This is a genomic window from Comamonas sp. FG99 (assembly GCF_057808605.1).
Map to the genome: position 1 here is coordinate 1 of NZ_JBMDII010000031.1, position 55,711 is coordinate 55,711.

51 protein-coding genes, 1 tRNA gene, 2 pseudogenes and 3 riboswitches (1 of these 57 cut by a window edge) are annotated in these 55,711 nt (G+C 64.0%); of the genes and pseudogenes, 35 read left to right on the forward strand and 19 right to left on the reverse strand.

Annotation, left to right across the window (positions count from 1 at the left end; translation table 11 throughout):
• Window positions 1-360, reverse strand: a pseudogene (locus ACODRX_RS18890) (energy transducer TonB); the annotation flags it as partial.
• On the opposite strand from ACODRX_RS18890, the gene ACODRX_RS18895 reads away from it, so the two are divergent.
• A complete protein-coding gene (locus tag ACODRX_RS18895) occupies window positions 280-534 on the forward strand; it encodes a hypothetical protein (protein WP_488873133.1) in 255 nt (84 codons plus the stop codon). The pseudogene ACODRX_RS18890 and the gene ACODRX_RS18895 overlap by 81 nt on opposite strands.
• Here the strand turns inward: ACODRX_RS18895 and ACODRX_RS18900 are convergent.
• On the reverse strand, window positions 456-695 hold the full coding sequence (locus ACODRX_RS18900; protein ID WP_488873130.1) for a (2Fe-2S)-binding protein: 240 nt from the start codon (window positions 693-695) through the stop codon (window positions 456-458). The two genes, ACODRX_RS18895 and ACODRX_RS18900, sit on opposite strands and share 79 nt — an antisense overlap.
• Here ACODRX_RS18900 and ACODRX_RS18905 point away from each other — a divergent pair.
• The gene (locus tag ACODRX_RS18905) at window positions 585-812 is read left to right on the forward strand and encodes a hypothetical protein (RefSeq protein WP_488873134.1); all 228 of its coding nucleotides are present in this window, start codon (window positions 585-587) and stop codon (window positions 810-812) included. The genes ACODRX_RS18900 and ACODRX_RS18905 overlap by 111 nt on opposite strands.
• 518 nt (window positions 813-1,330) lie before the next feature.
• Here the strand turns inward: ACODRX_RS18905 and ACODRX_RS18910 are convergent.
• Window positions 1,331-1,618 (reverse strand): SWIB/MDM2 domain-containing protein, encoded by a 288-nt coding sequence (locus ACODRX_RS18910; protein ID WP_488873081.1) that lies wholly within the window; start codon window positions 1,616-1,618, stop codon window positions 1,331-1,333.
• Between the two features lie 314 nt (window positions 1,619-1,932).
• Between ACODRX_RS18910 and rraA the strand changes: the two genes are divergently transcribed.
• Entirely contained in the window at window positions 1,933-2,445 is a 513-nt protein-coding gene (rraA, locus tag ACODRX_RS18915; protein ID WP_488873082.1) for a ribonuclease E activity regulator RraA, read from the forward strand.
• On the opposite strand, the gene ACODRX_RS18920 is transcribed toward rraA, so the two are convergent.
• Window positions 2,446-3,372, reverse strand: a complete 927-nt coding sequence (locus ACODRX_RS18920) for a DMT family transporter (RefSeq protein WP_488873083.1) — start codon at window positions 3,370-3,372, stop codon at window positions 2,446-2,448.
• A gap of 342 nt (window positions 3,373-3,714) precedes the next feature.
• On the opposite strand from ACODRX_RS18920, the gene aceA reads away from it, so the two are divergent.
• Entirely contained in the window at window positions 3,715-5,046 is a 1,332-nt protein-coding gene (gene aceA / locus ACODRX_RS18925; RefSeq protein WP_488873084.1) for an isocitrate lyase, read from the forward strand.
• 84 nt (window positions 5,047-5,130) lie between these two features.
• Here aceA and ACODRX_RS18930 read toward each other — a convergent pair whose 3' ends face one another.
• Window positions 5,131-5,892, reverse strand: coding sequence for a hypothetical protein (locus ACODRX_RS18930; RefSeq protein WP_488873085.1), 762 nt, complete (start codon window positions 5,890-5,892; stop codon window positions 5,131-5,133).
• Window positions 5,893-6,223: 331 nt separating this feature from the next.
• On the opposite strand from ACODRX_RS18930, the gene thrS reads away from it, so the two are divergent.
• The 9 genes from thrS (at window position 6,224) to ACODRX_RS18975 (ending at window position 14,264) form a co-directional block, all read left to right on the forward strand.
• Complete coding sequence (thrS, locus tag ACODRX_RS18935; RefSeq protein ID WP_488873086.1) at window positions 6,224-8,155, forward strand: threonine--tRNA ligase; 1,932 nt, start codon at window positions 6,224-6,226, stop codon at window positions 8,153-8,155.
• Between the two features lie 74 nt (window positions 8,156-8,229).
• Entirely contained in the window at window positions 8,230-8,838 is a 609-nt protein-coding gene (infC, locus tag ACODRX_RS18940) for a translation initiation factor IF-3 (RefSeq protein ID WP_488873087.1), read from the forward strand.
• A gap of 162 nt (window positions 8,839-9,000) precedes the next feature.
• Complete coding sequence (gene rpmI, locus ACODRX_RS18945) at window positions 9,001-9,204, forward strand: 50S ribosomal protein L35 (protein WP_488873088.1); 204 nt, start codon at window positions 9,001-9,003, stop codon at window positions 9,202-9,204.
• Window positions 9,205-9,228: 24 nt separating this feature from the next.
• The gene (gene rplT, locus ACODRX_RS18950) at window positions 9,229-9,588 is read left to right on the forward strand and encodes a 50S ribosomal protein L20 (RefSeq protein ID WP_460480175.1); all 360 of its coding nucleotides are present in this window, start codon (window positions 9,229-9,231) and stop codon (window positions 9,586-9,588) included.
• Window positions 9,589-9,703: 115 nt separating this feature from the next.
• Window positions 9,704-10,756, forward strand: a complete 1,053-nt coding sequence (gene pheS / locus ACODRX_RS18955) for a phenylalanine--tRNA ligase subunit alpha (RefSeq protein WP_488873089.1) — start codon at window positions 9,704-9,706, stop codon at window positions 10,754-10,756.
• 157 nt (window positions 10,757-10,913) lie between these two features.
• Window positions 10,914-13,361, forward strand: coding sequence for a phenylalanine--tRNA ligase subunit beta (gene pheT / locus ACODRX_RS18960; protein WP_488873090.1), 2,448 nt, complete (start codon window positions 10,914-10,916; stop codon window positions 13,359-13,361).
• Window positions 13,362-13,370: 9 nt separating this feature from the next.
• Window positions 13,371-13,697 (forward strand): integration host factor subunit alpha, encoded by a 327-nt coding sequence (locus ACODRX_RS18965; protein ID WP_488873091.1) that lies wholly within the window; start codon window positions 13,371-13,373, stop codon window positions 13,695-13,697.
• 70 nt (window positions 13,698-13,767) lie between these two features.
• On the forward strand, window positions 13,768-14,175 hold the full coding sequence (locus ACODRX_RS18970) for a MerR family transcriptional regulator (protein ID WP_488873092.1): 408 nt from the start codon (window positions 13,768-13,770) through the stop codon (window positions 14,173-14,175).
• A 12-nt stretch (window positions 14,176-14,187) separates the two neighbouring features.
• Window positions 14,188-14,264 (forward strand) — tRNA-Pro (locus tag ACODRX_RS18975).
• A 761-nt stretch (window positions 14,265-15,025) separates the two neighbouring features.
• On the opposite strand, the gene ACODRX_RS18980 is transcribed toward ACODRX_RS18975, so the two are convergent.
• The 4 genes from ACODRX_RS18980 to ACODRX_RS18995 form a co-directional block, all read right to left on the reverse strand.
• Window positions 15,026-17,917, reverse strand: coding sequence for a hypothetical protein (locus ACODRX_RS18980; RefSeq protein WP_488873093.1), 2,892 nt, complete (start codon window positions 17,915-17,917; stop codon window positions 15,026-15,028).
• Between the two features lie 74 nt (window positions 17,918-17,991).
• Window positions 17,992-20,091 (reverse strand): hypothetical protein, encoded by a 2,100-nt coding sequence (locus tag ACODRX_RS18985; protein ID WP_488873094.1) that lies wholly within the window; start codon window positions 20,089-20,091, stop codon window positions 17,992-17,994.
• Between the two features lie 53 nt (window positions 20,092-20,144).
• Window positions 20,145-21,674: a serine hydrolase domain-containing protein gene (locus ACODRX_RS18990; RefSeq protein WP_488873095.1), complete on the reverse strand. Its 1,530-nt coding sequence runs from the start codon at window positions 21,672-21,674 to the stop codon at window positions 20,145-20,147.
• Between the two features lie 69 nt (window positions 21,675-21,743).
• Window positions 21,744-23,081 (reverse strand): alpha/beta hydrolase family protein, encoded by a 1,338-nt coding sequence (locus tag ACODRX_RS18995; RefSeq protein WP_488873096.1) that lies wholly within the window; start codon window positions 23,079-23,081, stop codon window positions 21,744-21,746.
• Between the two features lie 137 nt (window positions 23,082-23,218).
• Here ACODRX_RS18995 and ACODRX_RS19000 point away from each other — a divergent pair, with 137 nt between their 5' ends.
• The 4 genes from ACODRX_RS19000 (at window position 23,219) to ACODRX_RS19015 (ending at window position 27,019) form a co-directional block, all read left to right on the forward strand.
• Window positions 23,219-24,022, forward strand: coding sequence for a response regulator transcription factor (locus ACODRX_RS19000; RefSeq protein WP_488873097.1), 804 nt, complete (start codon window positions 23,219-23,221; stop codon window positions 24,020-24,022).
• 98 nt (window positions 24,023-24,120) lie between these two features.
• Window positions 24,121-25,989 (forward strand): sensor histidine kinase, encoded by a 1,869-nt coding sequence (locus ACODRX_RS19005; RefSeq protein WP_488873098.1) that lies wholly within the window; start codon window positions 24,121-24,123, stop codon window positions 25,987-25,989.
• A 413-nt stretch (window positions 25,990-26,402) separates the two neighbouring features.
• The gene (locus ACODRX_RS19010) at window positions 26,403-26,573 is read left to right on the forward strand and encodes a hypothetical protein (protein WP_488873099.1); all 171 of its coding nucleotides are present in this window, start codon (window positions 26,403-26,405) and stop codon (window positions 26,571-26,573) included.
• Window positions 26,573-27,019, forward strand: coding sequence for a hypothetical protein (locus tag ACODRX_RS19015; protein ID WP_488873100.1), 447 nt, complete (start codon window positions 26,573-26,575; stop codon window positions 27,017-27,019). The genes ACODRX_RS19010 and ACODRX_RS19015 overlap by 1 nt, the downstream gene beginning before the upstream one ends.
• An 83-nt stretch (window positions 27,020-27,102) precedes the next feature.
• Here the strand turns inward: ACODRX_RS19015 and ACODRX_RS19020 are convergent, their stop codons facing one another.
• The 5 genes and pseudogenes from ACODRX_RS19020 to ACODRX_RS19040 all read right to left on the reverse strand — a co-directional run bounded on the left by ACODRX_RS19020 (window position 27,103) and on the right by ACODRX_RS19040 (window position 33,212).
• Window positions 27,103-28,281: an IPTL-CTERM sorting domain-containing protein gene (locus tag ACODRX_RS19020; RefSeq protein ID WP_488873101.1), complete on the reverse strand. Its 1,179-nt coding sequence runs from the start codon at window positions 28,279-28,281 to the stop codon at window positions 27,103-27,105.
• A 276-nt stretch (window positions 28,282-28,557) separates the two neighbouring features.
• A pseudogene (locus tag ACODRX_RS19025) lies at window positions 28,558-28,956 on the reverse strand (transposase); the annotation flags it as partial.
• 319 nt (window positions 28,957-29,275) lie between these two features.
• Entirely contained in the window at window positions 29,276-31,378 is a 2,103-nt protein-coding gene (locus ACODRX_RS19030; protein WP_488873102.1) for a TonB-dependent receptor, read from the reverse strand.
• A gap of 90 nt (window positions 31,379-31,468) precedes the next feature.
• The gene (gene nikR, locus ACODRX_RS19035; RefSeq protein WP_488873103.1) at window positions 31,469-31,957 is read right to left on the reverse strand and encodes a nickel-responsive transcriptional regulator NikR; all 489 of its coding nucleotides are present in this window, start codon (window positions 31,955-31,957) and stop codon (window positions 31,469-31,471) included.
• Between the two features lie 304 nt (window positions 31,958-32,261).
• Window positions 32,262-33,212: a LysR family transcriptional regulator gene (locus ACODRX_RS19040; RefSeq protein ID WP_488873104.1), complete on the reverse strand. Its 951-nt coding sequence runs from the start codon at window positions 33,210-33,212 to the stop codon at window positions 32,262-32,264.
• A gap of 215 nt (window positions 33,213-33,427) precedes the next feature.
• Here ACODRX_RS19040 and ACODRX_RS19045 point away from each other — a divergent pair, with 215 nt between their 5' ends.
• The 8 genes from ACODRX_RS19045 (at window position 33,428) to ACODRX_RS19080 (ending at window position 40,398) form a co-directional block, all read left to right on the forward strand.
• A complete protein-coding gene (locus ACODRX_RS19045) occupies window positions 33,428-34,375 on the forward strand; it encodes an N-carbamoyl-D-amino-acid hydrolase (RefSeq protein WP_488873105.1) in 948 nt (315 codons plus the stop codon).
• Window positions 34,372-35,856, forward strand: a complete 1,485-nt coding sequence (gene hydA, locus ACODRX_RS19050; protein WP_488873106.1) for a dihydropyrimidinase — start codon at window positions 34,372-34,374, stop codon at window positions 35,854-35,856. Before ACODRX_RS19045 ends, hydA begins: the two co-directional genes overlap by 4 nt.
• Complete coding sequence (locus tag ACODRX_RS19055; RefSeq protein ID WP_488873107.1) at window positions 35,853-36,536, forward strand: aspartate/glutamate racemase family protein; 684 nt, start codon at window positions 35,853-35,855, stop codon at window positions 36,534-36,536. Before hydA ends, ACODRX_RS19055 begins: the two co-directional genes overlap by 4 nt.
• A complete protein-coding gene (gene cuyB, locus ACODRX_RS19060; protein WP_488873108.1) occupies window positions 36,533-37,282 on the forward strand; it encodes a cysteate racemase in 750 nt (249 codons plus the stop codon). Before ACODRX_RS19055 ends, cuyB begins: the two co-directional genes overlap by 4 nt.
• A 75-nt stretch (window positions 37,283-37,357) precedes the next feature.
• Complete coding sequence (locus tag ACODRX_RS19065) at window positions 37,358-38,197, forward strand: transporter substrate-binding domain-containing protein (protein WP_488873109.1); 840 nt, start codon at window positions 37,358-37,360, stop codon at window positions 38,195-38,197.
• 36 nt (window positions 38,198-38,233) lie between these two features.
• Entirely contained in the window at window positions 38,234-38,992 is a 759-nt protein-coding gene (locus tag ACODRX_RS19070; RefSeq protein WP_488873110.1) for an amino acid ABC transporter ATP-binding protein, read from the forward strand.
• Window positions 38,993-39,010: 18 nt separating this feature from the next.
• Window positions 39,011-39,691, forward strand: coding sequence for an amino acid ABC transporter permease (locus tag ACODRX_RS19075; protein ID WP_488873111.1), 681 nt, complete (start codon window positions 39,011-39,013; stop codon window positions 39,689-39,691).
• A 20-nt stretch (window positions 39,692-39,711) separates the two neighbouring features.
• Window positions 39,712-40,398: an amino acid ABC transporter permease gene (locus ACODRX_RS19080; protein ID WP_488873112.1), complete on the forward strand. Its 687-nt coding sequence runs from the start codon at window positions 39,712-39,714 to the stop codon at window positions 40,396-40,398.
• A 200-nt stretch (window positions 40,399-40,598) separates the two neighbouring features.
• On the opposite strand, the gene ACODRX_RS19085 is transcribed toward ACODRX_RS19080, so the two are convergent.
• Window positions 40,599-41,396 carry an IclR family transcriptional regulator gene (locus ACODRX_RS19085; protein ID WP_488873113.1) on the reverse strand — a complete coding sequence of 266 codons (798 nt, stop codon included), beginning with the start codon at window positions 41,394-41,396 and terminating at the stop codon, window positions 40,599-40,601.
• A 191-nt stretch (window positions 41,397-41,587) separates the two neighbouring features.
• On the opposite strand from ACODRX_RS19085, the gene ACODRX_RS19090 reads away from it, so the two are divergent.
• The 6 genes from ACODRX_RS19090 (at window position 41,588) to ACODRX_RS19115 (ending at window position 47,185) form a co-directional block, all read left to right on the forward strand.
• Entirely contained in the window at window positions 41,588-42,859 is a 1,272-nt protein-coding gene (locus tag ACODRX_RS19090; RefSeq protein ID WP_488873114.1) for a CaiB/BaiF CoA transferase family protein, read from the forward strand.
• Window positions 42,859-43,887, forward strand: coding sequence for a Bug family tripartite tricarboxylate transporter substrate binding protein (locus ACODRX_RS19095; RefSeq protein WP_488873115.1), 1,029 nt, complete (start codon window positions 42,859-42,861; stop codon window positions 43,885-43,887). Before ACODRX_RS19090 ends, ACODRX_RS19095 begins: the two co-directional genes overlap by 1 nt.
• A 303-nt stretch (window positions 43,888-44,190) precedes the next feature.
• Window positions 44,191-44,850: a hypothetical protein gene (locus tag ACODRX_RS19100; RefSeq protein WP_488873116.1), complete on the forward strand. Its 660-nt coding sequence runs from the start codon at window positions 44,191-44,193 to the stop codon at window positions 44,848-44,850.
• A 66-nt stretch (window positions 44,851-44,916) separates the two neighbouring features.
• Window positions 44,917-44,985: riboswitch (Fluoride riboswitch) on the forward strand.
• A 189-nt stretch (window positions 44,986-45,174) separates the two neighbouring features.
• Window positions 45,175-45,543 (forward strand): DUF190 domain-containing protein, encoded by a 369-nt coding sequence (locus ACODRX_RS19105; RefSeq protein WP_488873117.1) that lies wholly within the window; start codon window positions 45,175-45,177, stop codon window positions 45,541-45,543.
• Complete coding sequence (locus ACODRX_RS19110; RefSeq protein ID WP_488873118.1) at window positions 45,540-46,760, forward strand: cation:proton antiporter; 1,221 nt, start codon at window positions 45,540-45,542, stop codon at window positions 46,758-46,760. Before ACODRX_RS19105 ends, ACODRX_RS19110 begins: the two co-directional genes overlap by 4 nt.
• Window positions 46,760-47,185 (forward strand): universal stress protein, encoded by a 426-nt coding sequence (locus tag ACODRX_RS19115; RefSeq protein WP_488873131.1) that lies wholly within the window; start codon window positions 46,760-46,762, stop codon window positions 47,183-47,185. Before ACODRX_RS19110 ends, ACODRX_RS19115 begins: the two co-directional genes overlap by 1 nt.
• 25 nt (window positions 47,186-47,210) lie before the next feature.
• On the opposite strand, the gene ACODRX_RS19120 is transcribed toward ACODRX_RS19115, so the two are convergent.
• The 4 genes from ACODRX_RS19120 to crcB all read right to left on the reverse strand — a co-directional run bounded on the left by ACODRX_RS19120 (window position 47,211) and on the right by crcB (window position 51,203).
• Entirely contained in the window at window positions 47,211-48,737 is a 1,527-nt protein-coding gene (locus ACODRX_RS19120; RefSeq protein WP_488873119.1) for a MutS-related protein, read from the reverse strand.
• Window positions 48,734-50,329, reverse strand: a complete 1,596-nt coding sequence (locus ACODRX_RS19125) for a MutS-related protein (protein WP_488873120.1) — start codon at window positions 50,327-50,329, stop codon at window positions 48,734-48,736. Before ACODRX_RS19125 ends, ACODRX_RS19120 begins: the two co-directional genes overlap by 4 nt.
• A gap of 54 nt (window positions 50,330-50,383) precedes the next feature.
• Window positions 50,384-50,737 (reverse strand): DUF190 domain-containing protein, encoded by a 354-nt coding sequence (locus tag ACODRX_RS19130; RefSeq protein ID WP_488873121.1) that lies wholly within the window; start codon window positions 50,735-50,737, stop codon window positions 50,384-50,386.
• A gap of 76 nt (window positions 50,738-50,813) precedes the next feature.
• Complete coding sequence (gene crcB / locus ACODRX_RS19135) at window positions 50,814-51,203, reverse strand: fluoride efflux transporter CrcB (protein ID WP_488873122.1); 390 nt, start codon at window positions 51,201-51,203, stop codon at window positions 50,814-50,816.
• A gap of 338 nt (window positions 51,204-51,541) precedes the next feature.
• Window positions 51,542-51,623: riboswitch (Fluoride riboswitch) on the reverse strand.
• 98 nt (window positions 51,624-51,721) lie between these two features.
• Window positions 51,722-51,799, forward strand: a riboswitch (Fluoride riboswitch).
• A 78-nt stretch (window positions 51,800-51,877) separates the two neighbouring features.
• Here crcB and ACODRX_RS19140 point away from each other — a divergent pair.
• The 4 genes from ACODRX_RS19140 to ACODRX_RS19155 all read left to right on the forward strand — a co-directional run.
• The gene (locus ACODRX_RS19140) at window positions 51,878-53,275 is read left to right on the forward strand and encodes a voltage-gated chloride channel family protein (protein ID WP_488873123.1); all 1,398 of its coding nucleotides are present in this window, start codon (window positions 51,878-51,880) and stop codon (window positions 53,273-53,275) included.
• Window positions 53,272-54,027 carry a DUF190 domain-containing protein gene (locus ACODRX_RS19145; protein WP_488873124.1) on the forward strand — a complete coding sequence of 252 codons (756 nt, stop codon included), beginning with the start codon at window positions 53,272-53,274 and terminating at the stop codon, window positions 54,025-54,027. Before ACODRX_RS19140 ends, ACODRX_RS19145 begins: the two co-directional genes overlap by 4 nt.
• A 94-nt stretch (window positions 54,028-54,121) precedes the next feature.
• A complete protein-coding gene (gene eno / locus ACODRX_RS19150) occupies window positions 54,122-55,405 on the forward strand; it encodes a phosphopyruvate hydratase (RefSeq protein WP_488873125.1) in 1,284 nt (427 codons plus the stop codon).
• A 17-nt stretch (window positions 55,406-55,422) separates the two neighbouring features.
• On the forward strand, window positions 55,423-55,711 hold the 5' end (the start) of the coding sequence (locus tag ACODRX_RS19155) for a histidine phosphatase family protein (RefSeq protein ID WP_488873126.1). The gene runs 332 nt beyond the window's last position; the window shows 289 of its 621 coding nt (coding positions 1-289); its start codon is at window positions 55,423-55,425; its stop codon lies off the right edge, out of view.

A 55,711-nucleotide genomic window follows, 5' to 3' on the forward strand; every position in this document is an offset into this window, starting at 1 on the left:
CGGTGCGGGCGGCTGCGGCTCGGTCACGCCCACGGGCGCGCTCGGCGCGGGCGGCGCCTTGGCGACCGCCACGGGCCTGGGCGGTGGCGGCGTGCGCTTGGGCTCCGGCTTGGGCGGCGCAGGCTGCGGCTTCGGCGGTTTGGGGGCTGGCGGCGGCGGTGGCGGCTCCAGCTTGGGCGGCTCGGGCGCAATCAGCTCCACCATCACTGGCTTGGGCTGTGGCAGCTGAGTCGCGTTGCTTTTGAGCAGGCCCGATTGCAGGGCCCAGAGGCCGGCCACATGGAGCGTCAGCACCGAGGCGGCGACAGCCAGATTGCGACCGGCAGTGTCCTGCGGGGCAAAACGATCAAGTTGGGACATGGGGAAGATGGGAGCGAAGGAGCGATTCCTTCGTCCGTAAACGGCATCCTTGGCTTATTTTTGAAATATCCACCAGGCGGAAACGGCCACCATGATCAGGCTGCCAACAAGCGCGACGAAGAGTTCCATGCTTTGCTTTCAGTGATGACTTTGGCAAGCTGGATCGGCTGCTGAGTGGCCTGGGCCTCGTTGTGCAAGGCGGCCACCGGGCGCGATGCGCTGCATTGTTCGACCACGTCGCGGGCACAGCCCTCGCAGCATCCGCACTGCAGGCCTACGCCCAGCTCGAACTGGATTTCGTCGAACGTCATCCCGGCATGCGCGTGGCGTGCAATCTCGCGGTCAGAGACACGGCGGCAGACACAGACGATCATGGCGGGTCAAGCAGCGTTGGCTGGCTGGTGAATTACGATGCCGCCATTATAAATAAGAATTTTTCGCATTTGCAATAGCTATCTTGCGATCTGGGCTATTGAAACCCAGCGAGTACTGGCAACCTGCCTGGCGCGATGCGCTGGCAGAGCAAAGGCGGTGGCCGCGGTACTCCGGAAAAAGGAGCTGCTCGCGCTTGGTGCATATGGGATTTCTATGAAATCTATACCAGGTGTGAGGCTGGGCAAGCGCGAGCAGCTATCAAAATGGAGTCCCGCTTGGGGCTGGAACTCCGTGGGCGATACCGGCAATCGGCCCCTGTGCGCAATGGGCTGCGGTGCTCGAAGGATGGAAATTCGCCGAAGGTGCGCTGGGGTTGCGGGGTCTATGAGTGCACAGGCCGCCTGGCTGAAAGCCAGGCGGCCTTGGGTGATGGTCATTGTGCGGTTGCAATCATAAGCGAAGTGATAACAATTCGCGTTTGATTTGACGCAATTCCGCAACAAACCTGGCCGTGCGGCCATAAAAAAAGCTGGCATCAGCCAGCTGCAGGGGAGCGGCGCCTGCGGCACTATGCGCGCCGCGGCTTGCTCGAAGCTTACTTGACGTGCTTACCGATCAGGCCGGCCATCTCGAACATCGAGACCTGGGGCTTGCCGAAGACTTCCTTGAGCTTGGCGTCGGCGTTGATCATGCGCTTGTTGGCGGCGTCCTGCAGGTTGTGGGCCTTGATGTAGGTCCACAGCTTGCTGATGATCTCGGTGCGGGGCAGTGGCGCAGAGCCGACCACGGCTGCCAGCGCGGGGCTGGGGGTCAGCGGCTTCATGAAGGCGGCGTTCGGGGTGCGCTTTTTAGCGGGAGCAGTGGTCTTGGATGCAGTTGCCATAGGTCAGATTCCTTGTGAACAGTTGTCTCGCCAGGTGGAGGTCCCTCCGCTTGGGTGAACGCATGCTACCGTCAAATACCAGGGTTTCCAAGGAGGGGCGGCGTTTTTTTTCCCTCGAAATGTTGCGCCTGGCGGCCTGATAACCATTGTTGTCGGATGGCAGCGCCCGAAAGCGGGTTGCAAGCTATTGATTCTTATCCGTGGTTTGCCGCTGACTATGCGCCAGGCGCCGCTGTGGCGGGCGGGCGGCGTATCCCCGCTGCCTGTGGTGCTTTGCCCCTATGATCTGCGGCACCGTTACCGAGGAGTACCGCATGACGAGCCCGAACACCGCTGCGAATTTCAGCACCTGCGATCTTTGCGATGCCCAGCTGGCCCAGGTGGGCCCCGATTTCCAGGCGTTGCCGCCACTGTTCCTGCACTGGGGCCTGCGCAGTGCCTTCTGCGGGCCGGTGAGCACGGTGCAGTGCCACGAGGACAATTCCCGCGTGCGCGAGGCCCTGGCCACGCCCGGCGAGGGGCGGGTGCTGGTGGTGGATGGGGGCGGCTCGCTGCGCCGCGCGCTGGTGGGCGGCAACATCGCGGTGTCGGCGGTGAAAAACGGCTGGAGCGGCATCGTGGTCAACGGCTGCGTGCGCGACGTGGCCGAGCTGCAGGCCTGCGACATCGGCATCCGCGCACTCGGGCTGATGCCGCTGCCCACAGAAAAGCGCGGCGTGGGGCTGCGCGATGTGCCGGTGCAGATCCAGGGGCTGTGGATCCACCCCGGCGACTGGCTCTACGCCGATGCCGACGGCATGGTGGTCAGCCGCAAGCCGCTGCTCTGATCAGGGGCGGCGCTGCAGCCACTGCAATGGCAGCGTGGCCAGCACCAGGCTGGACAGCGCAATGCCGAAGGCCAGCAGCTGGTAGCGGTTGAGCGATTCGCCCAGCACCGCCACGCCCACCAGCGCGGTGCTGATGGGCAGCATCACGGTGAAGATGCCGCTTTGCGCGGCCGGTACCGAGCGCAGGCCGGTCATCCATAGCCACACGCTCCATATGCAGGCGGCCAGCGAATAGAACAGCAGCAGCAGCCACAGCGGCGGCGCGACCGCCGCGAAGTCGAAATGCCAGGCCAGGTACAGGCCGAACGGCGTGGTCAGCACGAAACCCCAGAGGTTGATCAGCGCGGCGATCCGCTTGGGGCTGACGCTGGCGGTCAGCTTCTTGCCGATGACGGCATAGCTGGCCTCGCACAGCACCGCGGCAACCAGCAGCAGCTGGCCCAGGGCGCTGCCCTGGTGCGCGGTGCCGTCGGCCGGTGCGCCATGGTTGCCGGGCTTGGCCAGCGCGAACAGCGCAATGCCGAGCACGGCCAGCCCGATCGCCAGCGCTATGCGCGCCGATATGCGTTCCTTGAGCAGCAGCCAGCTCAGCAGCGCGATCGCGGCGGGAATGGCCGACATGGTCACGCTGGCCGCCACCGCGCCTGTCATGCTCACGCCGGTGATCATGCAGATGGTGAACAGGAAGTTGCCGAAGAACGATTCCAGGAACAGCAGGCCGCGGGCCTGCCGCGTCAGCGGCGCCTCGCCGGCGGGGCGCTTGAGCCAGCGCGCCATGCCGACCACGCCGATGCCAAAACGCATCCAGGCCAGCAGCAGCACCGGCAGTGCCGCCGCCAGCGGCTTGGACAGCGCCACATAGCAGCCCACCAGCGACATGCTGAGGGCCAGGAAGAGGTAGGCCACCGGCCGGGAAGGAGGGGTCATGGAAAAGGGCGCGCCGCGCATGGCGGTCATGGCCGAGCCAGAGTGTAGGGCTTGCCGCGCCGGCATGCGATGATGGGCGGTGTTCTCATGATGGAAAAATGAAATCCGCATTGTGGGAAATGACATTGTTGCATCGCCGCAAATTTTCTCAATATGAGAAAATGATTTTCATATTGCAGTATTTTGTTTTTATATCATTGATTTTAAATAATAAAAATTTAGTCTTATATAAGACATAAGACAAAGAATGCGCGGCCAACCCGGCTACAGTAGAGCCCAAGGACAAGCGCTGCACCGCAGCGATGTTCCCAGCAAGTTTCGTATCACCCACAGGAGTTCCATATGCCTCAATCGATCAAAGAGCAACTCAGCCGTGAACAACAGATTGCAGCCCTTGAAAAGGACTGGGCGCAAAACCCTCGCTGGAAGGGCGTCAAGCGCGGCTACAGCGCGGCCGACGTGGTGCGCCTGCGCGGCAGCCTGCAGCCTGAGTACACGTTGGCGCAGCGCGGCGCCGAAAAGCTGTGGGAGAAGATCAACGGCGGCGCCAAGAAGGGCTATGTGAACGCCTTCGGCGCGATCACCGCCGGCCAGGCCATGCAGCAGGCCAAGGCGGGCCTGGAGGCGGTGTACCTGTCGGGCTGGCAGGTGGCAGCCGACGGCAACACCAGCGAAACCATGTACCCCGACCAGTCGCTGTACGCCTATGACTCGGTGCCGACCATGGTGCGCCGCATCAACAACACCTTCAAGCGTGCCGACGAAATCCAGTGGGGCCGCGGCGTGAACCCCGGCGACAAGGAGTTCATCGACTACTTCCTGCCCATCGTGGCCGATGCGGAAGCCGGTTTCGGCGGCGTGCTGAACGCCTTCGAGCTGATGAAGAACATGATCGCCTCGGGCGCTGCCGGCGTGCACTTCGAGGACCAGCTGGCCGCTGTGAAGAAGTGCGGCCACATGGGCGGCAAGGTGCTGGTGCCCACGCAGGAAGCCTGCGAGAAGCTGATCGCCGCGCGCTTCGCCGCCGACGTGATGGGCGTGCCCACCATCGTGCTGGCCCGCACCGATGCCGAGGCAGCCAACCTGATCACCAGCGACCATGACGCCAACGACAAGCCTTTCCTGACCGGCGAGCGCACGCAAGAAGGCTTCTACCGCGTGAAGAATGGCCTGGAGCAGGCCATCAGCCGCGGCGTGGCCTACGCGCCCTATGCCGATCTGGTGTGGTGCGAGACCGGCGTGCCGGACATCGGCTTCGCCCGCGAATTCGCCCAGGCCGTGCATGCCGCCTGCCCTGGCAAGCTGCTGTCGTACAACTGCTCGCCCTCGTTCAACTGGCGCAAGAATCTGGACGACAAGCAGATCGCCTCGTTCCAGGAAGACTTGTCCGCGCTGGGCTACAAGTACCAGTTCATCACGCTGGCCGGTATCCACAGCAACTGGTACAACACCTTCAAGTTTGCCCATGCATACGCTGGCGGCGAAGGTATGCGCCACTATGTGGAGATGATCCAGGAGCCCGAATTCGCGGCCCGCGAGCAAGGCTACACCTTCGTGTCGCACCAGCAGGAAGTGGGCGCAGGCTACTTCGACGACGTGACCACCGTGATCCAGGGCGGCTCCTCCAGCGTGAAGGCGCTGACCGGCTCCACCGAGGAAGAGCAGTTCCACTGATCCCGGCGCGCCCGGCATGACAAAAATGCGGCCTTCGTGGCCGCATTTTTTTGCGTATTTGGCTGATGCCTGGCTAGTGCCCGGCTAGTGCGCGATGGCCTGCACCGGCAGGAACTGCAGGAAGGTGCCGCCCGCCAGGTTCTGCACATAGCCGATCACCGCGCGGCGGTATTTCTCGGACACCACCTCGGCCAGAAGGTCGACGCGGGCGATCATCTTGCCGAACTCGCGCTCGAAGCTCAGGTTGCGGTCCTGCGGCGTGATCTCGTTGGTCAGCAGCAGCGGCTGGCCATTGGGCTGGGTGCGGTGCGTGAGCATCCAGTTCGCGATCTCGAGGTTGCGCCCGGCGTTGTACAGCGCCTGGGCGTCCAGCCCGTGAATCAGGTAGAAGGTGGTGCGTCCGCCATGCGCGGTGATCAGCATGTCGGCGGTGGAGTAGATAAAGGCGGCGACGCGGTCGCCGGCGAACTGCGGCGCCAGCGACATGCTCATGCCCTGGATGTCGCGCTGATCCAACAGTTCCGGCCAGGGCTGGCCGGCCTCGATGGCGCTGCGCACTGCCTTCATTGCCTCGTCGCGGCTGGCGAAGCCGCCTTTTTTCCATTCCTGCGGATTGCGGCGGTAGAGCTTTTCCATCAGCCGGTACAGGCTTTGCAGATTGGCCTGCATGCCCAGCGTGGCCACGCGGTTGACGTCGGACTGGCCCCATTCCTTGCCCTCCATGTCGTGCTCGGGCAGCTTGCCGTGCGGCGCCGGCGTGCTGCTGCAGCCGGCCGCCAGCAGCGCGGCCAGCAGCAGGGCGGGCCAGGTGGGGCGCAATGGTTGCGAGCGGGGGCTGCGGCGCATGGGCGAAGAGTGGTTTTTTGTCGGGTCCGGCAGCCATTGTCGCCCCTGCCCAAGCCCCTGAAAGCGCAGCACGGCGCCGGATATGGGAAAATAACGATGTTTACCAATTTCCATAGCACCCCACAACACCCCCACAAGAGCGAGAAAGGCAGCACGGGTTATGACACCGCGAACGACTGGCACCCCAGGGATGTCCGGCCGCTGAGGCCGAAGGTTCGCGCCTGCACGCTTTAAATTTCCCTCTCACTTGAGCAAAGCGCGGACTGGTTCCGCGCTTTGTGTTTTTGGCCGGTGCGGTTTTGCAGATTCAAGATAGCAACAGGATAAAGAAATGGTTCAGATTACCCTCCCCGATGGCTCCCAGCGCGACTATCCCGGCCCGGTCACCGTGGCCGAGGTGGCCGCATCGATCGGCGCCGGCCTGGCCAAGGCGGCGCTCGCCGGCAAGATCGGCCGCGGCGATGCGGCCAAGGTGGTGGACACCAGCTACCTCATCAGCGAAGACGCGCCGCTGTCCATCGTCACCGCCAAGGACGCCGACGGGCTGGAGGTGATCCGCCACTCCACCGCCCACCTGCTGGCCTATGCGGTCAAGGAGCTCTTTCCCGAGGCGCAGGTCACCATCGGCCCGGTGATCGAGAACGGCTTCTACTACGACTTCGCCTACAAGCGCCCGTTCACGCCCGAGGACCTGGCCGCCATCGAGAAGAAGATGGCCGAGCTGGCCGCCAAGGACGAGCCGGTGGTGCGCCGCGTGCTGCCGCGCGACGAGGCGGTGGCCTACTTCAAGGGTATCGGCGAGGACTACAAGGCCGAGATCATCGCCAGCATCCCGAGCAACGAAGAGGTCAGCCTGTACCGCGAGGGCAGCTTCGAAGACCTGTGCCGCGGCCCGCACGTGCCCAGCACCGGCAAGCTCCGCTTCTTCAAGCTCATGAAGGTGGCCGGTGCCTACTGGCGCGGCGACCACCGCAACGAGATGCTGCAGCGCATCTATGGCACCGCCTGGGCCAGCAAGGACGAGCTGCAGCAATACCTGACCATGCTGGAGGAGGCCGAGAAGCGCGACCACCGCAGGCTTGGCCGCGAGCTCGATCTGTTCCACATCGACGAGCACTCGCCCGGCACCGTGTTCTGGCACCCCAAGGGCTGGGCCATCTGGCAGCAGGTGGAGCAGTACATGCGCCGCGTGTACCGCGACAACGGCTACCTGGAGGTCAAGGGCCCGCAGATCCTGGACAAGGGCCTGTGGGAGAAGACCGGCCACTGGGACAAGTACCGCGAGAACATGTTCACCACCGAGTCGGAAAAGCGCGAATACGCGCTCAAGCCGATGAACTGCCCCGGCCATATCCTGATCTTCAAGCAGGGCATCAAGAGCTACCGCGACCTGCCGCTGCGTTATGGCGAGTTCGGTGCCTGCCACCGCAACGAGCCCACTGGCGGCCTGCACGGCATCATGCGCGTGCGCGGCTTCACGCAGGACGACGGCCACATCTTTTGCACCGAGGACATGATCCAGGCCGAGGTGCAGGCCTTCACCACCTTGCTGCAAAAGGTCTACCAGGACTTCGGTTTCACCGACATCCTGTACAAGCTCTCGACCCGCCCGGAAAAGCGCATCGGCACCGATGAAAGCTGGGACAAGGCCGAAGCCGCGCTGGCCGAGGGCCTGCGCGCCTCGGGCTGCGAGTTCGAATACCTGCCGGGTGAAGGGGCTTTTTACGGCCCCAAGATCGAGTACACGCTGCGCGATGCGCTCGGTCGCCAGTGGCAGTGCGGCACCATCCAGGTGGACCCGAACCTGTCCGAGCGGCTGGATGCCGAATTCGTCGGCGAAGACGGCTCGCGCCACCGCCCGATCATGCTGCACCGCGCCATCCTGGGCAGCCTGGAGCGTTTCATCGGCATCCTGATCGAGCACCATTCCGGCGCGCTGCCGGCCTGGCTGGCACCCACCCAGGTGGCGATCCTGAACATCACCGATGCGCAGGCCGACTACGTGAAGCAAGTGGCCGCCCAGCTGCGAAAAGCCCTGCCCCACGAGGAGCTGAGGGTGGTCACCGATCTGCGTAATGAAAAGATTACGTATAAAATACGGGAGCATTCGTTGCAAAAGCTGCCCTACATCCTCGTCGCCGGCGACAAGGAGAAGGCAGCTGGTGCCGTGGCAGTGCGCGCCCGGGGTGGCAAAGACCTCGGCGTGATGTCGGTAGGGGAGTTCGTCGAATTGATCTCCCGGGACATCGCCTCCAAAGCCTAAGTCTTCCCGCCTCGCTTTGGACAGCGTGCCTGCTTGCCTAGCAGCTACGCTGTCGTAGCTTTTTTATTTTTAGGGTGAAAGCCATAGCTACTGAATTTCGTGATCGCCGCCACCGTGAAGAGCGCAAGCACCGTCTGAACCGTGAGATCCAGGCGCCCGAAGTGCGCCTCTCCGGTCCCAACAACGAGCCCATGGGCATCGTGAGCCTGCAGGAAGCCCTGCGCATGGCGGGTGAGCTGGATGTTGACCTGGTCGAAATCGCCGCCACCGCGAATCCGCCGGTGGTGCGCCTGATGGACTACGGCAAGTTCAAGTACCTGGAGCAGAAGAAGGCGGCCGAGGCCAAGGCGAAGCAGACCGTGATCGAGATCAAGGAAGTGAAATTCCGCCCCGGCACGGATGACGGCGACTACAACGTGAAGATGCGCAACATCCGCCGCTTCCTGGCAGAGGGCGACAAGGTCAAGGTCACGCTGCGCTTTCGCGGCCGCGAGATCACGCACCAGAATCTGGGCCTGGATCTGCTCAACCGCATCCGCGACGAGCTGGCTGACACCATCCAGGTGGAGCAGTTCCCCAAGCTCGAAGGCCGCCAGATGATCATGATGATCGCGCCGGCGCGCAAGAAGGTTGCGCCCGCCAAGGCAGCCGACGCCAGCGCGGCGCCGGTGGCAGCGAACTGAATATCCGGTTAGAATAGCGAGTTCCGACAAGCGGCTTTGGCCGCTTTCGGTTTTTCGGTGGGCGCCGCCTTGGTGTCCGCCTGCAAAAGTGGCTCGGGGCCCATTCAAGTTCAGCCAGGTTGGCCGAACGCCTCGCGAGCACAAATCATAAGGAGCATGAACATGCCCAAAATGAAGACCAAGAGCAGCGCGAAGAAGCGTTTTCGCGTTCGTCCCGGTGGCACCGTCAAGCGCGGCCAAGCTTTCAAGCGTCACATCCTGACCAAGAAGACCACCAAGAACAAGCGTCACCTGCGCGGTGCGGTTGCTGTGCATGAGACCAACATGGGTCACATCGCGCAGATGCTGCCGTCGGCTGGCCTGTAATACTGACGAACAAGGAGAAAACTCATGCCTCGCGTCAAACGTGGTGTAACGGCACGTGCCCGTCACAAGAAGGTTCTGAAACTGGCCAAGGGCTTCCGCGGCCGCCGCGGCAACGTCTTCCGCATCGCCAAGCAGGCGGTGATGAAGGCCGGCCAATACGCCTACCGTGACCGCCGCACCAAGAAGCGTGTGTTCCGCCAACTGTGGATCGCCCGTATCAATGCCGCAGCCCGTGAACTGGGCCTGACCTACAGCCAGTTCGCCAACGGCCTGAAGAAGGCCGCCATCGAGATCGACCGCAAGATGCTGGCCGACCTCGCGGTGCACGACAAGGCTGCCTTCGGCAGCATCGTTGAACAAGTGAAGGCCAAGCTGGCTGCCTGAGTTCACGATCGGCGGCTGCTGCCCGGGCGGTAGCCGCTGGAGCACAATCAACATGGGCTAGGGCTTGAAAAGGCGCTAGCCCATGTTTTATTTCAAGAATCGATAAAGAGTCGATATGAACGAGTTGGATTCTCTGGTTCAAAACGCTGCCGAGGCGTTCGCGCAGGCGCAGACCCCGGCGGCGCTGGAAAACGCCAAGGCGCAGTTTCTCGGCAAATCGGGCCGCGTGACCGAGCTGATGAAGGGCATGGCGCAGCTTTCCGTGGAAGAGAAAAAATCTCGCGGCGCGGCCATCAACCAGGCCAAGCAGGCCATCGAGGCCGCGCTGAACGCCCGCCGCCAGGCGCTGGCCGATGCCGAGCTCGAGGCCCACCTCAAGGCCGAGGTGCTGGATGTGAGCATGCCGGGCCGCCGCCGCGGCGCGGGCGGCCTGCACCCGGTGTCGCTGTCGCTGGAGCGCATCGAGCAGATCTTCGGCTCCATGGGCTTCGATGTGGCCGAGGGTCCCGAGATCGAATCCGACTGGTTCAACTTCACCGCGCTGAACACGCCGGAAGACCATCCCGCGCGCTCCATGCACGATACCTTCTACGTCGAAGGCGGCACTGAGCAGGCGCCCAACCTGCTGCGCACCCACACCAGCCCGATGCAGGTGCGCTATGCGGTGCAGCACGTCAAGAAGTACCGCCACCTGATCGACGCCGGCCAGCCCATGCCCGAGATCCGCGTGATCGCGCCGGGCCGCACCTACCGCGTCGACAGCGATGCCACGCACTCGCCGATGTTCCACCAGTGCGAAGGCCTGTGGATCGGCGAGAACGTGAGCTTCAAGGACCTGAAGGTGGTGTTCACCGATTTCTGCAAGACCTTCTTCGAGCAGGACGACCTGGTGCTGCGCTTTCGCCCCAGCTTCTTCCCGTTCACCGAGCCGTCGGCCGAGATCGATATCCAGTTCCAGAGCGGGCCGCTGGCCGGCCGCTGGCTGGAGGTGTCGGGCTCGGGCCAGGTGCACCCCAACGTGGTGCGCAACATGGGGCTCGATCCCGAGAAGTACATTGGCTTTGCCTTCGGCATGGGGCCGGACCGCCTGACCATGCTGCGCTATGGCGTGAACGATCTGCGCCTGTTCTTCGATGGCGACATGCGCTTTCTGTCGCAATTTCAGTAATGCAAAAAAGTGAGCTGCTAGCGCTTGTATAGAAAAGAATTCAAATAGTTTTATATCTGAAAACAAGCAATAGAAAGCGCTGATAGCTCTCTTTTTTGAATGCCATGCGCCCCAAGAACACGCACGAACATCCGCACGAACGCCCGAGAACCTGACTATGCAATTCCCCGAATCCTGGTTGCGCGAATTCTGCAACCCCGCAATCTCCACGGCGCAGCTGGCCGAGGTGCTGACCATGGCTGGCCTGGAGGTGGAAGAGACCCAGCCGGTGGCGCCGCCGTTCAGCGGCATCGTGGTCGGCGAGATCAAGGAGGCGGTGCAGCACCCCGACGCCGACCGCCTGCGCGTGTGCCAGGTCGATGTGGGCGGCCCCGCGCTGCTGAACATCGTCTGCGGCGCGCCCAACGCCCGCGTCGGCATCAAGGTGCCTTGCGCCACCGTGGGCGCCGAGCTGCCGCCCGGTGAAGACGGCAAGCCCTTCAAGATCAAGATCGGCAAGCTGCGCGGCGTGGAAAGCCACGGCATGCTGTGTTCGGCCAAGGAGCTGAAGATCGCCGACGACCACGGCGGCCTGCTGGAGCTGCCTGCCGACGCGCCGCTGGGCCGGAACATCCGCGAATACCTGAATCTGGACGACACGCTGTTCACGCTCAAGCTCACGCCCGACCTGGCGCACTGCCTCTCCGTGTACGGCGTGGCGCGCGAGGTGTCGGCCTTGACCGGCGCGCCGCTCAAGGCGCTGGGCTTTCCCGCCAACGCGGTGCAGCTGCAGGAGCAGCTGCCGGTGCGCATCGATGCGCCCGAGCTGTGCGGCCGGTTTTCGGGCCGCATCGTGCGCGGCGTGAACACCCAGGTGGCCACACCGCAATGGATGGTCGACCGCCTGGCCCGCTGCGGCCAGCGCAGCGTCTCGCCGCTGGTCGACATCTCGAACTACGTGATGTTCGAGCTGGGCCGTCCGTCGCACATCTTCGACCTCGACAAGATCCACGGCGGCCTGCAGGTGCGCTGGGGCAAGCCCGGCGAGCAGCTCAAGCTGCTCAATGGCAACACCGTCAGCGTCGATGAGCAGGTGGGCGTGATCGCCGACGAGCGCGAGGTCGAGTCGCTGGCCGGCATCATGGGCGGCGACGCCACCGCCGTGTCCGATGCCACGCAAAACATCTACATCGAAGCCGCCTTCTGGTGGCCCAAGGCGATCGCCGGCCGCTCGCGCCGCTACAATTTCTCGACCGACGCCGGCCACCGTTTTGAGCGCGGCGTGGACCCGCAGCTCACCGTGGAGCACATCGAGCGCATCACCGCGCTGGTGCTGCAGATCTGCGGCACGCCCCAGACCCAGTGCGGCCCGGTCACCGACCAGCAGCCGAACCTGCCGGCGATCCAGCCCGTCGCACTGCGCGTGGCGCGCGCGAGCAAGGTCATCGGCATGTGCGTGAGCCAGCAGCAATGCGTGGATGCGCTGCGCAGCCTGGGCCTGTCGCTCACCGAGGGCGATGGCGTCATCACCGTCACGCCGCCGAGCTACCGCTTCGATCTGGCGATAGAGGAAGATCTGATCGAAGAGGTCATCCGCATCATCGGCTACGACCAGCTGCCCACCACGCCGCCGCTGGCGCCCATCACGCCCAAGCTGCGCGCGGAAAGCCGCCGCAGCCAGTTCGCGGTGCGCCGCGCGCTGGCCGGGCTGGGCTACCAGGAAACCATCAACTTCAGCTTTGTCGAAGAGCGCTGGGAGCACGAGCTGGCCGGCAACCCCAACCCGATCAAGCTGCTCAACCCCATCGCCAGCCAGCTGAGCGTGATGCGCTCGTCGCTGCTGGGCTCGCTGCTGCAGGTGCTGAAGTTCAACGCGGACCGCAAGGCCGGCCGGGTGCGCGCATTCGAGCTGGGCCGCGTGTTCCTGCGCGATGCCTCGGTGCCAAGCAGCGACACCACGGTGCAGGGCTTCGATCAGCCCATGCGCGTGGCCGGCCTGGCCTATGGCCCGGCAGACCAGCTGCAATGGGGCGAGGCCGAGCGCAATGCCGACTTCTTCGATGTGAAGGGCGACGTCGAGGCGCTGCTGGCGCCGCTGGCGGCCGAGTTCCGGCCCGCCGAGCACCCGGCCATGCACCCGGGCCGCTGCGCCCAGGTGTTCGTGGGCGGCCGCGCCATCGGCCATGTGGGCGAGCTGCATCCCAAGTGGCGCCAGTCCTGGGATCTGCCGCAGCCGCCCATGCTGTTCGAGCTTGAGCTCGACGCGGTGCTGCAGCGCCCGGTGCCGCAATTCACCTCGGTGGCGAAGCACCAGGCGGTGGAGCGCGACATCGCGGTGGTCGTGGCCGAAGCGGTGACGCATGCGCAGGTGATGGAGGCGGTGCAGGCATCCGCCGCCGATGCGGGCAAGAGCGCGCTGCGCAGCGCGCTGCTGTTCGACGTCTACCGCCCCAAGCCGGGCAAGGATGGCGAAGTGACTGGTGGCCTGGCCGCGGGCGAGAAAAGCCTGGCCATCCGCCTCACGCTGGCCAGCGATACCGCCGCCCTGACCGAGGTGCTCATCGACAGCTCGGTGCAGGCGGCATTGGAACAACTGAAGCAGCGGGTGAATGCCCGCCTGCGCTAAGGAGCCGCGATGGAATTCTCGGTAGAAAGCCTGGAGCAGCCAGCGCTGACCAAGGCACAGCTGGCGGACCTGCTGTTCGACAACATCGGGCTGAACAAGCGCGAAGCCAAGGACATGGTGGATGCGTTCTTCGACCTGATCTCGCAAAGCCTGATCGACGGCCAGGACGTGAAGCTGTCGAGCTTCGGCAACTTTCAGGTACGCGTGAAGGCGGCCCGCCCGGGGCGCAACCCGCGCACCGGCGAAGAGGTGCCGATCGAGGCGCGCCGCGTCGTCACCTTCCACGCCAGCGGCAAGCTCAAGGATGCGGTGCAGGCACCGGCTGACAAGCTTTGACAAATAGGCGCAGGGCCCGGCGGCATACTCGGCCGTGCGGCGCCCAGGGCGCCTGCCTACAATCCACGCCATGGACCAACAGCTTCCCCCCATCCCGGCCAAGCGCTACTTCACCATCGGTGAGGTGGCCGTGCTGTGCGATGTGAAGCCGCATGTGCTGCGCTACTGGGAGCAGGAGTTCACCCAGCTGCGACCCGTCAAGCGGCGCGGCAACCGGCGCTACTACCAGCACCATGAGGTGCTGATGATCCGCCGCATCCGCGAGCTGCTGTACGGCCAGGGCTTCACCATCAGCGGCGCGCGCAACCAGCTGCTCAGCGGCAATGCGCACGGCGGCAGCGATGCCTCGCTGCAGGCCGACGCCCATGCGGTGGAGCCGCCCGCGGCGCCCACGCCGCTGAGCTGGGAAGAGGTGGCGAGCGAATTGGAAGAAATTCGTGGCCTACTTTCTCAGAAAGACGAAAAATCCGGTATATAATTTATTTCTGTTCGGCGTGTAGCGCAGCCTGGTAGCGCACTTGCATGGGGTGCAAGGGGTCGCGAGTTCGAATCCCGCCACGCCGACCATTTATATCAAGGACTTAGCTTCGAAAGGGGCTAAGTCCTTTTTCTTTGGTGGCTCGGATTTAAAGTTTTAGCCACACCTTTAGCCACACCGCTGGCTTTGCTTGTGTTGGCGGGGGGGTGACCACGCTCCGGCGCCAGCATGGTCGCGCCGTCGTGATGAGAGCATTGCGGCATGCCTAAATCACCAGCCCGCCGCCAAGCCGCCTCCCGCGCCCGCTTCAAGGTCGAGGGCTGCGCACGAATTTGTCGCGCGCACGGTTGCGGGTCTGCGGCCTGGCGAGAGGATCGTCGCGCCACAGCGGCCCCGGCCTGCCGCCTGGAACCGATTGGCTGGATGCTTCGAGTTCCAACCGGAAGGCGGCGCAATCGCGCTGGAGCGAGTGACCCGTGGCCGCCTTGAATACTTCACCTGGATCGACGATGGCGCCGATCCACCCGGCTCGGGCTGGCGCATCGGGGAGCCTCGGAAGCCCATTTTGCCGGTGCATCCGGCCAGCGCGCTGGCCCTGCTCGCCGGCGACGAAGAGGCCTCTGGCGGGTCCCCGGGCTGGCAGCCATCCGCTTACCCATGCGAATGCGGCGCTGGGCAGGTCGAAGTGCGGCAGAGTAGGTTGAACACCTGGCTCATTTTTACTTCGGCACTACCCGCAAAACTGGCTCAAATTCCGGTTGGCGCCAACACAATGAAGGATTTGAAGGAGGAAATCCGCTGTGAGCGTCTCTGCATCGGCTTTTGTTTCGGTATCAGATGGGGTGCCGGTTCACTCCAGCAGCACGGCCAGCTTGTTGACGAGTTCGAGGCTGGTGGGGGTGACGACGTCCAGCGGTGTGCGCTCGGGCGCGTAGTTGAGCGACTGTTTCAGGCTCTCGCCCGTGGTGGTGGCGTTCAGCGGCAGCAGCATCAAGAGGGTATATGAGCCTGTTTCGCCGACCAACTGGCCGTCGCTCAGGTTCCGCCACGTGTGCTCGTTAGGCCACCGGAAGGCGCTGTAGGTGGCATCGGACATGTTGCTGTTGTCGTATTCATCTTTGGTGAAGTCGAGCACCGCCGCCGAGTGCGCGGCGAAATAGAGGGTTGCCGGGACTTGATCGGCGTAGATATCGGAAGGCAGTCTGAGCACGGGCGCGTTGTACTTTTGCAGGCGCGCGGGGTCGTTGCTGGCATTGGGGAAGTACACCGAGGAATCCCACCGCATGTGCTGCAGAAAGTCGTTGTTGGCGTTCGTCATGACGGTGCGCATGTCCTGGCTGCCCAGCGGCAGGTAGTCCTGCCATTTGGGCACCAGGCTCGGGATGACGGGCGTGTCCCCATCGAAGGGTCGCGTTACCCACCGGGGGCCGTAGATGGCCTGGTAGGCCCCGAAGTGCTGCACGAACACCAGCGTCGGGGCCTTGCTCAGGTTGAAGACATAGACCGGGTACCAGGGCGTTTGCAGGGTCTTCATGCCGTTGCGGTAGAGCGTGAGCGGGTCGGCGTTGGGGTTGGTGAAATCGATCGCCACCACGCCCTCCTTGCCCCGGTGCCCGCCGCGCTCCTGCGACAGCGCGGTCCAGGTGACCAGTTGCATGCCACCGCTAAAGTCGGGATTCCAGCGCATGGGGATGTAGCCGCCGGGCGCGACGGTCCAGGCCTTGCCCCTGGCGGGGTCGAGCAGCGTGCCCACCACGTAGTTGTAGGCGTCGATGTCCTGCAGACTCTTGTACAGCTCGCTCTCCGCCTTGGCGGAGGTCGTGCCGAGCATGGCCTTTTTGTAGCCGGCCAGCACGGCGGGCGTCAGGTCGGTGCCCTGGCTCAGGGCCAGGCCCACCAAGTCGTAGGCACGGGCAGACGCCTTCTGGAAGAACTCGTGGTAGCGCGTGCTCATCTGGGGCGTGACGTTGCTGACCGAGATGCTGGCGAGGAAGGCCAGGTACGAGTCGAGCTTGCCGAGCTTTTCGCTCACCAGCATGATTTCCATCAGGTTGGGGAAGCTGCCGATGGCCTTGTCCAGGCCGGGGATGTCCAGGTTGGGGCGCAGTTGGGGGATGACGGCGTCGTAGGGCATCGTCTCGAAACCGCTGACGAACATCTTGTCGAAGCGCACCAGGTTGTCGCCCATGCCCGCCTGCGGCGGGTGCTGGAGTTGCTGGTTCTGCCGGGCACGCTCCTTGAGGTCGTCCAGCTCGGCGATGAGTTGGAGATAGGCATCGCCCTGGCGGGATTGCAGCAACGCCTTGTCGTCGTTGACGATCAGCGGCTGGTCCTCCACCCGCTTTTTCGCGCGCGCCAGTTCTTCCGCGTCCTGGGCGGCTTTCTTCTTGTCGGCCAGGTACTCCTTCCACTGGTCGTAGGAGGTGAAGGCCGTGCTCGGCGGGTCTTCCTCGTCGTGCATTTTGCCGACCGGGTCGGGAAGCTTCACGCCGGGGTCCTTGGGCAGGCTGCCCATGGGCGGTACCAGGGAGCTGCCCTGGTTCTGGAGCATGGTCTGGATGCTGCCGACCCAAGCCGTGGTGTCGGCCACCCCGGCGGGCTTGGCCTCGGCGGAGACCTGCACGTTGGTCAGCGCCGAGGCCCAGCCGTTTTGCTTGTAGAACTGCACGGTGGCGCTGCCGCCCACGCCGCCCGCCAGCGTCTGGTACTGGGCCGACAGCGAGGCACCGTTCTGCGCCTCGGTATTGCCGTCTTTGCTGCTGAATAACAGCTGGCCGCTGCCGATGGCCTGGTTCATCGAGGTGGTCTGCGAGACGAAGGCATCGCCGTTGACGGCGTAGAAATCGGCGATGGCGCTCTCGATCTTGCCGCGCAGCTCGGTCATCTGGCGCATCAGCACGGGGCGGATGGAGGCGTCGGCGCACATCTCGTACTGCGCCTTCAGGTCGCCGAACACGCGCTCCATGCGCGAGAGGATCTGGATGTTGGCGTAAGGCTCGCTATCGGCAAACTTGTACTGGCTGACCTTGACGCTGGTGGTGTAGGGTTTGCCGCCGCAGACGTCGGCGGGCGTGCTCTCGGTGGTGGCGACGTAGCTGCTCAGTTGTGCGTCGGTCAGCTTCGCGGTGCCGATGAGGTAGCTGCCGAAATCCTCGCTGCCGGTGAAGCCGCTGCTCAGGATGGAGACGATGTTGTTGGTGTTGGCCGACACCATCTGCACGCTGACGGTGCCGTCGGACTGGGTGTTGCGCCGGGCGCTGGCATGGTGGTAGGCGGCCGCGGCCTTGGCGCCGCCCCATTCGCCGCCCACGGAGCCGGAGGCCGAAACGTCGAGGGTGAACTGGTCGGCGGACGTGCTGGCGGTCTTGCTGCTGGTGACGCGCAGCGCGGTTTTCTGCTGCGAACGGGTGGTGTCCACGTTCAGGCGGCCGTCTTCCCTGAGCGCCCCCAGGTTGAAGATGGGGCGCAGGTTGTAGGTGGACTGGGCCGAGTTGATGCCGGAGCCGACCGAAAGGGATTTGATGGTCTCGGGCGTGATCGCGGTGCCCTTGCCGGCGGTCAGCAGGTAGCGCTCGAAGTCCTCCTCGGCCAGGCCGGGGGGCGGGGCCAGGGCGGGGTAGACCGAGGCATAGCCCGGCGCGGGATTGGGCGAGTCGTCACCGCCGCCGCAACTGGCGAGGAAAGCCAGGCAGGCCAGCGCCGACGGCAGCAGCGCCCAGCGGGCGGGGTGGGCTCGTTGCATTTGGATTTTCCTGTTTTGATAGCTGCCAGCGCTTGTCTGTTAAGCGCTGGAGGCACTTTTCATCTGTAAATTGATTACGGCATCCACTTCACCGGCTTCGGATAGCTCAGGTGGTTCTTGACCACGGCCTGATCGTTCTCGCGCGCCTGGTTGGGGTTGGCGTTGAGGCACCAGTTGTCGGACTGCGGGTGCTTGGCGCCCTGCGGGGTGATGACGCTGCACGCGGCCTTGTCCACGATCTGCGCCTTGTTGCTGGGGCAGGCCGACAGCGCGCCGGTGCACTTGGCGAACTTCTCTTTCACCAGCACGGTGTAGACGTTGTCCTCCATGTCGGTGAAGCGCACCTTCAGCGGGTAAGAGGCCACGGTGCCGACGCGGAAGCCGCCGACCTGCCGGCCCACCGGCATCACCATGTCCTGCTTGTCCTTGTCGCAGCCGGGGTCGGCGGGGTCTGCGCCCAGCGAGCACACGCCGTACTTCTTGATCATCTGGATGTTGAGCTTGCCGTCGATCTCCTGCGGCACGCCCAGGCCCACCGAGAAGCCGTCGGCGTAGTTGAACGCCTTGTCGTTTTCCAGCCCCGCGGTGCCGCCCACGGTGAACACCAGGCCGTCGCCCTGCTCGCTCATGAAGCCCACGGCGTCATCGACCGAGAAGCCGTAGGCGCTCATGTCCAGGTCGTCGTGGATCAGCTTGACGTAGGGGTTGAAGGCCAGCTTGGGGTTGGCCTTCACGGCGCTTTGGCGGTAGTTGTATTGCAGGTCTTCGATGTACAGGGTCTGCACTTCGGCGTGGTCGTGGCCGTTGACCGTGGTCTTGGCCAGTTGGTTGGCATCCGCGCCGCAGCCTTCGTTGAAGGGCACCCAGCCGTAGATGTGCTTGATGGCCTCCCAGTACTTGAACTCGGCCACGTGCGCCGGAATCTTGCGCGAGCCCTCGGGGTCGCCCACGCACTGCTGCTGCTCGTACATCGCCAGGTACTGCCTGTGGTTCTGGGCGAAGAAGTCCTTGATGAGCGCCATCTCGTCACGCATGGCCTGCGGCGCGGGGCAGTCCGCCGGGTACTTCTTGCCGGTGTACTGCGAAATGTCCTCGCTGCCCCAATCGACGCACGAACCCCACAGATCCTGGATGTTCTGCACCGCCTGGCCCCACTGCATGCTGCGCTGCTCGCCGGGGGTGCACTGGCCGTCGAGGCACTTCAGCACCGTCAGCACGGGCGGGTTCTTGCCATCGGCGGGCTTGACGGGCACCTCCGGGTCTTCCAGCAGGTAGCCGCCGCGCTGGGCGAAGATGTTGTAGCCGCCGGGCAGGCGCAGCTCGCTCATGTTGTAGAGCGGCCAGCCTTCGCCCAGGCTGCCGGGCTGGACGAAGCTGCGCAGCGTGGCGCGGAAGTCGCTCAGCTTCTTGGCCGAGCCGCTGTAGCCGATGTAGGGGTTGCCCCGCACGCCGATGGCCACGGGCATGTAGACGTGATCGACGTAGGAGATGTTGTAGCCCACGTTCTCGGGCTTGAGCATGGGCGTGCTCTGGCCGGGCGGGGTGATGGCGTCGCCGAAGGTGTATTCGGACAGCTGCGCGAACACGTCCTCCTGGAACTGCACCGGGCTGGTGTAGGTGCTCAGGCTGCAGGTGGTGCCCGTGCCCTTGCAGTCCACGCTGGCGGGCGTGTCCATCGCCTTGTCCCCGCTGTCGCGCAGGCGCTTGTTGCGGTCGGCCAGCAGCACGCGCCCGCCGTTCCACCAGGTGACGTACTTGCCGGGCGAGAGTTCGCTGTAGAGCGGCAGCGTCAGGGTCACTTCCGAGCCGGGCGGAATACCCTGGCCGTCGTTGACGTAGAGCTTGTAGACCGCGCCGGTGGAGATGGGGGCGTTGGTGCGCTGGCAGGCGCGCACCCACTTGTTGTCGAGGTTCATGCTGGTGGCGAGCACCGGGTAGATTTGTCCCTCGGAGTTGTTGCGGATGGTGATGGTCTTGGGCTCGACCTGCACGTCCTGGTTGCCGTAGTCCTTGCAGGTGACGGTCTGGCCGGCCCCGGGGTTGCCGGCGCCTGGAGGGGGCGCGGTCTCGCCGAGGTTGGAGCCGCTGCCGCCGCAGCCCGCCAGGGCAAGCGCCAGCAGCAGGGCCGTGGGTGCGTGGCGCCGGGCCATGCTTGGGGGTGATGAGATGCGCATTTCAAAGACTCCTCGTAGATGTTTGGTGTTGTTTGCAGGGAATGGGCCCACCGTCATCGGCCATCGGCCACGCGCTCGAAAAGCCCGTGCGCCAGGTCTTCGGCGTAGTACTCAATCTGCATCCGCCCCGGGCCGTCCAGGCTGAACTGCACGGCAGAGACGGAGCCCGGCGGGGCGTTCTCGCCCGAGAGGTCGAATGCGAACAGGTCACCATCCTGGTGGCGCAGGCGATAGCGCACCTGGGTAGGGCCGAGCACAAGATCCAGCGCCGCCCCTCCAGCGCCAAGCTCCACGCACGCATCGCCGTAGTAGGCGTTGGCGTAGCAGCCTGCGTAGCGGCCCAGCGGTAAGGAAGGCGAAGGCGAAGCAGGCGGCGGCTGGCCTGCGAGGCGGCCCAGGGGGCGGTACAGCCCATGCATCTTTTCTTGCATGACGGCCAGCCAGTCGACACTGGGTATGCCATTGGCCGCATCGCCCAGGGCCTGCTCGCCAAAGGCCAGGGCAATGGCCTCGGCCAAGCCGCGCGGCTGGGCGTTGGTGAGCACGACAATGCCCAGGTCTGCCTCTGGCCACAGAATGAAGGCGGTGTGCGCGCCCAGCAAGAACGCGCCAGAATGCGAGATGCTGGGGTGGCCGTGCGGATCGGGCCCCACATTGAAACCATGGCCGTAGGCACCGCCGGGGCGGGCCGTCGTGGCGGCTTTGAGTGCGGCAGGGTCAAGGAGCTGCCGCCCCTGCCACCGGCCCTCGGCCAGCACCAATGCCATCCAGCGCGCCATGTCGGCCACACTGGCACTGGCGCCGCCAGCGGGTGACTGGGCATCAGGTTGGCGCTGGGGTTGCGCCACGGCGTAGCGGGCAGGCTCGGCGCCATAGCTGTCGTAGCTGAAGCCGGCCTGCACATGGCCCCAGGCGCGATTGCCCTGGGCCATGAGGTCGGCATGGCGCGAGCTGGTGCGGGCCATGCCCAGCGGCTGGTACAGCGCCTGTGCGGACAGCGCGATCCAGTCGGTGCCGCGCGCCTGGGCCAGAGCCTGCGCAGCGGCTGTCAGGCCAAAGTTGGTATAGGCATAGCTGCCATAGGGATTCAATGGCACCTGGCGCAGGCGCCCCAGTATCTCGGCGCGCGAATAGCCCAGGTCTTCGAGCTGATCGCCGGCATGGTCGGGCAGGCCACTGCGGTGGGCGAACAAATCGCCCAGGCTCAGGCGGGTGTTGTCCCGCGCGTCGGGATAGGCCAGGTCGAAGCCCGGCATCAGGCGCTCCATGGGCGTATCCCAATCCACCGGTGACCTGCCCGCGCCGCCAGGCATGTTGGCGGCCATGACCGTGGCGGCCAGCGACTTGGACACCGAGGCGAGCGGGAATACCGTGTCTGCATCGACGGCAGCATCGCTATCCACCCTGCGCACACCGAAGCCCCGTGCATACAGCGTCTGGCCGCCATGAACCACCGCGACCGCCACGCCGGGCACACCGGTGCGCGCCATCCATTGCGGCACCAGCGTGTCCAGCCGGGCAGCGGCCTGGCGTACCTGGGCAGCCTCGGGCCGATTGCTGTTGCCGCCGCCGCAGGAACACACAGCAGCAGCCGCCAGGGTTGCGGCTGAGACAATGAAAACGTGGTGGAGAAGGCGGCGCATGGACATGGGTCAGGCCCTGAAAACTTCGTCCAGCCAGTCCATGGAGACTGCAGCGGAATAGGCCAGGTTGCCGGTCTGGCAATGGCCATCGGCCCCCTCTTCGACAGTGAAGACATGGCGCCAAGCCGGGCCGCCGACGGTGCGCATGAAATGCTCGCACTGGGCCAGGGGCTCGGCGCCCTCGCCAGTACCAACCAGGGCCAGCGAGGGGCAGCGGATATTGCGCAGGCGGTCGTCATCCACCCGGAAGTCGCGCAGACGCAGGTAGGTCTGCTTGAAGCTGTCCCGGCCCAGGCGCAGCATCAGGTTGCGCATCATCTCGCGCGTCTGCGGCGGGATGACGTCATCGGGTATGTGGTCGATGTCGGCCAGGTGCACGTCCTGGTCATCGGGCATCAGGGCCGGATCGAACCCTGCGAATGAGGCCATGTAGGCATGCAGGTCGACGATGGGCGAGTTGGCGATGAGGGCGCGCACACGCGGCTCGTGCGCGGCGATGCGGGCAGCAAAGTAGCCACCAAAGCTGATGCCCATGAGCGCAATGCGGCGCGGGTCGATCTCACGGCGCGACAGCAGATAGTTCAACGCGAGCCGGCCGACGTACTCATATTCGGGAATGAAGCTCATGCCGGGATGAAAGCGCAGCGTGTCCATCTGCCCCGGGCCGGTGAACAGCAGCAGGTGGTAGCCGCGCTCCAGCGCGGCTCGGCCGTAGGACAGCCAGGTTTCCTCCAGCGTGCCGTCGTAGCCACTAATGAGCATCAGCGTCTTGCCGCGGTGGCCGCGGTGGTGCCCATGCGGAGTTTCCGCGCGGACGTAGTACGCGGGCAACGGCGTATCACCCCAGGGTAGGAAAACCTCTTCCACACCCGCGCCGTGCCCACGCACGGCAGCCAGAAAGCATTCGCGGCTCTTGCGGCCCAAGCGAACGTGCTCAGGGTCCTGCACGCCGCAGTAGTACTCTGCCGCGCGGTAGCTGTTGCAGGCCACCAGGTACTGATCGCGTGCACTGACGGTATGTCCACGCAGTGCGCGGGCTTGGGCGTTGGCCTCTTGGCGCTGGGCGGCGGCGCTGAACTCCGCCACCCAACTGGCCGGGATACCGCTCTGTATGCGCTGTACCAGCGCCAGACATTCCCCCACCGAAGCGCCACCATACCGCGCCGCACCCAATTGGCGCATTAGCTGGTAGTCCATCTCGGCATCGGCGAAGCCCGCCACACGAGTGCTGCCGCGCTCCATCTTGTCGCCGGGCTGAGATTGCGCTAGCACCGGCAAAGCCAGGCTGGCGGCGGCAGCGGCCATGAAATGGCGGCGGCGTGGCAGGTGCAGAGACAGGTTTTTCATAGCGGACTCCCAACTAGACGGTTGCTGGCGGTGTTTGATTGGCTCCTCGCCATGCAATTGCCATGTTGTAAAAATTGTAAAATTACCGTCTCGGCGCGGAGCGCTTCTTTTCTGTCAAATGCTGTCAAAATCTACCAGTGCGCATCGTATGGCCGGTTTATTTCAATAAATTCACCCATTCCGTGCTGATTGCGTCTAGCCGAATGCCCCCCTCTTGTCACATCGCTGTTGTTGAAGACCATGCCGGGCTGCTGGCCGACCTGGTGGAGTTCCTCGAATTGCGCGGTTTTTCAGCGCGCGGCTTCGATAGTGCGGAAAGTTTTTTCTCTGTTTGGCCAGCAACGCATTTCGATTTGCTGTTATTGGACGTGGCATTACCAGGCATCAGCGGATTGGAGATTGCGCAGCGGGTTCGCGCCCATGGCGTGGGTAATGCGACGGGCGTCGTGATGCTGACCGCGCTGGATGCCAATGACGACCAGGTGCTCGGCTTCCATGCGGGGGCCGACGTATACCTTTCCAAGCGCAGTTCCCTGGAAGTCATTGAAGCGGCCTGTCACGGCGTGCTGCGCCGCCTGGAGCGACACGAGGCCAGCCACCCAACCGTCACCGGCAGCCCGATCAGCCCCACTGAGCAACGCTGGCGTCTTTCCCCCAAGGACTGGCAGCTGCATACGCCCAATGGCATGGCGCTCGACCTGACCCATGCCGAGGTGCGGCTGCTGCACGCGCTGTGTGAAACGCCTGGCAAGGCCGTGACCCGAGAGGCTTTGCTGGTGCACCTGGACAAGCAGGAAACGCCATTCACCCTGCGCAACCTGGACAACACGGCAAGCCGCCTGCGGCGCAAGGTGCAGGCGGCCTGTGGGCTGGAGTTGCCGCTGCGGCCCAGCTACGGCAAGGGCTACACCTTCGCTGCACATTGCGAGTTGGCACCGTGAAGCGCGGGAGAAAAGCGCCAGATCCCCACGTCTCACCGTGCTTACGGCTCCTGCTGTGCTGGCTACCGATCGTGATGGTTATGGTGATTGCAATAGCAATGAGCACCCCGACGCGGGCCATGCCAACACCCGTCCATGCTGCCCCGGTTTCACTGGAGGGGCGGCTGGAGCATTTCGCGGATGCCAGCGGGACGCTGCCTTTCAAGGCGGTTTCCCAAGCGGATTTTGTCCGCTCGCACTTCGTGCGCCTACCCGCTTTCCGCAGCCTCGGCTACGGCACTGACACGCATTGGTTCCACGTCGAACTGGGGCCGCAAGACGGCAGTCCCTCGCACCGCATGCTCACCATCGGCTCACCGGAGCTAGAGGAATTGGATGTCTGGGTGCAGCGCCCGGACGGCAGCTTCGAGGCCCATGCGCTGGGCTACCACCGCAGCTACGAAGGCCGCCCGCTGACGCGCTTGTCCGTGCTGCCGCTGGACACGTTCCCCGGCATGCACCTCTACTGGCGCGTGCGCACGACCAATGCCCTCAGCGTGTATGCCGAGCTGCTGCCCGCCGAGGACTTCACCAGCGGCGAGACCCGCGCCAACTTTTTCCACGGCCTGTACTTCGGCATCCTGCTGATTGCGGTGGCTCTGTACGCCATCCTCGGGGCGCGCTTGCGCGATGCGGTGATGGCCGCCTATGCAGGCTATGTGGCGTCGCAACTGCTCTTCCACCTCGGTGCGACGGGCTACCTGCCCGTGCTGCTCGCGGGCCGGTCGGCATGGCTCATGGATGCGCTGCCCCGCATCGGCTGGCTGGGCGCGGCGGCGTGCATCGCGCTGATGTGGGATCGGCTGCTCCAGCTCCAAACCGCCCATCCGCGCATCCACCGCCTGTACCTGTTCACGGTCGCCTTGAACCTGATGCTGCTGTTCTTCGCGCTGCAACCGGCGCTGGTGACGCACGCCGTGCTGCTGGTCGTGAAGGCGGCCAACTACCTCAACGTGCTGAACTTCGTGATCGCCATGGGCCTGCTGGCGCAAACCTGGCGGCGTGACCGCCGCGCCGAGTGGATGGTCTATCTGGTCGCCTTCGTCATCCCCGCGCTCGGCGCGCTGGTCAACACGCTGACCAACCAGGGCTTGCTGCCCTGGAATGCCGTGACGGCCCATTTCTACCAAACCGTCGCGCTGGTGCACGTGCTGGTCATGAGCTACGGGCTGGCGCTGCGCCTGCGCCAGTTGCAGCAGGACAAGGCCGCGGCCCAGCAGGAGACGGCCATCGTCACCCAGCGTGCCCAGCAGCAGCGGCACTTCGTCGCCATGCTCTCCCATGAATTCGGCAACCCGCTGGCGGCCATCGACCGCGCCGCGCAGATGCTGCAGCTCAACGTGCCGCACCTGCCGCCCAAGGATGCGCAGCGGCTGGCGCTGATCCGCGGCAATGCGGCCACGTTGTCCGGCTTCGTCGAACGCTTTCTGATGACCGAGGCGCTGGACAACGGCGCCCTGTCGCTTTCGCGCACGCCGTGCCGCATCCGCCAACTGCTGGAGGACGCCGTTCACCAGCAGCCTGCAGACCTGCGTTCGCGCATGCATCTGCAGGAATGCCCCGAAGGCGCGTTCGAGGTGGACAGCACCTTGATCGGCGTGGCGATCGGCAATCTGCTCACCAACGCCTTGCGCTATTCACCTCCAGACAGTCCGGTCGAAATCGGTGCCACGCTGGGCGGCACTGGGCTGCGCATCCGCGTTGCCGACCATGGCCCCGGCCTGAATGCCGACGAACTGGACAAGCTGGGGGCGCCGTACTTCCGTGGCGCTGCGGCCTTGGGCAAGAAGGGTAGCGGGCTGGGCTACCACTTCACCCGGCGCATCGTGGAGGCCCACGGCGGCACGCTGACGGCCCGCTCCGGCGCGCATGCGGGGCTGGAAGTGGAGATTTTTCTGCCTGGCTCAGCAAAGTCAAACCTAAGGTGAAGGCCATAGTGAATCGCCTACATGGTTCGCCCAAGGAGAGCAAGCTTCTGCATCACGATGGTTTGGAGGGGTTGCCAACGTTGGCACCGCCCTAGCGATTCGATCGGTCACATAGTCAATGAATGCGCGCAAGGTCCAGCGATATCTCGGGATAGAGTTCTTTGAAGCCGCCTAGCAGGGGCGCTAACATGTTTTTCCCGAAGCAGACGCCGGGCGAGATACGCAGATACCCGCACGGAGGGCCGCTTCGAAATTCGCGCATCTCGTCCAGGGCTTGCACAATCTGTTGAACAGTTGGTTTGCAGTTTGCGTAGAACAGTTCGCCCTCGTGCGCCGGGGTTGTGCTGCGCATAGTCCGGAGGAACAGGCGTACCTCTAGTTGCTCCTCTAGCTTCTGGACGCTGCGGCTGCTGGTGAAGTCGCAGGTCGTCACCCACGCGAAGAAACTGGCGCAGCCGCTGCCACGGCAGGCCATTGGCGAACTTCTGAAGGCCGAGATCGACCGTGCGGTGCTGTGCGGCCGGCTCTGGGGCTCCGCTGCAGCGGCTGGTATGCGCGCCCTGGGGCTGATCGGAGATCAGTGATGAAGCGCCGCACTTTTGGGGAATCCCTCGATGCAGCCGAGAAGCTCGACGCAGAATGGGGCACGGATCATCGTGCCAAGGCGGTGATTTGCTGGATGCTGGCAGTCGTCTCAGCCAAGCCCACGCGCCTCGCCAAGTCCATAGCTGCCAGCGCGGTCATGCGCGTGAACCGCAGCCCGCACGCTGCCAGTCAAGGGGGCGGTAGCCGCAAGGCCACCAAAGCGCCTGCGCGGCCCCAGCGCGATGGCGTGGACCCGACGCTCAAGGCCGTGGCCGACGTGGCGCACAAGATGCCGAAGCCCGACGACGCCAAGGTGCGCGCTGCCGCCGTGGCCGGCTTGAGCCCTGAACGGCTGGCCGAGGTGGTGGATGCGGCGGTCGTTCAGGGCCGGATCTCAGGTACTGCCGCCGTGGCGCTGTCGAAGCCGCTGGGTGTGACGCATTGAGGTGAGGGGAGGCGGGAGCGCCTCCCCCAATGCTGGGATCGAATCAGGTGGGAAATGGAAAAGCCGCCCTCAGGCGGCTTCTATCAGGGCTGATGGCGTCTGCGCACTCTTGCTATACCCAATATGCCAATCATGGAAGACAGCAAAATCAGGCTCATTTCTGCAAGTGTGGGAACTGGCTTGGCAGTCGCTGGCTGAGGGGGAGTAACGGCCGTAATCGGTCCAGAAGCCGCCGTGCATACCTCGGCTCCCTGCAGAGTTCCGCGCACGGCCACCGGGGTCACGCAATAGAACAGATATGAGCCGACATCGCTGTTTTGCGCGGTGTAGCTGACCGAGCCTGCAACACCCAACGTGCTGCCAGACTGCACTACCGTGCCTTGTGCTGCGCTGGTTAGGCCGGTGGTGGAGCTGCGCACCCATTGATAGCTGGTGCCGGCGCCGCTGCTATCTTCTGGATCGCTTTCAGTATCGGCATATGTATAGCTGCCGACTAGCGTTTGTCCAACCTGTGGCTGGCCGCTGATTGCGGGTACGGCCGTGGGCGCATCATTGCTGGCACAGGCAGTGGTGCCAGATATGGCTGCCGCGAAACCCATGTTATACACGCCACTCTTTACATAGATGGTCATGGTGTTGGCGCCCAACTGCCAATCCGGCGAAGCCATGGCAGGGATGGTGAACCAGCGGTTGTATCCAAAACCAACATAACCAAATTGATTGGCGCTGCCTGCTTGGGGCAAGCCCCATGTACCTGCGCCACGCGCCAGCTGCGATTTCCCGTTGACAAATATATCGACCACCGAGTTATCGGCGCTGAAAGTCATTGACGGCTGAAAGCTCGCGAGCGATACCGTGGAGTCCAGGTTGAACTGAATTTGAAAAAGCGCATCGATGTTTCCGCCGTACGATCCATCGGTATAGGGCTGGCTTCCATAGGCATCCATGCCGATCCACTTGGCTGCTGCGCTGGCGGCCGGCGTGCTTGTCCAGCTAGGAGTCGGATTGGTGACGATATAAGCATTGCCAAAAGTCCCCCAGTTGATTGGATCGCTTCCCGCATAGGCTGGCAGATACTGGAATTTCCAGTAGCCATCAACAGCTGAGTTGGCTGTGCTGGCCTGACCAGTGTTCAGTTGCGCGACAGAGTTTGGTTTGCAATCAATTGTTGGAATGGTTTGCGCCTGTGCATAATTTGTGCAGGTGCAAATAATTCCCACAAAAACCAAGGGCGGTGAAAATATACTAAAAAGTGGTCGCATAGCAATCTAGTGATTAATGTGGTCCACTTCAGTATCTCGGTTTTTTTATTAAAGTCTCGAGAAGCTCTCAAACAATTATTAACGGTTAATAATTACTTGCATTTCGATGCTCAGTTAGGGAAGGTCTGCAAAACCCCTGTTCTCAGACGTGCCTGACTCCACTGCGAACATAGGTCCGGCAACTCCCTGCAGACACTGCCTTTCGCGTCAGTTTTCCCCCCGCCTGCAGGCCTGTTTCAGACCTTGCAGCGCCACTTTGGCGCCATGCAGACGCACTCATCCCTGCGTGCCTATGATGCGCTTTCTGGCCATCCACAGATTGCCCAATGCAAACAGCATGGTCAGGCGCGCCGTGTTCTTCTTCAGACCCCGGTAGCGTACCTTGGCGTACCCGAACTGCTGCTTGATCACCCGGAACGGGTGCTCGACCTTGGCCCGCACGCTGGCCTTTAGCCGCTCGGCCTTGTCCAGCAGTTTGTGAAGCTCGCGCTCTGGATCGAGCGCTTTGCGCTTGCCTGGGCGCATGGCCACGTGCCACGTGGCTTTGCTCCCCTGCATTTCCTGGCGCTTGTCCACGCCTTGGTAATCCGCATCGCCCCAGGCGTGCGTCTCCTTGCCATGCAGCGGTCCTGCTGCCTGCGTTACGTCATTGACGTTGGCCGCCGTACCGATGACCAATGTCGCCCAGGCACGACCTGGTTCATCTCGTCGAGGAAGACTTCCTTGCGGGTCTTCTTGGGCAAGGGGTCCAGGCCCAGGGTGTATTGATCCATGGCGACATTGTCTTGGATGCCTGGCGCCGGGGAAGGTCAGGCGGGGAGGTTTTGCAGACCTTCCCTAAGGGGTAAACCGGCCTGGGCCCTCGTGGATTGCCAAGGCCTGTGATGCCTTGAGCCGGCGGTTGGCATTCCGTTGCCGGGGGCTCGGGCTGTATCTCGTCCAAGTCACAGTCAGTCGGCGCGGGCTCTTGTTGCGTCAAGTTGCCGGCATGGGCTTAAAACGTCCACCGGGCCGACACCCGCACAATGCGGGGCTCCATCGGGTGCACATGGCGGTCGTCGATGCCCGCGCCGCATACGCCGCTGCTCACCTCGCGTGCGGAGCACGAGGCGTACCAGTATTCGATGTCATTGCCTTTGCTACCCGCCAGGTTGAACACCTGCAGACCCAGGGTGAGGTTGTTGTTCACGGCATAGCTGGTGCCGAAGTTCAGCAGCGTCACCGGCCGCGAGCGCACCGTGTTCAGGGTGTCGAGCGCGCGTGAGCCCATGTAGCGCAAGCGCAGCGTGCTGGTCCACGGCCCCTGTTGCCACACCACGCCGGCGGCGGCCACGCGCTCGACAGCGTTGTCCACGTAGTTGCCTTCGCCTTCGGGTACCGGGCCGCGAAAGCGCGCCCGCGATACGGCAGCATCGGCCTCCACGCGCCAGCGCGGATTGATCTGCCAGCGCAAGGTGGCCTCCAGGCCACGCCGCTTGCTGGCGCGGCCGGCTTCGGTGCTACCGGCATCGCCCACATACACCAGCTCCGAATCGAGCTGCAGCTGCCACAGCGCAGCGGTGACCATGAGACCGTCGCGCGGCTGGAAGCGCCAGCCGACTTCCGCACCCTGGCCCTTGACCAGGGTAGCCACCTGCTCGGCCGGGGCGCCGCTTTGCGGATCGACCGTGATGGTGGCGCCACGCACGTCGTTGCTGTGAAAACCCTGGCCGGCATTCAGATACAGCTCATGCCTGGGCGTGATGGCCCAGGCCAGGCCGGCCTTGGGGCCGAGGCGCGAATCGTGCCCCCGGCCGCTGTTGGCCGCGCCATACACGGACTCGCGGCCCTGTACGTCATAGCCCAGCCAGTCGCCACGCAGCCCGAGGTAGCCACGCAAGCTGTCCGTCAGGTAGACGAGCTGCTGCCCATAGATGGAGACCAGATCTTGCGACACCTTGTCATTGCGCACCGTGCCGGTGCGCTCGCGCGCAGTGGTCGAATACAGGCCCACTTCGCCGATGCGGTCGCCGCGCCACTGCGCGCCCATGCTCAGCACGCCATCCAGGCCGGCCAGCCTGGCCGCCTGGGTGCGCGAGGCCTGCGCGCCGAAGACCCTCCGCCGGTCGGTCTGCTCGAACTGATCGCCTTGCTGGGGATTGGCGAGGAAATAAGTGAAGTCGGAAAACAGCTCGAACCGGTAGTCGATGGCATAGGCGCTGAGGCGCGTCTCGCCTTGCGGCCCTTTGTCGAACCACTGGCCCGACAGCGAGAGCCGGCGCGTGTTGCCACCGTCGGTCGGATTCATGTTGCCAAAGCGCGACAGCTCGCCGCTGTCGATCAGGCGTTCGGGCACCTGGTCGGTCGAGTTCCACCGGCTCTGGTAGGCCATGCCGGTGAGCTGGAATCCGCGTGTCGGAGCGCCCTGCGAATAACGCAACACGGCATTGGCCTTGCGCAGGTTCTCGGGCACCTCCCATGGGCCATTGTTGCCTTCCAACTCGATGGCGCCGAGCCAGGTCTGGTCGCCCAGCGTGCGCGAGCCCGCCGCCAGCAGCCGGCGGAAATTGTGCGGCCCCAGCGTGGTCTCGATGAAAGGCCGCTCCAGCGCGCTCACGTAGTCCAGACTGGCGCTGCCCGCCAGCGAAAAATCGCCGCTGTCGGCGAAGTAAGGCCCCTTGCGGTAGCGCACGCCCGACACCAGCTCGGGGACCAGGAAGTTCAAATCCGCAAAGCCCTGGCCGTGGCCATGCGTGGGCATGTTCACCGGCATGCCATCGACGGTCACCGAGAAGTCGGTGCCGTGGTCCAGGTTGAAGCCGCGCAGGAAGTACTGGTTGGCCTTGCCGTCGCCCGAATGCTGGGTGGCGACCACGCCGGGCACCGCCTCCACGATGTCACCAGGCCGCAGCTTGGGGCGCGACTGGAACGAGACCTTCTCGGCAGCACCTTCGCTGGCGCTGTCTGCGGTGCCTATGGCGGCATCGCGCGGCCCGAACACCTGGACTTCCGGCAGATGGGAGGGCGGCGCGACGGCCTCTTGTGCGCCAGCAGGGATGGCGCTGGCAGCCAGGGCCGACCAGAAGGCGCTTTGGAGCAGGGTGTGGCAGGTTGCCATGGATGCTTGTTTGTATGAGTAATTTGGAATTCTTCATACAAAAAGCAAGAAGCAAGCCAATTCGTGCATGGCGTGCTGAGGCAGCTTGCTTCAGTTCAATGGCTGGAGGTGGGTATGCGGCGGCTCCTGGCCATGCTGGTGTGGCTCGCCGTTGCCCACCAGCGGCACCAGGTGGATATTGCCGTGGCGCACCCCGCGCAGCGCCACGAGCAGCTGTGCGAACGCCTGTACCTGGGCGGTGGGGCCGCGCAGCACCACGGTCTCCAGGCAGTGGTGGTGGTCCAGATGGGTGTGCACGCTGGTGATGACCAGGTCATGGGAGTCGTGCTGCAGGTCCATGATGCGCGCGGACACGGCATGCTCATGGTGATCGTAGACATAGCTGACATTGGCTATGCACCAGGCTGGTGCGGGTCCGTGTGCGCCGGCCGGCTGCTGTGCATCCAGCCGGACATCGTCCAGCCGGGTACGGATCAGGTCCCGGACCGCCTCCGAGCGATTGACATAGCCTTTTTCTGCGATCAGCGCGTCGAATTGCTGCGCGAGTGCGTCGTCCAGGGAAATGGTAAAGCGTTGCATGTCGTGGCCGATCTCCATGGAGGGTGAAACATTGCGAATCCTGCCGCAGGCTGACAGTATCCAGGTACAGCTTTTTCAGGCCCGGCGCCTTGGCGCAGGCCTGGGCCACCACTGCTGGCGCAGCCGCTCGTGCATCTGCTCGAGCAGGCCTTGTCCGGCCCAGCGGCTGAAGCTCTTGTACACGGTCATTCACGGTGACTCATCAACGCCTTGCGCATCGTGCCGCTTGCGTGCATTCATCTGCTTTGCTCGGGGACTGCGATACCGCAGAATGAAGGAGTTTATTTATTCTGTCTACACCTTCTCAGTCGAGCGCCATGCCAAGCGAAATGCGGGGCCGCTGGTCGATTGGCGGCGCATCGGCCGCGAGTGCCAGCGTGTCGAGCACATCCGTCAAGCATTCCACGAACGCATCTGCCGCGCGGCTCAGCGGCGCGCCGTGCATGTGAATCAGATCCGCGAGAATGGGCTTGGCGTTGTCGACAGGCAGTACCCGGAACGCAGCCTTGGGCCAGCTCTGTAGCGAAAACTGCTCGACCAGTGCCACGCCTGCGCCGGCCTGAACCAGGGCGCATGCACTGTGTGGAGTGCCGACTTCGATGGCCGTTCGCGGCACGGATTGCCTGGCGGCGAATAGCTGCGCAAGCCTTTGCGCCATGGGGGTGTCGGGGACATAGCCGATATTGACGTGCTGCTCCAGGTCTTCCACGGCGACCGCGTGGGCGGCGGCCAGCGGGTGGTCCCAGGGGCAGATGCACACCAGCTTGCTGCGCGCGATCAGGCGCGTGCTCAGCTGCGGGTGTTCCATGGGCAAGGTGGATATGCCCAGGTCCGCATGACCTTCGAGGATGTGGTCGCGCAAGGCGTCGTGCCCGAGCAGCACGAAGCGCACGTTCAGGTCCGGAAATCGGCTGCGCAATTTCGCGATCGCGAGCGGAACCAGTTCATGGCCGATGCTGTTGCTCGAAGCAATGCTCAAAAGCCCCTTGCGGCGCTGGGCCAGATCCTGGGCGAGCAGGTCGATCTTGCGTATGCGGCCATAGACGTCGTCCACCGACTTGAAGAGGTGCCGGGATTCTTCGGTGGCGTAGAGGCGGCCCTTGATGCGGTCGAACAACGGGAATCCGAGACTGATCTCCAGATGCGCCAGCAGCCGGCTCACGGCAGGCACGGAGACATGCAGCAGGCGCGCAGCATCGCTGACCGAGCCGGTCGACATGACTGCCCAAAACACTTCCAAATGTCGTAGCTTCATGGTGAAACTGTACTGCGTCCCGCTGCACAGCTGCGGTGCGCCGCGATCCGTTCATTGCTGCATCAAGGTGCTATCTTGGTGCAAACACTGAGCCATTCGGGGGCTGCAGGCGCAGGTGTTAACCAAACGACAAGAGGTCTGGACAAATACGTCATCGATTTTTTTCTGCAGCTGCATGACCATTCCGGCATGGCATTTTGACCAGGAAGAGAAAGATGATGGAAAAACGCAGTTTCGTGTTGGCGGTGGCCCAGATGGGCGCGGTGCATCTCGCGGATTCCCGCGCTGCGGTGGTGGCCCGGCTCGTGGCCATGCTGAAGCAGGCCAAGGGCCGTGGGGCGCAGTTCGTGGTCTTTCCCGAGCTCGCGTTGACGACTTTCTTTCCGCGCTATTGGATGGAGGAGCAAGACGCTCAGGCCAGGTTCTTCGAGCGCCAGCTGCCCAGCGCGGAGACCCAGGCGTTGTTCGATGCGGCACGCGAGCTCGGCGTGGGCTTCTACCTGGGGTATGCGGAGCTCACGCCCGAAGGCGAGCCGTTCAACACCGCGGTCATCGTGCGCCCGGATGGAAGCGTCGCCGGCAAGTACCGCAAGATCCACCTGCCCGGCCATTCGGAGCACAAGCCCGATGCGCCGTTTCAGCACCTGGAGAAGAAGTTCTTCCAGGTGGGCGATCTGGGCTTCGGGGTGCATGAGCTCGCGCTCGGCGGCTGCGAGGTGCGCATGGGCATGTGCCTGTGCAACGACCGCCGCTGGCCCGAGACCTATCGCGTGATGGCGCTGCAAAGCGCGGAAGTCGTGGTGCTGGGCTACAACACGCCATCGCTGAACATCCACTGGAATGAGCCGGTGCATCTGCGCACCACCACGCACCTGGTCTCGCTGCAGGCGAATGCCTACCAGAACGGGATCTGGGTGGCAGCTGCCGCCAAGTGCGGCAGCGAAGATGGCCACCACATGATCGGCAGCTCGGTCATCGTTGCGCCCACGGGCGAGATCGTGGCACGGGCGGTCTCGGAAGAGGACGAGGTGATCACCGCTGTGGTGGACCTGTCGCTGGGCGAGCTGTTCCGCGAGCATGTCTTCAACTTCGCCAAGCACCGCAGGCCGGAGCACTACCGGCTGATCGTCGAGCGCACGGGCGCGGGAGCACCCGTCAAATGAGCGCGCGCGGGCTGGACCTGGTGATCCGCAACGGCCGCGTCGTCACGCAGGGGCGGGTGGAGATGGCCGACGTGGGCGTGCGAGACGGGCGCATCGAGCGCATCGCTCCGGCGCTCGGCGCCGCTGCGCGCGAGATCGATGCGGCGGGCCACTGGGTGCTGCCCGGCGGCATCGACAGCCACTGCCATGTGGAGCAGCGCTCGGGCATGGGCGTGATGTGCGCCGACGATTTCTACAGCGCCACCGTGGCCGCCGCGTTCGGCGGCACCACCAGCATCATTCCGTTTGCCGCGCAGCATCGCGGGCAAGGCATTCCCGAAGTGCTCGCCGACTACCACGCGCGTGCCGCGCAGAAGGCGGTGATCGACTACGGCTTCCACCTCATCGTGGCCAACCCGGATGAGCAGACCATCCGCACCGATCTGCCGCAGGCGATCCGCGACGGCATCACTTCGCTCAAGGTCTATATGACCTACGAGAAGATGCGCCTGGAAGACTTCCAGCTGCTGGACATCCTGGCGCTGGCGCGCGGCGAGCAGGCGCTGGTGATGCTGCACGCCGAGAACCATGACATGATTCGCTGGATCACCCAGCGCCTGTTGGAGCAGGGGCACACGGCGCCGAAATTCCACGGCATCGCGCATGATCCGCTCGCCGAGAGCGAGGCCACCAACCGCGCGATCGCCATGTCACGCCTGCTGGATGTGCCGGTGCTCATCGTGCATGTGGCAGGGGCCGAGACGGTGCAGCTGCTGCGCGGCGCGCAGCGGCTTGGCGCGCGCGTGCTGGCCGAGAGCTGCCCGCAGTACCTGTTCCTGAAGGCCGATGACATGGACCGGCCGGGCCTCGAGGGCGCAATGTTCTGCTGCTCGCCGCCCGCGCGCGATGCCGCTTCGCAGGAAGAAATCTGGCGCGGGTTGCTCGACGGAACGCTCGCCACCTTTTCGTCAGACCATGCGCCCTACCGCTTTGATGCCAGCGGCAAGCTGCCCAAGGGCGATGCCACCACCTTCAAGGAAATGGCCAACGGCGTGCCCGGTATCGAGTTGCGCCTGCCCTTGCTGTTCAGCGAAGGCGTGGCTACCGGGCGCATGGACATCCACCAGTTCGTGGCCCTGGGCGCCGGCAACCATGCCAAGCTCTACGGCCTTGCAGGCCGCAAGGGCGAGCTGATCGCGGGCGCGGATGCCGACATCGCCATCTGGGACCCGCAGCACCGTGTCACCGTCACCGCCGGCATGCTGCACGACAACGCGGGCTATACGCCCTATGAAGGGCGCGAGCTGCAAGGCTGGCCCACCACGGTGATCAGCCGCGGGCGTGTGGTGGTGCAAGATGGGCAACTGCATGCACCGAGCGGCAGCGGCCAGTTTTTGCGGCGTGGCAAGCCCGAGCTGCTGGGCGCATCCGCACGGCCGGCTCAGGCAGGCGCGAGCGGCACGGTGCTCAAGGCGCTGCTCAAGCTGGGAGAGCCGCAATGACCCAGTCCATCAAGGTGCTTGCGATCAACCCCAACAGCAGCGAAAGCGTCACGCATTCGGTGCTCAAGGCGATGCAGCGTGTACAGCCTGCATGCGGGGCCGAGTTCATCGGGCAGACCTGCGGCGACGGCCCGCCCGGTATCGTCACGCAAGCCGATTTCGACGCTGCGGCCCAGCGCTTGGCCGCGCGCGCGGCGCGTGGCTTCGATGGCGATTTCCAGGCCGTGGTCATTGCCTGCTTCAGCGATCCGGGCCTGCAGGCGGCGCGCGGCCATTGCGATCTGCCCGTCGTCGGGCTGGGCGAGGCGGGCATGCGCCGGGCGCTGCAATCGGGCCGGCGCGTCGGTGTCGTAGCCGTTGCCGAGGCGGCCATCCCCAGGCATCTGGCCTATTGGGAGCGCCTGGGCGTCGCCGGGCGCGTGGTTGGCGAGCGTGCGTTGAACCTCAGTGTTGCCGACTCGGGCGATGCGGCGCAGGCCTTCGGGCGCATGCATGCCGCGGCGCTGGTGCTGCGCGACGAGTTGCATGCCGATGCCATCTTGCTGGGCTGCGCAGGCATGTCGGCGCTGCGCGAGCGGCTGCAGCAGAGCATGGGCATTGCGGTGATCGACCCCTGCGAGGCGGCTGCGCAAGCGGCCTTGCTGGCGGCCAAGGAACGCGGTGCGGGAGGCGCGGCATGAGCGCCGCTGCGGCACAGCCGCGCTGCTTGGGCGTGCTGGGCGGCATGGGGCCGCTGGCGGGCGCGCATTTTCTGCGGCGCCTGATCGAGATGACGCCCGCGAGCTGCGACCAGGAGCATATTCCCGTGCTGCTGCGCAGCGATCCGCGCGTTCCCGACCGCACCGCAGCCATGCTGGCCGGCGGCAAGAGCCCGCTGCCCGACATGATGCAGGGCATAGCGCTGCTGGAAGACGCGGGTGCGGACTGTATCGCCATACCTTGCAATACGGCGCATCTGTGGTTTCAGCAGCTCGCGGCCAGCAGCCAGGTGCCGATCCTGCATATCGTCGATGCGGTGCTGGAGGATTTGCGGCGCCATGGCATCCATGGCGGCCCGATCGGCCTGCTCGCCACCCCTGCAACCCTGGCGCTTGATCTGTACCAGCCATCGCTGCAGCAGGGCGGCTACGAGGTGCTGCTGCCCGAGGCGCAGGCATTTGACGACTGTGTTGCGGCGATCAGGGCGGTGAAATCCAATCGCCTGGAGCAGGCCTTGGCGCCTGCCTGCCGCGCGATCGAATCGCTGGCCGCCCAGGGTGCGCGCGCCGTGGTGCTCGCCTGCACCGAGCTGCCGCTTGCGGTTCCGCATGCGTGCCGCGAAGGACTGGGCGTGGTGATCACCGACTCGGTCGATGCGCTTGCGCGCAGCGTGCTGGCGGTGTTTCGCCCGCCTTCCGATGTTTCCGCCCCCCGCGCAGCTCAGTGAAAGGAGCCGTGTTTCCCTTTGATTGCCACCACTTTTGCGCACCCACCCATTCAACCTCTACCTATGAACCAGCCCATGTCCAAAATCACCCAGTATCTCGTTGCCCCCATCGCCCTTGCGTGCCTGCTGGGCAGCGCCATTGCACAGACGCCGCTGCGCACCGGTGTCGATCCCAACTTTCCGCCGCACGCGTTCCCGAAGCTCAGCGGCGGCTACCAGGGATTCAACGTGGATCTGGGCAAAGAGATCGCGCGCCGCCTGGAGCGGCCGCTGGAGATCGAAGGCGCCCAATACTCTGCGCTGATCCCGGCGTTGAACGCCAGGAAGTTCGACTTTCTCATGGCACCCACCACGGTGTCGCCCGAGCGTGCCAAGACCGTGCTGCTCACCGAAGGCTATATGAACAACGACTTCACCTTGATCGTGAAGAAAAGCAATACCGATCTGAAGACGCTGAAGGACTTCAAGGGCAAGACGGTCGCTGTGAACAAGGGCTCCGGCCCCGAGGAATGGGCCCGCAAGCACCAGGCCGAGTACGGCTACGAAATCGCTGTCTACGGCACCAATGCCGATGCGGTGCAGGCCGTGATTTCCGGCCGCGCGGATGGCAATCTGGCCGGGCTCACGCCATCGGCGTGGGCGGTCAAGAGCAATGCCTCGATCAAGACGACTTCGGTCATCGAGACCGGATCGGCCTGGTCGATTCCCTTTCGCATTGACGACAAGGCCGGGCGCGACCAGGTGAGCATGGTGCTCAAGTGCATGAAGAAGGACGGCTCGCTCGCCAAGCTCTACACCAAGTGGTTCGGCGTTGCCCCGCTGCCCACTTCGGCCACCGTGCTATCCCCGCCGGGCCATGGCGTCGAGGGCCTCAACGGCTACGACCCGACCCCTGTCGCGCTGAACTGCGACTGAACGCGCCCTGTCTGAATCCGTCCATCCACCGAACCGATGTCCGCACCTATTCAACCTTCGCTGCTGCAAGTGCGCCAGCTCCAGAAACACTATGGCTCCAATCTCGTCCTGAAGGGGATTGACCTGGATGTTCAGGCTGGTCAGCTCGTGTCCATCATCGGGCCTTCCGGCTCTGGCAAGAGCACATTTCTGCGCTGCTGCAACCGTATGGAAAATGCGAGCAGCGGGCAGGTGCTGGTGGAAGGGCTGGACATCTACGCCCCTCGCGCCAACCTGAACCAGCTGCGCGAGCGTGTGGGCATGGTGTTCCAGGCCTTCAACCTGTACCCGCACCTGAGCGTGCTGGGCAATGTCACCCTCGCGCTCACGAAGGTGAAGAAGATGAAGCGCGCGCAGGCCGATGAGATCGCGATGGCGGCACTCAAGCGCGTGGGCATGGACCACAAGGCCGCGGCGCGCCCCGCGCAGCTCTCGGGTGGGCAGCAGCAGCGCGTGGGCATCGCGCGCTCCATTGCGATGCAGCCCGCGCTGGTGTTGTTCGACGAGCCCACCAGCGCGCTCGATCCCGAGATGGTGGGCGGTGTGCTGGAGGTGATGCGCGAGCTGCGCGAGGACGGCATGACCATGGTCGTGGTCACGCACGAGATGGGTTTTGCCAAGGCCGCGTCGGATCGGGTGGTGTTCATGGATGGCGGTGTCATCGTCGAGCAAGGCAGCCCCGAGCAGGTGTTTGGCAACCCGACCCAGCCGCGCACGGCCGCATTCATCGCGGGCATAAGCGCGCGCCGCATCTAGGGGCAGCAGGATCCGAACATGCAACTGCAACAGCTCGTCTTCACTTTCTTCAATGCGGATATCGCCAGGCAATACCTGCCGCAGATTCTCCGGGGTGCAGTCGTCACCATAGAGCTCGGTGCCGCCATCGTCGTGGCGGGCCTGGCCCTGGGGCTGCTGCTGGCATACCTGCGTAGCCTGCCGCTTCGCGGGCTGCGCCTGCTGATCAAGATCGTGGTGGACATCTTGCGCGCGCTTCCGCCACTGGTGCTGATTATTCTGTTTTACTATGCGCTGCCTTTCGTCGGGCTGTCGATGAGCGCCTTTGCCGCGACCTGGCTGGCACTCACGCTGGTGCTGGCCGCGTTCTCCGAGGAGGTCTACTGGGCCGGCATTCTCGCGCAGCCGGCAGGCGTGAGCGAGGCGGCGCGCTCCACCGGCCTGTCGCACACGCAGACGATGCTCTATGTCACGCTGCCCCAGGCCTGCCGGCTGATGGTGGCGCCGCTCACCAACCGGGTGATCGCGATTACCAAGGGCACGGCCTATGGGTCGGTCGCCGCACTCAATGAGATCCTGAACGAGGCGACATCGGCCACGAGTTTTGCGGGCAATCCAACGCCTCTCATGCTCGGCGCGCTGGGCTATCTGGTGATCTTCCTGCCCGTAGTCATCGCGGGCCGATACATCGAGCGCCGCCACGGCGCCGGCATGCACTGAGTGGCGAGGCAAGCGACATCATGGACACCATCATCCAAACGTTCTTCAATCTCGACGTTCTCCAGCAAGTCGCCCCGTTCGTGCTCGCAGGCCTGTGGACCAGCCTGAAGCTGTCGATCTGGGTGATTCCGCTGGGCCTGGCCAGCGGCCTGCTGCTCGCGGTGGCCGGCTTCGCCTGCAAGAGCCGTCTCTTGCGTGGCCTGCTCATCGTCTACATCGACTTCTTTCGCGCGTTTCCCCCGCTGGTGCTGCTGATCTTCCTGTACACCGGCCTGCCGTACCTGGGCATCGAATTGTCGCCCATCGGCTGCGTGGCGGTGGGCTTCATGCTCAACAACTCCAGCTACTTCGGCGAGATCTTCCGCGCCGGCCTGGAGAGCGTGCCGCCGGGCCAGCAGGAAGCTGCCCGCTCCACCGGCATGAACCGGCTGCAGAGCCTGCTCTGGGTGGAGATTCCGCAGGCATTGCGCAATGTGTTCCCGGACCTGGTGAGCAACATGATCGAGGTCGTCAAGCTGACCACCATCGCCAGCGTCGTATCGGTGCCCGACATGCTGTATGCGGCGCGCACCGCGCAGTCGATGCTCTACAACCCCACGCCGATCGTGTTGGCCGCCTTGGTCTATCTGGCGCTGCTGTGGCCGCTCGTGATCTTTCTCGGGCATATCGAGCAGCGGCGCAATCGCTTGCTTGGCCGCGCGGTATGACGGGCATGCCCAGGCATCTGGCTCATGTATAAGACACAAGCGCCCCCCCCCGATTGGGCTGAGCTGTCTGTCGAGGACCGCTTGCGGCGGTCTTTTACGCATGGCGACGGATCCCGGGGGAATCGCCTGGGACGCGACATGTTCGTAGTCTCGGACGACGCAGACAATTGCCTTCACCGGGTTCGGGCCTTGTCGGGAGCTCATCCGCTACTGTGGCCCGCGCAACCCTGCCGCTCGGACATGGCGTGTGCAGCCCGAACAACCAAAGAGGTATAGCTGTCCCGATTTTGTGCCATGCGCTCGGTAGGGCCCGAGACTCCCACGGCAGCCAGCAGGGCAGATTCCTTGTTGAACACGGGCGCCATGATGGCGGTGACGCCGGGTACCGAGACGCCGCTGACCGCATAGCCTTGAGCTCGGATTTGAACCACCTCTTCTTCGAAGCTCTGAAGCCTGAATCCCTTATCCAGATGCGGGTTCTGCCGCAACCGGGTGGTGAAGCCTGCCATCTCTTCCGGTTTGCTGAAGGCCAGGATGACTTTGCCGGCCGCTGCCTTGTGGAGCAGGCGGGGCTCGCCGAGATTGGGTGAAAAGCGCAAGGAGTTTTCGCTCTCGACAACGTCGACGTACACGAAGTGCTCAAGCCCTGAATTGGCGATGGCGATCAGAGCGGTTTCACCGGTCTCGCGCCGCAAGCGCTCCAGCACATGGTGGCAGTTCGCAGGAAAGCGATTCGAGCGCGCGATCAATGTGTGGATGCGGAATATCTCGCGGCCGAGGTAGTACTGCTTGTTCTCGGTGTCGATGTAGCCGCCCTCCATCAGTGCACGCAGCAGATTGGTCAGGCTGGACTTGGGAATAGCGGCTACCTGGGCCAGTTCGGTGAGTGTGAGCCCGTTCTTCGCTTCGGCCAAGGCCTTGATCAGTGACATCACCCGTAGCGGTGCCATCGGTGGCGGCAGAGCTGCCAGATCCATCTCTTTTTTCATGCTCTTCATCCATGCCTCTATCGGTTGGGCCTGCAGCCGGGCATTCGGCAGGCCTGCATCCCTTGGGGTGCTCAATATACCGGGCCATGCAGGATTGCAGACCTGTATTGTGCGCCTTATAATTCATTTATAAGAACAATAATTCATATATATGAATTTTAATGGTGTGCGGAAATGCTTGCAATCAAGGAGACAAAGCGGTGAAAAGTGATTCCTCTCGTGAAGGCGGCGCGACGGCAAGGGGGGGCGGCGGCCCCTTGTCCGGTTTGACGGTGCTCGACATGACATCCGTGGTGATGGGGCCATCCTGTACCCAGGCGCTGGGTGACATGGGGGCTGATGTGATCAAGCTGGAGTCGCCTGAGGGTGACACCATGCGCTGGGCCGGGCCATTTCGCAATCCCGGAATGAGCTCCATGTTCATCAATGGCAATCGCAGCAAGCGCAGCCTCGTTCTCGACCTCAAGCAGCCCCCCGGCCGCCAGGCTTTGCTGCGCTTGCTCAAACAAGCCGATGTGCTGATCTACAACATCCGACCCCAGGCTATGGCTCGGCTTGGCTTGACCTGGGAAGACGTACAGGCGGTCAATCCGCGCATCATCTATGCCGGTGTATTTGGCTATGGTCAGGACGGAGCCTATGCGGCCCTGCCAGCCTACGACGATCTGATTCAGGGCGCCTGTGGCATGGCGGCACTGTTCCACCAGAGTACGGGCGAGCCGCCACGCTATGTGCCCAGTGCCGTTGCGGATCGGGTCACTGGCCTGACGGCCGTGGGTGTGATTCTGGCTGCAGTGATCGAGCGGCAATCCAGCGGGCTGGGGCAGCGCGTCGACATTCCGATGTTTGAAACCATGACGGCGTTTGTCCTGGCAGACCATCTGGCGGGAGCAACCTTTGTGCCGCCGCTGGGTGAGGCTGGCTATGTACGCCAGCTCTCGCCCCAGCGCCGCCCATACCGAACCCGGGATGGCTATATCAGCGCCCTGGTGTACAGCGACAAACAGTGGCAGAGTTTTTTGCGCATTGTGGGACGCGAACGCGCATTTCTAGAAGATCCGCGTTATCGCAGCGTCAGCACACGGCTGGAGCATATCGACGCGCTCTATGCCGAGGTAGAAGATGCGCTGGCGCACGCCGATACCCGGCATTGGTTGGCGGTATTGCGTGAGGCGGACATTCCTGCCATGCCAGTCCATGATCTGGAGACGATTTTTCAGGACCGCCACCTGGAGCAGGCCAAATTCTTCACCCGTGCACAGCATCCGACGGAGGGCGAGCTCAACGAAATGCGCTGCAGCCATACCTGGTCCAGAACGCAACCCAAGCCCAGCCGGCCAGCACCGCGGCACGGCGAGCATTCGGTGGAAGTACTCAGGCAAGCCGGCTTTACCAGTGCCGAGATTGATGATCTGCTTGGGCTGGGCATCTTGGTGGATGTGGCGCCCCCGGACAGGATATTGGAGGTGTGATGATGCGCAGGATCTTGCTTTCTCAAAATGCATCCATGATGGCTCGGGGTCGATGGCCATGGCTGCGGTCGGCCGTGTTTGCGGCGCTGCTTGCTGGTTTGAATGGAGTGGCGAGCGCGCAAAACAATATCTGCTCGCAAAATTCAATCAAGATGATCGTGCCTTTTGCGGTCGGCAGTATCAACGACATTCTGGCGCGTGCCGTGATCCACGAGATGTCGCCGGTGCTTGGAAAACCCATCATTGCGGAAAACCGCGTAGGCGCTGGAGGGATGCTGGCCACGGCGCTGGTTGCCAAAGCTGCGCCAGATGGCTGCACGCTCGGTTGGGCTACCAGTTCGCAGATGGTGACCAACATTGCGATATACAAGAACATCTCGTTCGACGTGGACCGAGACATCGGGTATGTGGGGCTGGTGTCTCGCTTGCCTTTGGCCTTGGTGGTAAGGAGTGACAGTCCTTCCAGCTTGAAGGATTTTCTGGCGGGTGCTCGAAGGCATACCGATCATCTCAGCTTTGGATCGGCGGGCGTTGGGTCGATCTCGCACATCGTTGCCGAAGCGTTTTTGCGTCAGGCATCAGTACAGGCGCGGCATATTCCCTATACAGGCAATGCGGCGGCCTTGGTCGATCTGATGGGGGGACATATAGATTTCATGTTCGACCCGATGAGCACCAGCGTGCCGCTGATGCACCAGGGGAAAATCAAGATTCTGGCGCTCTCCAGTGCCAATCGCAACAGCAGTGCACCCCAGGTTCCGACGTTTGCCGAAGCGGGAATGCCCGCCTATGAGGCCTACACCTGGAACGCCATCATTGTTCCGGCAGCAACGCCCGAAGTAGCGCGTGAACAGCTCAATGCTGCTTTGGGCAAGGCGCTGGCGAGCGCTGCGGTGAAGAAACTGCTGGAGCAGGGTGGTGCGGAAACACTAGGGCCGTCCACGCCGCACAAAGCGGCCGAGTTCGCGAAGACTGAACGCAGCCAATGGCTGCCTCTGATCGAATCTTTGCAGATATCCGTCAAGTGACCGGTGCGATTGCATAGGCGCGCACGGCCGCATGGCATGATCGTGCGGGTTGCGGTTGGCACTGGCAAGCATGCAGGAATGGGATTCCGATGCTCCGGTCCCAAAGCCGTTGCCACGGCTGCAGTCTTGCGTCTTGTGTTTTGCGAGAAGACCTTGGGCAGCGCGCCACGCGGGCATGCGGCGCGAAAGCCAGGCCAGGGTGAATTTCACGTTACCCTACTAGTTGCCGGCGCAACTCAGTCGCATACCGCGTTGGGTGCCTACGCCGTACAGACAGGATACAGACAGGAGCCAGGAAAGACCATGTCACCATTGCGTTCATCCCCATATCGTGCTGCGCGCCGCATCGGCGCAGGTGTGTTTGCCGCCATGGGCCTGATTGCCGCATCGCTCGCGCATGCGGACTATCTGTGGCTGCAGCCCCAAGGCGGCGAGGTGCGCGCCTACGCCGGCGAGCTGCACAAGGCTTTGGGCAAGCTGCCCGAGCTGAGCAATGCTCGGGCGGTGGTGCCAGAGGGCAGGCCGGCACCCGCGCATGAGCAGGCGCCGGATCATTTCAGCCTGGGCAAGCCCGAGGCCGGCACGGGCGACCTGCGCTTTTCCGCGACGCGCGCAGGATCGGATGGGGTGCTGACCTACTACCAGGCACGCCTGGGCCGCCAGGAAACCCAGTCCGTCAATGACCTGGAGCTGGTGCCCACCGAGCCCGGCGGCAACACTTTCCGGCTGATGTTCAAGGGCCGCCCGGTGGCGGCCAGCCAGGTGAACGTGGACACCAGCGAGGGCTGGCGCCGCGTGCTCACTCCCGCCAAGGATGGCTCGGTGAGCTTCACCCCGTCGTTTCCCGGCCTGTATGTGCTTGAAGTCACCGCCCGGGTGGACAACGGCAGCGTGACCATCGACGGCAAGAAATACAACGACGTGCGCCACACGGCTACGCTCAGCTTCGAGATTCCCCGTTGAGGCCACTTGCAGCAGCCGCCTGCATGCCGCGTACGAGTTGCTGCAGCAGGAGATAGTCACTAAAATGGGGCCGCAGGAGATGGCATTCCTCCGCTGACCCAACCGCCCGCAAGGGCTGATGATGCCTACCAAGCTCAAAGCGAGCAGGGTAGGCATTTTTTGTTTCTGCTTCCTTCGATGCCCGCTCGCTCCCCTTTCCAGAAAGGAGCTGGACGTGAAAGCATTACCCCGTCCTCCAGGGCCCGCCCGCAGGGCCGCGAACCTCTGGCATGCTTGCGGCAGCGGCTTGGCGCCCGGCTGTGGTGAGTGGCAGGAGCGGCGGCCATGAACGGCTTCTTCCTGCGTTTCTACGTGCACGAGGATCAGCGTGTCCACCGGACCTTGCTGTGGGAGTGGCTGCTGCAGCAGGCGAACAGGCTGGGCGTTCGCGGCGGCTCGGCATTCCGGGCCATGGCGGGCTTCGGCAGCCACCATGTGCTCCATGAGGATCACTTCTTCGAGCTGGCCGGCACGCTCACGGTGGAGGTCGAGTTCATCGTCACCGAAGACGAAATGGAGCAATTGCTGGCGATGCTGCGGCGGGAGAACGTGCGCATTTTCTATGCGCGCATCCCAGCCTGCTTTGGTGTCATCAACCCTGGGCAAGGCGATCCCGCAAATGGTGGCGCACGGCCTGGGCGGGAGGCATCATGACCGAAATCTGGGCGCAGGCCGCACTCTGGCTCGGGCTGGCGCTGATTGCCACCTTGCTGTCCATCTGGCTGAAGGTCGCAACGGCGCTGTCGGAGATCGTGGTGGGCACGATCGCGCAACTGATCATCGGCGCACTGCTCGGCAGCACGGTCTTGGCGGGCGACGCTTCCTGGCTGAAGTTCCTCGCGGGCGCCGGTGCCATCGTGCTGACTTTTCTGGCTGGTGCGGAATTGGACCCGGTGGTCTTCAAGCGGCAGTGGAAGGAGGCCTGCGCGGTCGGGTTCATCAGCTTCCTGGTGCCGTTTCTCGGCTGCGCTGCCGTTGCGCGGTATGCACTCGACTGGTCGGTGCAGGCCAGCTGGCTCGCCGGCATTGCGATGTCGACTACCTCGGTCGCAGTCGTTTACGCGGTCATGCTGGAGTTCGGGCTCAACCAGACGAACTATGGCAAGACTGTCCTGGCAGCCTGTTTCGTTACCGATCTGGCGACCGTGCTCGCGCTCGGCCTGTTGTTCGCGCCGTTCAGCATGCGTACCCTGGTCTTCCTGGTGGCGGGTATCGCTGTCTTCATCGTGCTGCCCATCGTCACGCCCTGGTTCTTCCGCCGTTTCGGCGGACGGCCGTCGGAGCTGGAGGCCAAGTTCCTGATGCTGTGCCTTTTCGGCATGGGGGCGCTGGCCACCTGGGCCGATAGCGAGGCGGTGCTGCCCGCCTACCTGATCGGCATGGTCCTGGCCGGCACGGTCGGCAAGGACCACGTACTGGTGCGGCGGCTGCGTACATTGACCTTCGGGCTGCTGACGCCGTTCTACTTCATCCACGCTGGCTCGCTGGTATCGATTCCTGCGCTGGTGGGCGCGCCTGCGGCGATGCTGATGCTGCTCGTCGCGAAGATGGTCACGAAGATCGCAGGCGTCTACCCGGTCACGCGGATGTACAAGGCTCCTCGGCGCGAGGCCGCCTATACGACGATGCTGATGTCCACGGGACTGACCTTCGGGACGATAGCCGCGCTGTTCGGCCTTTCGCACAACATCATCACCCAGGCCCAGTACTCGGCCCTGGTGGCAACCGTCATCCTGAGCGCCGTCGTGCCGACGGTGGTTGCCAATGCCTTCTTTCTGCCGCGCCACCTGGTGGATGGCGTTTCGGCGCAAGCCGATCCGGCCGCTGCCATCGGTGAAGAGGGCGGCGCTGCTGCAAGGAGAGCATCATGATCCACAAGATCCTGCTGGGGCATGACGGGTCGGCATCCGCTGACCGCGCCTACCGCTTTGCCCTTGACCTGGCCAGGCGCTATGGAGCCGAGCTGCACGTGCTGGTGGTGGCGCGGCCACCGGACTTCGGCGACGAGGTGGAGGCGCAAGCCGCCATCGAAGATGCGCAACGGCGCTACCACCGGGTGCTATCGGCGGTGAAGCTGCGCCTGGCCAACGATGGCTGCGATGCGCAGGCGCAGCTCGTCGTCGGGCATCCCGCCGAGCAGCTGGTGCGCTATGCCGAGGAGCATGGCGTCGACCATATCGTCGTCGGCCACCGGGGACACACGTTGTTCGAGCGCTGGCTGATCGGCTCGATTGCTCGGCAGGTCGTGGCCTATGCGCCTTGCGCAGTCACTATCGTGCGGCACGACGCCGCCTAGCCGGGGGCCATGGCGGCCCGGCCCGTCATCCATCGCTATCTGCCTGGAGCGGCATCGTGCCGGCACCGAACACCTGGGCGTAGAGGTCCTGGCCGAAGCTCGTCGACAGCGGCTCGCCCGTGACCAGCTTGAATGAGCGCGAGCCATCGTCGCGCCGTTCGGCGCGCAGGAACAAGGTGTCGGCCCGTTGCTCGGCCGCGAGGCGATGGGCGAAATCGAACAGGTGCGTCACGGCGATGACCTTGATGCGCCGCTCGCACAGCGCGGCCACCGTTTGCCGCGCGATTTCCGAGCCTTCGCGCTCGTTGGTGGAGGCGAAGGATTCGTTGGACAGGAACAGGCCGCCGGGCTGGATGGCCTCGGCGATGTCGTTGAGCCGCGATAGCTCCTCGTCCAGCTTGCCGCTCTTGAGCGAGGCATCTTCTTCGCGCTTGTAGTGCGTGAAGAGGCCGGTGCAGCGCTCGCCTGCGTATGCCTGGGCGCAAACGAACATGCCGGCCTGCATCATCAATTGGGCAATGCCGCATGCGCGCAGAAAGCTGGACTTGCCCCCTTGGTTCGCTCCGGTCGCCACGATGATGGCGCGGCCAGAGGCGTCGATGGCATTGCCGACGACGGCAGGCCCCATCTTGAGAACCAGGCAGGCATCGCGAAGATCCGTGCATGCGAGCTGCAGTGCGCCCGGCTCGGCCATGCGGGGCTGGCAGCAGGGCGCTTGCAGGGTGGTCAGCTTCTCGTGCAGGTTGAGGCAGGCCACGTAGAAGGCCAGCTCGGTGCGCAGCATCTGGAAGAAGCCGAGTACGTGATCGCAAGACTGCGCCAGGGCGTTGGCCACCAGGTTGACGCCGCGGTCCTCGAGCTCGCCGAGCATTCGCGCGCCGGCTTCGTCCCGCTCGTTCAGGCGGAAGCCGAATTGCGGCGGACCGGCGTGGAACCAGCGGTGCCAGAACGGGAGTTTTTCGGGGGGCAGGCGCAGCACATGGTGGATGCCTTGGTTGCCGCGGCCCAGGGATGCGCTGATCAGCACTCCGCCATTGAACTTCAAGGTCTTGAGATGCTGCTGCACCAGGGCCAGGTAGCTGTCGTCGAATTCGGACCGCAGCATGGCGAACAGGGCGCACAGCCCTGGCGATGCGAATGCCCCGCCTTCTTGCTCTGCGAAGAGGCGCAGCTTTCGCAGCATGCTGACGAAGAACTGCATCAACTCGACCGAGCTGCGGAGAATGCCGCTGGGATAGTTCATGAAGACGCCGAACCAGTGCTTCTTGCGCCCCTCGATCGCCGCCACAGCCAAGGCGTAGAGTGCGCGCAGCTCCGCCGGGTGCGCAATCGCATCCTTGAGTATCCGTTGCCGGTGGAGCACGGTTGCCGAGTCATTCTCCAGCGCCAGCAAGACGGCCTTGCGCGAGATGTCGAGCAGGAAATCGTCACCGTTGGCCATCGCCGCCCACAAGGTCGGGAGTTCGAGGTCCTGGGACAGGGTGGCGGCCTGGCCTGGCATGGGCCGGTCGCCGTCGAAGTCCCGCTCTGGGTGCATCAGCAAGGCCTTCATGATGGAATCCGTTTCTTCAGCCAGGCACCGGTGACGCGGTATTTCTCGGCAATGGCCAGGGCATGCGCCAGGCCGTCGGCTGGCCGCCGCTCAAGCTTGAAGCTGCGCGCCGTCGGGTCTTCAGGGTCGATCGCGGCAACCATGCTGACCACGGCGGGCGAGAGGCTGGACAGTTCATCAAGAAAGGTCACGCATACCGTGATGGCATCGAGCCGGGACAGGCGCTCGAGCACCTCGCGGCCGAGGTGCACGGCGTCTTCCAAAGTCGTGGACGAGAAGATTTCATTGATTACCACAATGGAGCGCGGCGTCGCCTGGGCCAGGATGCGCTGCATGCGCACCAGATCGTCGTGCAGCTTGCCGCGCAGGTTGCGGATGTCTTCCTCGCGCTCGAAGTGCGAGAACATGCGGTCGAAGAGAAACAGCTGCGCCTGCGCCGCCGGCACCGGGCAGCCCAGGCAGGCCAGCCAGTGCAGCTGGCCGAACATGCGTGCAAAAGTCGTCTTGCCGCCCTGGTTCGGCCCGGTGACAACCACCATGCGTTCCGGGCCGTGCAGCTCGAAGTCGTTGCACACGATGGCCTGGTGCTGCGCAAGCAGGCGGCAGGCCAAGGCCAGGTCGAAGGCCGAGCGCACCTCGATATCCTTGGTGCCGCCGCAAACGCGGGGATAGCAGAATGCGAGGCCGGCATTCCTGAACGGAGCGATGAAATCCAGCCAGGCAATATAGAAATGGATCTCGCGGTCAAAGCGCGCGACATGCGGATCGACGAATTCCTGGTGCTCGCGGTGGAATGCCGACAATGCGGCAAACACCTCGGGGTTCAGTTGCGCTACGCAATCCAGGATCTGGGCCTCGATGTGGTTGAGCCCCAGGCTGAGCGGTAGTTTGGCCAGGTAGTCCTTCACCGCGCCGCGGCGGAATTTGGCAAACGTTTGCTCGATCTCGGCGGTGTAGTCCGGCTCGCCGGCATAAAGGCGGACCTGGACCTCGGCGCCATCGATGGTTACGGCATAGGCGATGGCTGCAAGCTCGCGCTCCAGCTGTGCCGCCCGCTCCACCAGGCGCGTGAAGCTGGCGGATTGGGCGTAGTCCCTGACATGGTCACGCCAGCGCCGGAGCCCGCGCGAGTGCAGCGGCAGGCAAGCCAGCTCCCGGTTCAGCACGGCAATGGCTTCGCCGTAGCGTTGGACCGCACCCAGATGCCAGCGGTTGCGCTCGTGTTCGTTGCTGCTCCTGGCCGCCAAGGGCAGTTGCTGGCGCATGCCCCGCAGGCGTTCGGTAAACCCGCGCACTGCGGCCATCACGTCCGGCTGGTCGAGGTCGCGCATCACTTCCTGCCGATACGCGATAGCGTCCTCGCACGCCAGGCTGGCATGGAAGAAGCCTGCAAGGTCATAGTCCTTCCATGGCGAGACGACCGCTTGCACCACCTGGTCCAGGCCCAGGTCGTGAAAGCAGCTTGGCGGCTGTGCTTGATGGGCGCCGAGACCTTCGCCCAGGATGCTCTTGAACGCCGGGCCGGCTTGCGGGCCATGCTCGGCCGGCGGGCGCTGCTGAGCAGGGCTGGATGTGAAACTTCGGTCGGGCATGATTGCCTCGGCTTCAGCAAGAACTTCGCAGGCGCTGTTAACCGGGCTGGCCTTTCACTGTGGCTCCTGCTCGGGTGCGGCATCCGCGGCCGGGGCGCCGGCCAGGCCTATTTCCACCGGGGCCTTGATGTAGAACAGCGCGAGCTGCTCGTGGGAGAGGTGCTCCAGAAGCCGCTGTGCGTCCTCCTCGGATACCGCAAAGCCGACTTCCACGGGCAGGTCGCCTGCCAGCTCAAAGAAGTGGTCCTCGTGCAGCTGGCCATGCCGGCCATAGCCTGCGATGGCCTTGAAGGCGGTGCCGCCATGGATGCCGAGGGTCTTGGCCTGTTCCAGCAGCCACTCATAGGCGAGGATGCCATGGTGTCTGGTGCTTTCCTGGACATAGAACTTCAGATAAACGCCTTGCATGGTAAGTCTCCCTGTGTCAGCAAGCTTGGCTTGGGGTTGCGCACCGCATGGGAATGGAATGCTCTTGTGGCCGCCATCAACTTCGGATCAACAGCCAGTTGGCCAGGAAGATGCCGGCACCGGTGAGAAGCAGGGATCCACCCAGATGCAGGCCGGCAGCACCGAGTGCCCACCAATACTCGTGGCGGCCGATGAGCGTGACCACTTCCACCGAGAAGGTCGAGAAAGTCGTCAAGCCACCCAGGAAGCCGGTGATCACGAGCAGCCGGAATTCTGGCGGCAGCCCGGAGTGGTGGTTGAAGTAGGCGCTCGATACGCCAATCAACAGTCCCCCGATCAGGTTGGCGGAAACCGTTCCCATGGGAATGGTCGGAAACATGGGGTTCAGCATGCTGCTCAGCCACCAGCGCAGCAATGCGCCAAAACCTGCGCCTCCAAAGACTGCAAGAATAGGTAGTCCGCTCATGTTTTTCCTTTTCTTTTCGACTGAACTCGGCAAGGGACGGTTGAATGGCGTGCCCGGACAGCACCATCTCCCCATGCCCCGGCTGCCGGCTCGCGGCAGACAGACAATCCGGTGGAATGGAAACCAGGCCGTCCAGTGCCGTGCCGACGATGCAGGAAGGTACCAGACTGCGGCAGCCGTCCGGCAGGCCTGGGCCTTCGGGCGGCGCGGCAGGCCAAGCCATTGCGGCAAGCGCTGTCTGTTCGGGGTGATTGCTCATGCGCACCATGGTGACCCGGTTCGAAGAACACCCGATTGGCGAGAGCTGCAGTAAAAAAGCCCACAGCATCCGTCGTTCAGGACCTGTAGGCATCATTAGCTGAGTTGCGGTTTGCCCCGGCCTTGCGCCGGGGAAGGAGGTATGCCATCTCCGTCGGCGCAGTATAGCAGCCTTCCTTTTGAGCTGCGATGCGGGCAAAGCGCCCGCGCCCGGATCTGCGGAGCAATAACTTCCACCGGCACGCGGAATTTGTGTATAGTAGCTGCCGGGAGATGGTGTTCCTCCTGCTAGCCAAACCGCAGCGCTGCCCAGTGCTGCTGATGACGCCTACAGAAACCTGACCGTGGTCGGGGCTGTAGGCGTTCGCGTTTGCGCTCCGCATTGGTCAGTCCGATTGGTTTCGAGCTATTGATCAATGCGCAGATATCTCCGCCGCCCCGAACAAGTCGAATTGTTGCCGCATCTTGGCAAATGGCTTGTGATTGCCACCGTCATCGCTGCCCTGGCAGGCAGCGCTTCCGCCTTCTTCCTGCTGTCGCTGGACCGTGCCACTGCATGGCGCGAGGCCCATCGCTGGATCATCTGGCTGCTGCCGGTGGCAGGCATGGGCGTAGGCCTGGTCTACCATCTCCTGGGCAAGCAGGTGGATGGCGGCAACAATCTCATCATCGATGAGATCCACGACCCGAAGAAGGTCGTGCCGCTGCGCATGGCGCCGCTGGTGCTGGGAGGCACCGTCGTATCGCATCTGTTTGGGGCTTCTGTCGGGCGCGAGGGTACAGCCGTGCAGATGAGCGGCGCGCTCGCGGACCAGCTGACCCATGTATTTCGGCTGGAGCGCGAGGACCGGCGCGTCGTTCTGATGACGGGGATCAGCGCGGGATTTTCTGCCGTCTTCGGCACTCCGCTGGCCGGCGCAGTGTTCGGGCTCGAGGTACTGGCCATCGGGCGCATGCGTTACGACGCGTTGTTTCCTTGCGTGGTCGCCGCGATCGTGGCGGATCAGGTGTGCTTGGCATTCGGTGTGCACCATACCCACTACATCGTTCCCGAAGTGGTACCGATCGGGGCGTGGAGTGTATTGGCCGTGGTGATTGCCGGCATCGTTTTCGGGCTTGTCGGAGCGGTCTTCGCCACGGCCACACACAAGCTCGGCGCTGTAATGAAACGGTATGTCGCCTATGCGCCGCTGCGACCTTTCATTGGCGGCATCGTGGTTGCCACGGCTGTTTGGGCGCTCGATGCCTACAACTATATCGGCTTGGGCATTCCAGATATCGTGCGCTCGTTTCAGGAGCCGATGAAGCCCTGGGATTTCCTTGGCAAACTGGTGTTCACCGTGGTTTCGCTTGGCACCGGCTTCAAGGGCGGCGAAGTGACGCCGCTGTTCTACATAGGCGCAACCTTGGGCAACGCGCTCGCTGCGCTGCTGCAGCTGCCGTTCCCGATGCTGGCAGGCATCGGCTTTGTGGCTGTCTTCGCCGGCGCGGCCAACACGCCCATCGCCACTACGTTGATGGCCATGGAGCTGTTCGGCTCCGAGATCGGGCCGCTGGCGGCTGTGGCCTGCATCACCGCCTATCTGTTCTCTGGCCATACCGGCATCTACCACGCTCAGCGCGTAGGGCAGGGCAAGCATCGCCGAACCGCGCCGGAAGGCTTGCGCATCGCAGATATGGCCCATTTTCGCAAGCACAGGCACGGCGAACAAGCGCAGGAAAAGCCAGTACCTGAGACCACGGCCCCTGGTGACAAGGATGGGCCGAAGAGCGCGATCGAGACCGCTGTCACCGCAAAGGAAAAGCACCAATGACCTCGAAGAACAGTCTGCAGCAGCTGGCCGCATTGCGGCTGTACTTTCCGGGCGCGACGAAGGCCAGGGCCACGCGCTTGTGGCACCATTTGAGCGCGCCTGCGCTTGCGCAACACCTGCTCAAGGTTGCCAAGGAGGCCAGAATTACCCAGGCGATGCTTCACCAGGTCATTTCTGGCTATCTGCCGGGACAGCGGCTGTCGCATCACCACCCCGAGCTGGCCGGCATGCGGCATCCGCAATGCCTGGAGCTGCTGGATACGGAGCCGCGTCTGCGCGGCTTCATGCACGAGCACGCCGAGGAGCTGCGCAAAGTGCACGCCGTGCTATTTCTGTGCGAACTGCCGCTGGGGCAGCATGCCGCTCGGCATGCGAAGGCCAAAGTCGATGCCGATGAGCGTTCGGCCGGCTCTGGGCGGGGGATGCCAAGCCACGGTTGGCAGCTCACATTTTTTACCGAGCGCAATAGGCTGCACGGCAATACGCCGATTGGTGACTGGCTGCTCAAATTCACGCAGGAGCATGGAGCCTGGGGTGGGGTGCTGATCACAGGCGCGGAAGGGGTGGGGCATGACGCTGGCCTGCACTTGAACCATTTCTTCCAGACGGTCGAGCAGCCTCTGGTGGTCACCATGTCGGCCGAAGAGGCGGTGTGCCGGCGCTTGATGGCCGCGCTGGACGACGAGGGCATCGAACTGGCCTATGTCAAGGTGCCGCTGGAGTATGGACACACCGCCAAGGTGTCGAAGTGATCGTTTGATTGGAGGCACGGACTGCGTAAGTGCGCATGCATGGACTTCGCCATCCGGGTCTTGCAGAGCTTTTCATCTTGAGATCGGAGCCGTCATGACATCAACCATTCAAGCAATACACGCGCGTGAAATCCTGGATTCGCGCGGTAATCCCACTGTTGAGGTGGATGTCTGGCTGCGGGGGGGCGCCACGGGCCGTGCCGCCGTCCCCTCCGGCGCTTCCACGGGAATTCATGAGGCGGTGGAGATGCGCGACCACAACCCGATGCGCTATGGAGGCAAGGGGGTCCAAGAGGCGGTGGCGAACGTCAACAAGGCTATTGCCGCGATGCTGCATGGGCTGGATGCAGGCGATCAGGCCCATATCGATCGCGCACTCATTGAATTCGATGGAACGCCAAACAAGGCGCGCCTGGGGGCGAACGCCATCCTCGGCGTGAGCCTGGCCGTGGCGCGCGCGGCAGCCCATGCGGCCGGCCAGCCGCTGTTTCGCTATTTGGCAAAGTCTCAAGGCATGCGCATGCCCGTTCCGATGTTCAATGTGCTCAACGGCGGTGTCCATGCAGACTGGCAGGGCACGGATTTTCAGGAGTTCATGATTGCTCCTGTCGGTGTCGAGAGCTTCCCGGAGGCGCTGCGCTGTGGCGCCGAGGTGTACCACTGCCTTCGTGCGCTCATCAAGGAGCGTGGATACTCCTGCGCCGTGGGCGACGAAGGCGGCTTCTCACCAGCGTTGAAATGCAATAGCGATGCAGTCGAGCTGATCCTCGCGGCAATCGAGGGGGCAGGGTATCGGCCGGGTGAGGATGTGGTGCTTGCGCTGGACCCCGCATCCAGCGGCTTCTTCAAGGATGGCTGCTATCACCTGCGCAGTGAGGGGCGTGAGCTCACGGCGGCGGAGCTGGTCGAGCTCTATGAAAGCTGGGTCGCGAAATACCCCATTGCCGTCCTTGAGGATGGCCTGGCCGAAGACGACTGGGCGGGGTGGAAGCTTTTGAATCAAAGGCTCGGCAGCCGCATCGAGCTGGTGGGCGATGACCTGTTCGTCACCAATGTCGAGCGCATCGAGCGCGGCATTCGCGAGGACGTGGCCAATGCCGTGCTCATCAAGCCCAACCAGGTCGGAACGCTCACAGAGACTTGGGCGGCGGTCGAGGCTGCCTACCAGGCTGGCTGGGGCGCGATGGTGTCTCATCGCAGCGGCGAGACGATAGACAGCTTCATTGCCGACCTCACCGTTGGCCTGGGCACAGGGCATCTCAAGACCGGGGCGCCCTGCCGTGGCGAGCGCGTTGAAAAATACAACCAGCTCATGCGCATCGAAGAGGCGCTGGGCGATGACGCGCCCTATGCAGGACGCGAAGCCTTCATCCGATGAGCTTTCAGGAGAAAGACATGGCGAAAATCATCCTGGCCCGGCATGGGCATGTCGACTGGATCGAACCCGAGCGCTTTCGGGGCCGGGCAGAATTGCCTTTGTCCAAGCTCGGCGAATCTCAAGCCCAAGCCCTTGGCCAAAGGATCAGGCAGAGCTGGTCGCCGGATGCCATCTACACCAGCCCGCTATCGCGCTGCCGGCGCACCGGTGAGGCGATTGCCCTTGCAACCGGGGCGCAGGCCGCCGTACTCGATGCGCTGTCCGATATCCATTACGGCCAATGGCAGGGTCTGACGCATGAGGAAG

Excerpts from the sequence above, each read along its gene's own strand:
- ACODRX_RS19120 (WP_488873119.1), bottom strand. The coding sequence starts at position 48,737 with ATGAAGGCCTTGCTGATGCACCCAGAGCGGGACTTCGACGGCGACCGG.
- ACODRX_RS19100 (WP_488873116.1), top strand. The coding sequence starts at position 44,191 with ATGTCACCATTGCGTTCATCCCCATATCGTGCTGCGCGCCGCATCGGC.
- ACODRX_RS19080 (WP_488873112.1), top strand. The coding sequence starts at position 39,712 with ATGGACACCATCATCCAAACGTTCTTCAATCTCGACGTTCTCCAGCAA.
- pheT (WP_488873090.1), top strand. The coding sequence starts at position 10,914 with ATGCAATTCCCCGAATCCTGGTTGCGCGAATTCTGCAACCCCGCAATC.
- aceA (WP_488873084.1), top strand. The coding sequence starts at position 3,715 with ATGCCTCAATCGATCAAAGAGCAACTCAGCCGTGAACAACAGATTGCA.
- ACODRX_RS19130 (WP_488873121.1), bottom strand. The coding sequence starts at position 50,737 with ATGCAAGGCGTTTATCTGAAGTTCTATGTCCAGGAAAGCACCAGACAC.
- ACODRX_RS18965 (WP_488873091.1), top strand. The coding sequence starts at position 13,371 with ATGGAATTCTCGGTAGAAAGCCTGGAGCAGCCAGCGCTGACCAAGGCA.
- ACODRX_RS19140 (WP_488873123.1), top strand. The coding sequence starts at position 51,878 with ATGCGCAGATATCTCCGCCGCCCCGAACAAGTCGAATTGTTGCCGCAT.
- cuyB (WP_488873108.1), top strand. The coding sequence starts at position 36,533 with ATGAGCGCCGCTGCGGCACAGCCGCGCTGCTTGGGCGTGCTGGGCGGC.
- nikR (WP_488873103.1), bottom strand. The coding sequence starts at position 31,957 with ATGCAACGCTTTACCATTTCCCTGGACGACGCACTCGCGCAGCAATTC.
- ACODRX_RS18970 (WP_488873092.1), top strand. The coding sequence starts at position 13,768 with ATGGACCAACAGCTTCCCCCCATCCCGGCCAAGCGCTACTTCACCATC.
- ACODRX_RS19075 (WP_488873111.1), top strand. The coding sequence starts at position 39,011 with ATGCAACTGCAACAGCTCGTCTTCACTTTCTTCAATGCGGATATCGCC.
- ACODRX_RS19040 (WP_488873104.1), bottom strand. The coding sequence starts at position 33,212 with ATGAAGCTACGACATTTGGAAGTGTTTTGGGCAGTCATGTCGACCGGC.
- ACODRX_RS19085 (WP_488873113.1), bottom strand. The coding sequence starts at position 41,396 with ATGAAGAGCATGAAAAAAGAGATGGATCTGGCAGCTCTGCCGCCACCG.
- ACODRX_RS19105 (WP_488873117.1), top strand. The coding sequence starts at position 45,175 with ATGAACGGCTTCTTCCTGCGTTTCTACGTGCACGAGGATCAGCGTGTC.
- thrS (WP_488873086.1), top strand. The coding sequence starts at position 6,224 with ATGGTTCAGATTACCCTCCCCGATGGCTCCCAGCGCGACTATCCCGGC.
- ACODRX_RS19125 (WP_488873120.1), bottom strand. The coding sequence starts at position 50,329 with ATGCCCGACCGAAGTTTCACATCCAGCCCTGCTCAGCAGCGCCCGCCG.
- ACODRX_RS18980 (WP_488873093.1), bottom strand. The coding sequence starts at position 17,917 with ATGCAACGAGCCCACCCCGCCCGCTGGGCGCTGCTGCCGTCGGCGCTG.
- ACODRX_RS18895 (WP_488873133.1), top strand. The coding sequence starts at position 280 with ATGGAGCGTCAGCACCGAGGCGGCGACAGCCAGATTGCGACCGGCAGT.
- ACODRX_RS19045 (WP_488873105.1), top strand. The coding sequence starts at position 33,428 with ATGATGGAAAAACGCAGTTTCGTGTTGGCGGTGGCCCAGATGGGCGCG.
- rraA (WP_488873082.1), top strand. The coding sequence starts at position 1,933 with ATGACGAGCCCGAACACCGCTGCGAATTTCAGCACCTGCGATCTTTGC.
- ACODRX_RS19145 (WP_488873124.1), top strand. The coding sequence starts at position 53,272 with ATGACCTCGAAGAACAGTCTGCAGCAGCTGGCCGCATTGCGGCTGTAC.
- pheS (WP_488873089.1), top strand. The coding sequence starts at position 9,704 with ATGAACGAGTTGGATTCTCTGGTTCAAAACGCTGCCGAGGCGTTCGCG.
- ACODRX_RS19030 (WP_488873102.1), bottom strand. The coding sequence starts at position 31,378 with ATGGCAACCTGCCACACCCTGCTCCAAAGCGCCTTCTGGTCGGCCCTG.
- ACODRX_RS19015 (WP_488873100.1), top strand. The coding sequence starts at position 26,573 with ATGAAGCGCCGCACTTTTGGGGAATCCCTCGATGCAGCCGAGAAGCTC.
- eno (WP_488873125.1), top strand. The coding sequence starts at position 54,122 with ATGACATCAACCATTCAAGCAATACACGCGCGTGAAATCCTGGATTCG.
- ACODRX_RS19065 (WP_488873109.1), top strand. The coding sequence starts at position 37,358 with ATGTCCAAAATCACCCAGTATCTCGTTGCCCCCATCGCCCTTGCGTGC.
- ACODRX_RS18995 (WP_488873096.1), bottom strand. The coding sequence starts at position 23,081 with ATGAAAAACCTGTCTCTGCACCTGCCACGCCGCCGCCATTTCATGGCC.
- ACODRX_RS19070 (WP_488873110.1), top strand. The coding sequence starts at position 38,234 with ATGTCCGCACCTATTCAACCTTCGCTGCTGCAAGTGCGCCAGCTCCAG.
- ACODRX_RS19020 (WP_488873101.1), bottom strand. The coding sequence starts at position 28,281 with ATGCGACCACTTTTTAGTATATTTTCACCGCCCTTGGTTTTTGTGGGA.
- ACODRX_RS18930 (WP_488873085.1), bottom strand. The coding sequence starts at position 5,892 with ATGCGCCGCAGCCCCCGCTCGCAACCATTGCGCCCCACCTGGCCCGCC.
- ACODRX_RS19005 (WP_488873098.1), top strand. The coding sequence starts at position 24,121 with ATGAGCACCCCGACGCGGGCCATGCCAACACCCGTCCATGCTGCCCCG.
- ACODRX_RS19055 (WP_488873107.1), top strand. The coding sequence starts at position 35,853 with ATGACCCAGTCCATCAAGGTGCTTGCGATCAACCCCAACAGCAGCGAA.
- rpmI (WP_488873088.1), top strand. The coding sequence starts at position 9,001 with ATGCCCAAAATGAAGACCAAGAGCAGCGCGAAGAAGCGTTTTCGCGTT.
- ACODRX_RS19095 (WP_488873115.1), top strand. The coding sequence starts at position 42,859 with ATGATGCGCAGGATCTTGCTTTCTCAAAATGCATCCATGATGGCTCGG.
- rplT (WP_460480175.1), top strand. The coding sequence starts at position 9,229 with ATGCCTCGCGTCAAACGTGGTGTAACGGCACGTGCCCGTCACAAGAAG.
- ACODRX_RS18985 (WP_488873094.1), bottom strand. The coding sequence starts at position 20,091 with ATGCGCATCTCATCACCCCCAAGCATGGCCCGGCGCCACGCACCCACG.
- ACODRX_RS19110 (WP_488873118.1), top strand. The coding sequence starts at position 45,540 with ATGACCGAAATCTGGGCGCAGGCCGCACTCTGGCTCGGGCTGGCGCTG.
- ACODRX_RS18920 (WP_488873083.1), bottom strand. The coding sequence starts at position 3,372 with ATGACCCCTCCTTCCCGGCCGGTGGCCTACCTCTTCCTGGCCCTCAGC.
- ACODRX_RS18910 (WP_488873081.1), bottom strand. The coding sequence starts at position 1,618 with ATGGCAACTGCATCCAAGACCACTGCTCCCGCTAAAAAGCGCACCCCG.
- crcB (WP_488873122.1), bottom strand. The coding sequence starts at position 51,203 with ATGAGCGGACTACCTATTCTTGCAGTCTTTGGAGGCGCAGGTTTTGGC.
- hydA (WP_488873106.1), top strand. The coding sequence starts at position 34,372 with ATGAGCGCGCGCGGGCTGGACCTGGTGATCCGCAACGGCCGCGTCGTC.